This is a genomic window from uncultured Tyzzerella sp., assembly GCF_963558545.1.
GTDB lineage: Bacteria > Bacillota > Clostridia > Lachnospirales > CAG-274 > Tyzzerella.
In genome coordinates, this window is sequence record NZ_CAUWHO010000012.1 from 1 (window position 1) to 50,637 (window position 50,637).

Consider the following 50,637-nt stretch of genomic DNA (forward strand, 5'->3'; position numbering starts at 1 on the left):
ATTAAAATTTATTCTAGTTGATATAATTATTACCTTTATATAAGTAATTCCATCTGCATTATCTAGACAAAAATAAATTATTTATTTTTTAATATAAAACAATAAAATAATCTAAATATAATTCTACTATACGAAAAAATATATCTTAGTGTTATATAAAAATTATATATTCCAACTAAGATATATTTTTGTCAATATTTTTAAAAATAAACCTATTTTATCACATAATATAGTAAGTTTAAGTCCAGTAATTTAAATTCTAATTTTCACCTACTAGCTCTTTATTAATTCTAATATATTCTTTTAGCCCTAATTTTTCTAACTGTTTGCAGTAACTATCCCACTCTTTATTTATGTCTGCTTGGCCACTAACCCACTCAGCTGTTTTTTTGCTTATATGGTCTGAAATTGCCTTAGAATATTCTGCTAATTTAGCTGCATATTCTTCTGTTACCCAATAACTTTTCATTTTAGGTAAAAGATATGGCTCATATAATTCATCTGTGTCTTTTTTCTCATCGTATAATTTAGGATTTTCTTCTTCTTGTATTATATCTATAGGGATATTTCTTGGTAATGCTTGACAGAATATATTATCAAAACTGTATTTTTCGTTTTCTTCTGGGTCTAGTTTTGCTCTATCATATAATTTATAGTGATTTTCACCTATTTTTTCAGTAGTTATACCAAAAGGCCCATATTTAGACTGGAATGAATTATCCACTTCATACAAATTATCAAACCATCTAATAATAACCTCTGGATTTTTAGCCTTATCTGTTATTACCATTTGACTTCTTCTTACAATTATACTATCACTTTCTGGTATCCAAGAAGGATTATCAACATTTGGTCCTTTTAAAACTGGTAATGGTTTATAATCTGGAACTTCACCTAAAGGTACTTTTTTAAAGTCTTCGCTCCAATATGCAACAGACACACCATATAAATTTTTATCCCCTTTACCTCTCCAAGTAGGTCTATCTTGTGTAAAATATTCAGGGTCAATTAACCCTTCTGCATTTAAACTTGCCATATATTCTACAAATTTTTTATATTCTTCTGTATTAGCCACAAATTTTAACTTACCTTCTTCATCAAGTGAAAAACCTCCACTAGTCATTGGTATTCCAAACCAACCAGCAAGTCGACCTAAATTTCTATGGTTAGGGTCTGCAGAAAATGGTATTTCATCATTTAGGTTACCATTTCCATTAGCATCTTTTGCTTTAAATTCTCTTAAAACTTCTCTAAATTCTTCTGTTGTTGTAGGCATTTTTAATCCTAAGTTATCTAACCATTTCTGATTAATAAATGGATTAAAATGAACTTTTGGTGCTTTATCTACATAAGGAATAGAATAAATATGTCCATCTGGTGCTGTCATTTCTTCTCTAACACCAGGTATATCTAATACTTTTTGGATATTAGGTGCATATTTTTCTATATATTCTTCAAGTGGTATAAATACCCCCATATCAACGCCATACTTTAAAATATCATTTCCAGATATAAGCCAACCTGCAATAACATCGGCATAATCTCCAGAACTTAATGCTAGCCCATATTTTTCTGATGCTATTGCATAGTCATTTTGTTGTACATTTACTTTTACATTTGTTTGATTCTCTAAGAGTTGCCACATAAACTGACCTTCTAAAGGTGTAGAATTATCTACAAAAATAGAAAATTCATAATCGCCCTTATCTACTAAAGGTAACCCTTTTTCATACATTAGCCCATTAATCTTTCCATTTTCATCTACTTTTAAATCTTCAATATTAGATGATACTTTAGCACTATTATTTTTATTACCGCATCCTGTTAATAAAGTTTGTGTTATTAATAACGTAGACAATAAAATTGAAATATTTCTAATCAATTTATTTTTCATAATAAGCCCCTCCTTTAAAATCAATATTATATAATATTTAATAAATTATAAATATTGTATAAAAGTAGTATAAAAATATTTTTTATTAATTATATAATACCATTCACTATATATTTTATCAATATGCACATTATATATATTTTTTTACCATTTTTTTGTTATTTTTTATACATATTAAAATGATTTTTTAATTTTTTTATTGTACAAGTTGTATGCTTTCATTTTTATATAGTTATTTTTATTGACATTTTAGATATTATTTATTTTATATTTAAGATATATTATTAAATATAACCCTTTATAACTTAACTATAATCAAAAAAAGTATATTTAAAATTTAAATATACTTTCTTTTTATACTAATTTCTTCTTATGTGCATTTTAGCTCCACTATTATTACTTTCTTCTTTTTGTATTAAAATGCTAGATAAATCTTTAGATACTTTTTCAGAACAATTACGGCAATATTTTCCACTTTTTATAGATACACCACATTTTTCACATTTTAAAATATCTGCCATACCTTCGCTAATCTCTAATCGTCCTTCTCTTAAATATTTAAGTATCTTTTTAGTTGGTACACCTGTTTCATCTGAAACTATGTTTATATCTGCACCTCTATTTTCTCTTAAATAAACTCTAACCCTTTGAAACTCCTCTTCTTCTAATTTTATACACTCTCTACATATTAAACTACCCCCAACTGAAGAAAATAGTTTTTTACATTTAGAACAACTTTTTAAATTCATTTTTATCCTCCTCAATTTAATAATAAAGTATTACTATATTATAGTATTAGTATTATATATTATCATTTAATATATACTTATCTATAACCTTTGCAACACCATCATTTTCATTAGTATCTGTAATATAATTTGCCACATTTTTTATTTCTTCCACACCATTTCCCATAGCAACACCAAGCCCTGCTATTTTTACCATAGATATATCGTTATAGCTATCTCCTATAGCTATAGTATCTTCTATATTAATATTTAATTTTTCACAAAGCCTTATTATACTTTTACTTTTATCTGTTTCTTTATTCATAAATTCTAAAAAGAATGGTTTTGTAATATTCATAGTCATCTTATCTTTTATTTGTGGCTTTAACATTTCCTCTACTTCTTTTAAATGATTAGGTGCTTGTAACATTATAACCTTTACACATTTATCTGGTAATGATTCTACAAAATTTTCACACATACTAATCTTCATTCCTGTTATTTCACTTTCAATGTAAGTATAAGGATTATCGTGACAAGTTAATATTTCATCTCCATTATATGTATGTATAAAAGTTTCATATTTTAAAGCTAGTCTATATAATTCTTCCACTTGTTTTTTAGTTAAATCTACTTCGTATATAACTTCATTTGTTTTACAATCTACAATTCTAGAACCATTGTAAGAAATTATATATCCACCGTATTTATTTAGTTCTAGCTCATCTGCTATATTTCTCATAGCAAATGTAGGTCTACCAGATGCTAAAACTACTTTTATACCTCTTTCTTGTACTAATTTTAATGCTTTTTTGTTCCCTTCAGATATTTTACCATTATTTAATAATAACGTATCGTCTAAATCTAAAATTATTATTTTATAACTCATAATAAAATCCCCTAATCAAAATTTTTATTTATAGAATTTATTTCTAAAAGATAACTATTTATAAATCTATCTATATCCCCATCCATAACAGCCTGTGTATTTCCTGTTTCTTCATTTGTTCTATGGTCTTTTACCATATTGTATGGGTGAAAAACATATGAACGTATTTGGCTACCCCAGCTAATATCTTTTACTTCTCCTCTAATATCTGTAAGCTTTTCTTGTTGTTTTTCAAGTTCCAATTTATAAAGCTTAGATTTAAGCATTTTCATAGCTGTATCTTTATTTTGAAATTGTGAACGTTCACTTTGACATTGTACAACTGTATTTGTTGGTATATGTGTAATTCTTATAGCAGAAGATGTTTTATTTACGTGTTGTCCTCCTGCTCCACTAGAACGGTAAGTATCTATCCTAAGGTCATCTTGGTTTATCTCAAAGTCTATTTCATCGCTTATTTCTGGCATAATATCACAAGACGCAAAAGATGTATGTCTTCTACCAGAAGAATCAAAAGGAGATATTCTAACTAGCCTGTGTATACCTTTTTCACTTTTTAAATATCCATAGGCATTTTCTCCATTAACTTGTATTGTAACAGATTTTATCCCTGCTTCATCACCTGATAAAAAATCTAGCTCCTCATAGGTAAACCCTTCTTTTTCTATCCATCTTGTATACATTCTATAAAGCATACTTACCCAATCACAAGCCTCTGTACCACCTGCTCCAGAGTGAAGAGTTAAGATTGCGTTATTTTTATCATATTCGCCTTTTAAAAGAGTAGATATTCTAAGCGTTTCATAATCATTTAAAAATACTTCTTTTAAATCTTTAACTTCAGGTATTAGACTTTCATCGTTTTCTTCATTACCTATTTCTATAAGAGTTTTTAAATCTTCATAATTAGATACTAACCTTTGGTATTTTTCAACATTTGTCTTTAAAATTTTTATTTGTTGGGATATTTTTTGGGCATTTTCCAAATCGTTCCAAAAGTCTGGGTCTGCAGATATTTCTTCTAATTCTTCAATCTTTAACATTTTATTAGCAATGTCAAAGAGATTCCCTCATTTCATTTAAATTTTGTTGGTATGGTTGAATAGTATTATATATTTGTTCAAGCTCAAACAACATTTTATCACTTCCTTAGTATAAATTTTTTATAAAAATGGTATCTATAAATAAATATAGATACCATAAAAATTACTTATTTAAACCACAACATTGTTTATATTTTTTACCACTACCACAAGGGCATTCGTCATTACGTCCCACTTTAGGCTCATTACGTTTTTTAGGTTGTTTTCCTAAGCTTTCATCTTTATTAGTAGATATAGGTGTAGCAACAACTTCTCTTTCTAGGTGTGTTTCAACTCTTAAATTAAATAATCCTTTTATTGTATCAAATAAAATATTATAATTCATTTCTTCAAACATATCATAACTTAAATTTTTATATTCTAAAATAGGGTCCCTTTGACCATAAGCTCTAAGGCTTATACCTTGTCTCATTTGTTCCATATTGTCTAAATGGTCCATCCATTTTTGGTCAACAACTCTAAGTAATATTACTCTTTCAAGTTCTCTAAGGGCTTCTGCACCTATTTCTTTTTCCTTTTGGTCATAAAAATCTTTAGCTTTTTCATATATACGCTCAACAAGTTTTTCTTTTGTAAGCTTGTCCTTATCATCACCTTCTAAATATATATGATTTAAATAAAAAGGTGCTAAAGCTTCATTAAGTCCAATAAGATTCCATTGTTCTGGATATTCATCATCACCTATAAATAAATCAACTTGTCCTTGTATAACATTTTTTATCATAGGGTATATCTTTTCGTGTATATCTTCCCCAGTTAAAACTTTATATCTTTCTCCGTATATAGTTTCCCTTTGTTCGTTCATAACACGGTCATATTCTAAAAGATGCTTACGTATAGAGAAGTTATTTCCTTCTACTTTTCTTTGAGCATTTTCTATACTTTTTGTAAGTATTTTACTTTCTATAGCTTCGTATTCGGATATATTCATTTTTTCAAAAGTTTTGATAAGATTATCTCCACCAAATAAACGCATAAGGTCATCTTCTAAGGCTATATAAAATCTAGATTCTCCCTTATCTCCTTGACGCCCAGCACGTCCTCTAAGCTGATTATCTATACGTCTAGATTCGTGTCTTTCTGTGCCTATTATCTTAAGCCCACCTAAATCTTCTACACCTTCTTCAAGCTTAATATCTGTACCACGTCCAGCCATATTAGTAGCTATTGTAACTGCACCTTTTTGTCCTGCAAGTTCAACTATTTCTGCCTCTTTTTCGTGGTATTTAGCATTTAAAACTTGATGTTTTATTCCTTCTTTTTTAAGAAGTTTACTTATTTCCTCAGATTTTTCTATTGTAACTGTACCAACTAAAACAGGTTGTCCTATTTCATAAGATTTTTTAACATCTTCTACTATGGCATTTAATTTACCTTTTTCAGTTTTGTATACAACATCTGGGTGGTCTATTCTTTGTACTGGTCTATTTGTAGGTATAATAACAACGTCCATACCATAAATTTCCCTAAATTCGCTTTCTTCTGTTTGAGCAGTACCAGTCATACCAGATTTTTTCTCATACTTATTAAAGAAATTTTGGAATGTAACAGTGGCCAAAGTTTTGCTTTCTTTTTTTACTGTAACATTTTCTTTAGCTTCTATAGCTTGATGAAGTCCATCAGAATATCTTCTACCGTCCATTAAACGTCCTGTAAATTCGTCTACAATAACTATTTCGTCATCTTGTACAACGTAGTCTTTATCTAAAAACATTGTATAGTGTGCTTTAAGGGCATTGTTAATATGATGTTGTAGTTCTAGATTATCAGGGTCTGCTAAGTTTTCTACATTAAAAAATCTTTCAGCTTTTTCAACACCTTCTTGAGTTAAAGTAGCTGTTTTAGATTTTTCATCTATAACAAAATCCCCTTCTTCTTTTATTTCCTCTCTAGTTAAAGGATTTAAAGCTTCTTCTTCATTTAATATTTTACCCTTTTTAAGAGTTTTAACAAAAGAGTTTGCAACTTGGTATAAATGAGTAGATTTTCCACTGCTACCAGAAATAATAAGAGGAGTTCTTGCCTCATCTATAAGAACAGAGTCTACCTCGTCTATAATAGCATAGTTAAGCCCTCTTTGAACAAGGTCTTTTTCATATACTGCCATATTATCTCTTAAATAATCAAAACCTAGTTCGTTATTTGTAGCATATGTTATATCACAAGCATAAGCCTCTTGTCTTTGTGACTTTTCCATATTACTAAGAATAACACCAACGCTAAGGCCTAAAAATTCGTGTATTTTACCCATCCACTCTGCATCACGTTTTGCAAGGTAGTCATTTACTGTAACAACGTGTACACCTTTTCCAGATATAGCATTAAGATAAGCAGGCGCTGTAGAAACTAATGTTTTACCCTCACCTGTTCTCATTTCTGCTATACGTCCTTGATGTAATATTATACCACCTATAAGTTGTACTCTAAAGTGTTTCATACCAAGAACCCTTTTACCAGCTTCTCTAACAACTGCAAAAGCCTCTGGTAATATACTATCTAAACTTTCACCATTATTATATCTATCTTTAAACTCTTGTGTTTTAGCCTTTAATTGTTCATCAGATAATTTTGTCATTTCATCATCAAGACTTTCTATTTTATCTACAATAGGCATAATTCTTTTTAATTCTTTTTCACTATAATTTCCAAATATTTTTTCTATAAGACCAAACACTTTAACACCTCTTTAATTTATTTTAAGTATCTCAATATAGTTTAACAGAAAACCCCTAAGTTTTGCAATAAAAATTTAATTTTTTTAACAAAATATATGACAATATATTTTATTATTTACAACAAATGCTATTTATATTACTATTTTACATATTTTTATATAATAATTACCAATGATTTCTATGTAACTGACCCTCTTTTAACAAACCAGCAAAATTATTTTGTCTAAGAGCCTCATATAAAACTATGGACACAGCATTAGACAAATTTAAGGACCTATATTCTGACAACATAGGTATTCTTATACAAGTTTCTTTATAATCTATCAAAATTTCTTCTGGTATTCCTTTAGATTCTTTCCCAAACATAATAAAATCATTTTCATCATAAGAAACATCGGCATAAGTTTTTTGGGCTTTTGTACTGCCCATAAATATTTTTGGATAATTATTTTTTTGTAAAAAGTCTTGAAAATTTTCGTAATAAGAAACGTCTAGCTTATCCCAATAATCAAGTCCAGAACGTTTTAAAGATTTATCATCAACTAAAAATCCCAGTGGTTTTATAAGGTGTAGCTTTGTACCTGTTGCAACACAGGTCCTACCTATATTTCCAGTATTAGCTGGTATCTCTGGTTCTAATAGTACTATGTTCATTTTAACCCTCTATCCATACGTTAATTTCAAATATTTTATTTGCTTCAAGCTCTAAAGGAATTGATATAAATTTTTCCACATCACAACTATTAAAATTTTCTTGTAAAACTGGTGGTGTAATATCTACAAACTTACCATTATTTGAAAAAACTGTAGCAATTGCTCCAGATATCATATTAGACAACTCACAAATAGCACTTTTAGATATATCATCTAAAGTTGCTACTTCCATAAACATCATCTTAGATGCTATAAATAATGCAACATTCAAATCAAATGAATAATTTACTTTACCTTTTATATCTCCAATAATTCCTATAGTTATATTTATTTTATCATCAAATGGCTTGTTTTTTATATAAACTTTACCCATTTTACTCTCTACATTACAAACAGATGCTAAAACCTGTTTTGTCCCCTGTATAAAAGGGTTTATAACTTCTACATTCATTACAATACATTCTCTCCTTAAATATAAATACATTTTAACTTTATATATATATTATTTTACTATGAATTTATTATTTTTTCAAGATTTTTTTTGTATTTACATTAGTTTTTAAATAAAGTGAAGAAAAGCTAAATATGCAATAATACTAATATAACATATCTAGCTTTCATTTACTTTATTTAAATTTAGTTTTTATTTTTCTTCTTTTTGTATCATAAAATTAAAATCTTAAAGTAATATTTTTATATACGTATTTAATAAATAATTTTTTAATAGTAATAAAATGTATTAATCTTTATAAAGCTTTTGATGTACGTATACTAGGTAAATAATTTTTAGATACTCTTTCTAAGAAAATTCTATTTTTATTAATACTAAAATCTTCTATAATGATGCTTTCTAAGTTTTCCTGTGCCTCTTTAGTTTCTTTTAAAGGTTGTTTATCATCTAAATTTTCATAAATTTTTATAATATCACCCTTTTTAATATTTTTTATTTGTAACACACTACCATTTAACTTAATATCTGATGGTAAAATTTTATCTGATTGATAAGGATAAGCATCTTCAAATAATTCAAATGCGTATATTCTTGTATGTCCACCACCATTTATACTTATTTGAGCTGGCTCTAATATTTGTAGCTTAATATATCTTGCTTCTACTTCATCAAAAAACATTCTATTAACTATATGTTCTTTATTTTCAAACTCGTCTACAATATTAAAGTTTTCCCCATCTATACTTGCTAATATTTGAGCTCTTTTAGTGTTCCACATTGGGTTTTCTCCAGCATCTGGGTGTCCACAGTTTATTATTCTATATTGTTTTAAGTTTTTAATTTCTTTTAAATCTATAATAACTGCTGGCCTATATTCAAGAGAGCACCATTTACCACCTGCTATCTTACCTTTTATAAGATTTTCTACTTGTTCTTCGTTATCTTTCCCTGTAGAAGATGTTGCTGTTACCCCTAAAGATTTTAGAGCAATATTTTTCATATCATAATTAAGCTCCATAGGTTTACTTTCTATACCAGCTTTAATATTTACTGTATTTATTAAGTTTTGAACAAAAGGCTTTAACACTAAAGTACCAACATCTACAACAAACATTCTAGGATTACCTTCTTTTAGTACATCAACTTCACATTGTTGCATTTTTTGTATGTTTTCTATTGCTACATAGTTATTTTTTTCTACACTATCAATATCATTGTTTTTTAAATTTTTAAGTGCTAATAAAGATTTTTCTCCTGCTTCTGTTAAAAGAATTAATGCATCTAAAAATGGAGATAACTCTTTTATTAATTTTTTATTTAAACATTTTTCTTTAACTATTTTAGTAGAAGTATTAATGTTTATAAAATGTTTTAAAACTACATCTAAATATTTATCAATATTTTCATCTTTATCAATAGCATTTTGTAAATTTTTTATATCGTCTTTTAAATACCAAGATTCATCAAATAAAAATACACCACTATCTCCACCATCTTCTTTTAAATAGCATATATTTGATGCAAAAACTTCTAATTCTTTACTAACTTCTGGTGCAATAGCTCTAAATGATGCAGAATAACTTTTATCACAATCAAAAGCTTTAGTATTCCAGTTATGGTCAGCTATACAAAATAAAGCTTGTTTAGATGCTTCTGCTTGTACCATTGGATTTGAGAAAAACCCTGTAGCATTTGTTAAATCTGGTTTTAAATTTTCAAGTTTTCCCATAAGAACTTTGCTATCACAATAGTCATTTACTGGATAGTTCCACCATACTGCTAAGTCTTTGCTACTATTATTTATTTTTCTTTTTGGTGCATCTAATTGCTCATAAGAAATGTTAGACATTGTAGCAGCACCTGTCCACATAATTTCCACATCTTTATGCAATGTTTCTACAAAATCTTTAAAATAACCTTCCATACTAGGCCCCCAAGCCTCACAATATCTTGTACCAACTGTAATTAAAGGTTGTACATCTTTTTTAGGCTTTACAAATTCTGTATCAACACGATTTATATAATCTGCCTGTTTTTTACCATCTGGAATACCACCAATATCATCAAATAACACTCCAAATTGTCTTACTCCAAGACTATAAAGTTGCTCTAATTTTTTTATTGTAGATTTAAAGTCTTCCTCTGATAATAAATCTATTGTATCTCCTGGATGTATTGTCCAAACAAAGTTTACATTATTAATATGCCCTTGCTCTGCTAATTGTTTTATCTCATCTGCCTTATCCTCTGGGTATAAATCTCTCCAATTTTTTCTGTGGTATGGGTCATCTTTTGGAGCATATATGTATGTGTTAAATTTATGTTCTCCACCAAATTTCATAAGGGATATTCTGTCGTTATGGCTCCAAGGATAACCATAAAATCCTTCAATATAACCTCTATACATAATGTTAGGATAATCTTCTATTATACATTTTTCTATAAATTTATCACTTTGTTTTAATATTTTTATTAAAGTTATTAACCCATAAAATAAACCTGATAAGTCGTTAGCATCTATGGATATATTTTCATTTATATCTAAAATATAACCTTCTTTTTTGTTCATATCTTTTAAACTTAAAATTATATTTAAGCTTTCATCTTCTAAACTATCTGAAATTTTATATATAATATTATTTTCTTTTAAATATTCTTCCATACTATTTAAAGTATATTTATTAACAATACAATTTTTAACAATATTAATATTTTTATTAAAATTAATTTGTTCATTTTTATATTTTATACTTTGTGGTATTGGGTAAATTTCGTACATTAAATTTTGTTCACTAATCATATTATTATCCCTTTCTAAATTTACACATATAATAAATATAATATTTGTTTTAAATATATCATTTTAATAAATAGTTGTCAATAATATTAAATTCTTTTATATATTTATGATAATTTTATATAGTAAAATATGCTACATTTTAAAAGTGTTTTATAAAATATCTACACTTTGTTAATTTGTTGACTAAAGTTATATTTATTGGTATAATATTATTAAATTATTATTTAGTTTTTATTATTATATAGGAGGTTTTTATGAGTAAGCATAATTTAATAGATTTTAGGGTTCCTATTGAAGATGATAACCCTTCCATTGTTCTTTATGAAGATAAATGTATAAAATGTAAACTTTGTACTAAAATATGTAGAGATTTTATTGGTGTATACGATAACTTTGATTTAGAAAAAACAAATGATATTGCTATATGCGTTCACTGTGGACAATGTGCTAATATATGTCCTGTTGACAGTATAACTGAAAAATACGAATATAACGAAGTGGAAAATCTTATTAATGATGAAGATAAAATTGTTATTGTTAGTACTGCTCCTGCTGTTAGAGTTGCCCTTGGTGAGCTGTTTGAAATGGAAGAAGGAGAATTTGTTGAAGGAAAAATGATTTCTCTTTTAAGAAAGCTAGGCTTTGACTACGTTTTAGATGTAAACTTTGGTGCAGATATAACAATAGTAGAAGAGGCAGCAGAGCTTGTAGAAAGGTTAAAAAATAAAAATGCTATTATGCCTCAATTTACTAGCTGTTGTCCTTCTTGGGTAAAATATGCAGAAACTTATCATCCAGATTTTATCCCTAATTTATCCTCTGCTAAAAGCCCTATTGGTATGCAAGGTGCAACAATAAAAACTTATTTTGCTAAAAAAATGAATATAGACCCATCTAAAATAGTAAATGTTACTATAACACCTTGCTCTGCTAAAAAATATGAAATTAGACGTGAAGAAATGAATGCCTCTGCTAAATACAATAATATAGAAGGTATGATGGATAACGACTATATTATTACAACAAGAGAGCTTGGTATATGGGCTAAAGAAAAAGGCATAGATTTCGCCTCTTTAGAAGATAGCAAGTTTGATAAATTTATGGGGGAAGCATCTGGTGCTGGTGTTATATTTGGTAACACAGGTGGTGTTATGCAAGCAGCTATAAGAACTGCTTATAACTACTTAACTAATGAACCTGTACCAGAAAATTTATACGAATTAAAAAGTGTTAGAGATTTAGAAGAAATTAAAGAAGCTACTGTAAATATTAATGGCGAAGATATTAACCTAGCCGTAGTTTATGGTACTGCTAATGCTACAAAACTTATAGATAAAATCAAATCTGGTGAAAAAACATATCATTTTGTTGAAGTTATGGCTTGTCCTGGTGGTTGTATAGGCGGTGGTGGACAACCTAAAAAGAAAATTCCTAAAAGAGATGCTGCTCTTAAAAAACGTATAGAAAGTCTTTATAATAGAGATAATCAATTAAAAATTAGGTCTAGCTACGAAAACGAAGAAATTAAAGAACTTTATAAAGAATTTTACGACAAACCTTTAAGCCATTTAGCAGAAGAACTTTTACATACGTCTTTTACAGACAGAAGTAAAGATTTAGGAAATTAATAGTAATATTTTCATACCCTCTTCATATATTGTTATATAAAATATATGTGGGAGGGTATTAATGTCTGAAGAAAAAAGAAATAAACATAATATAAGCATATTAGATAGGACAAACATAAAAATTACGGGTGTTATAGATGTAATTTCATTTGATGAAGAAATTATAGTTTCTGAAACAGAGCTTGGTATCTTAATATTAAAAGGACTTAACTTTCATATTAATAAACTAAATTTAGATAGTGGTGATTTGGAAATAACTGGCGAAATATATAGCCTAGTTTATGAAGATAAATCTTCTTATGGCAAGCCAGGTGGTAGTATATTAAGTAAAATATTTAAATAATGGTGATTATACTTGATTTTATCTATTTCTTATCAACTAAAAATGTTTTTAATATCACTATTTATAGGTCTAATGTTAGGTTTTTTTTATGATTTTCTTAAAATTTTTAGAAAATATATTGTACATAATAATATTATTATAAATATAGAAGATACTATATATTGGATATTTACATCTATTATTGTATTTTTAATATCACTTTATCAAAATAATGGTGAAATTAGAATGTTTTTTATAATAGGTATTTTTACAAGTATGCTTTTATATAACCTTTTAATAAGTCCAATTTTTTTAAATATGTCTACAAAAATTATAAATATTATTTTAAAGATATTGCTATTTGTATTTAAAGCTATATCTATGCCATTTTTAATTGTTTTTAATATATTATATGCACCTTTAAAATTTATATTTAATATAGTAAAAAAACTATTGCAAAAATCTAAGTTTTGTGTAAAAATATATAATAAGATTATTGCACTAAAAATCTTGATTTTAAAAGGGGATAAAATACAAGATGAATAATTTAGAAAAGAAAAAAAAGCATCTTAAAATTAATAAACTTTATTTTATTACTATGATTTCTATTGTTTTTATTTTTTCTTCATACCTTTTTTATAAATATGATACTTTAATAAAATATAATAAAAAAATTGAACAAATAAAAAAAGAAATAGAGATAGCTAATAAAACTAATGAAGAGTTGAAAAATCAAACAGAATATAAAAATAGTAACGAGTATATAGAAAAAATTGCTCGTGATAAATTGGGAATGGTAAAAAACAACGAAATTATTTTTTACGATAAAAATTAATATATTTTAATATAAGGTGATTTTATGATAACAAATGATTATAACTCTAATATACTTAACAACAACTATTTAAACACTAATTACAAAAAAAACTTAGGTATTAACGATATTGATAATAAAAATTTAAATGGCCAAAAGGAAAATTGTGATACTTGTGAAAATAGAAAATATAAAGACGAATCAAATGATTCCAGTGTTTCATTTAAAAATGCAACAAAATTATCTCCTAGTGCTGCTAGTCAATCTGTACGTAGACACGAGCAAGAACACGTTAATCACGAACGTGCTAAAGCATTAAGAGAAAATAAAGAAATTATATCTCAAAGCGTTACTATAAAAACTTCTGTTTGCCCAGAATGTGGTACTTCCTATGTATCTGGTGGAGAAACGGTAACTGTAACAAAAACTAAACATCTAGATGACGAAGATAGAAGAGGCCAATTTATAGATGTATACATATAAAAATAAAATGGTTTAAGTAAAAGCTTAAACCATTTTATTTTTATATTATTTTAAGTTAAATAAACTTATATTTTATTTTTATATTATTTTAAGTTAAATAAACTTATATTTTATTTTTGTTCATTTTTACCTTTTTTAGCTATAATTAGGTATGGTACTGCAAGAAATATTGCTCCACCTAATATATTACCAATAGTAGCTAAAGGTATATTGTATAAAATACCACTTATACTTATATCAGAATTTGGACTTATTAAACCTATAACTAATAAACTCATATTAGCAATACTATGCTCAAAGCTAGATGTTATAAATGCTAATATACACCAAAAAATCATTATAAGTTTACCACTTTCCGATTTACACCTATATCCACACCAAGTAGCAGCAGAAACAAGTATGTTACACATAATAGCTCTAGTTATTATTTCTACTGGTGTAAGGTTTATTTTAGAATTTGCAGTTTCTATAAAAAATTCTGGTATGTTACCAGCTTTTAAAAAGCCTCCTAAAAAGAATAATAAAACTACTAATAAAGAACCAACTAAATTACCTAAGTAGCACATAACCAATAATTTTACACTGTCTGCAAAAGTTACCGTTTTTCTATTAATACCAACTGCTACAACAAAGTTATTACCTGTAAAAAGCTCTGCACCTGCCATTGCACATAAACTTAATGCAACACCAAAACATATCCCTAAAATAAGCTTATATGCTGAAAAATCGTGAATCATAGCCCCTACGCTAAAAGCAAACGTAACACCTAATGATACATAAACACCTGCTATAATAGCAGCAAAAAAATATCCCATTAAATTATTTTTTAATAAAAATACCTTTTTATATGCCGATTTTGAAACCTCTTCTATCTCTTCATTAAACATAAAATTATTCCTTTCTTAAAATAAATTTTTATATGTATATAATTTTATCATATTTTGTTGTTACATTCAATATATACCTATAAATTTAAACAAAAAACTATATACCCATATGGATATATAGTTTTATTATTTTTATTATTGTACTGGTGTTGCATTTTTATCTTTTAATACAACATCGTGAGCTCCACCCTCAATAATACTTGTAGATGAAACTAATGTTATTTTTGCTTTTTTCTGAAGCTCCTCTATGGATAATGCCCCACAGTTACACATAGTATGTTTTACTTTACTAAGAGTTAAAGCTAAGTTATCTTTAAGTTTACCTGCATAAGGCACATAAGAGTCTACCCCTTCTTCAAAAGAAAGTTTGCTATCTCCACCCATATCATATCTTTGCCAGTTTCTAGCACGAGCAGAACCTTCCCCCCAGTATTCTTTCATATAATTACCATTAACTATAACTTTGTTTGTTGGGCTTTCTTCAAATCTTGAGAAATATCTACCTAACATACAAAAATCACAGCCCATAGCAAGTGCTAAAGTTATATGATAGTCTTGTACTATACCACCATCAGAGCAAATAGGAATATATATACCTGTTTCTTTAAAGTATTCATCTCTAGCTTTAGCAACCTCTATAACAGATGTAGCTTGTCCTCTACCAATACCCTTTTGCTCTCTAGTAATACATATAGAACCACCACCAATACCAATTTTAATAAAATCAGCACCTGCTTCTGCTAAAAATCTAAATCCTTCTCTATCTACAACGTTACCTGCTCCAACTTTAACGCTATCGCCATATTTTTCTCTAATCCAATTAATAGTAATTCTTTGCCATTCACTAAATCCCTCTGATGAGTCTATACATAAAACGTCTACACCTGCTTCTACTAAAGCTGGAACTCTTTCTTCATAATCTCTAGTATTTATACCAGCCCCTACTATATAGCTTTTATTATTATCTAAAAGCTCTAATGGATTTTCTTTATGCGAGTCATAATCTCTTCTAAATACAAAAGCCACTAATCTTTGCTCTTTGCTAACAATAGGTAAAGCATTTATTTTTTTATCCCATATAATATCATTAGCCTCTTTAAGAGTAGTAGATTCATCTGCATAAATCATATTTTCAATAGGTGTCATAAACTCTTTAACTTTTGTTGTTTTTTCTAAACGACTAACCCTATAATCTCTGCTTGTTACAATCCCTAAAAGTTTTCCTGTAGCTGTTCCATCATCTGTTACAGCAACTGTAGAATGTCCTGTTTTTTCTTTAAGTTTTAATATATCCTCTAATGTATCATCTGGTTTAATATTAGATGAGCTTGGTACAAAACCAGCTTTATGAGATTTTACACGTCTTACCATATCTGCTTGGTTTTTAACCGTTTGAGAACCATATATAAAGGATATACCACCCTCTCTAGCAAGAGCTATACCCATTTTATCATCAGATACGGCTTGCATAATAGCAGATACTAACGGTATATTCATTGTTAAGCTTGGTTCTTCTTTACCTTTTTTATACTTTACAACTGGTGTTTTTAAACTTGCGTTATCTGGTATACATTCTGTTGAAGAGTAACCAGGTACTAATAAATATTCACTAAAAGTTCTTGAAGGTTCATCATAATAAAAAGCCATTTTTCTCTCTCCTTAAAAATATTTTTTAAAATTATACTAGCTTTTTTTAAAAAAGGCAATATATTTTTTTAATTTTATGAAAATAATATATTTTTGTTACTTTTATTTTATTTTTTTGTATGTTTTTTACATTCTATAATTTCTAAGGTAAAATATGCCCAGCAGACATATATAATTTATACCATTCTTCCCTTGTTAAAGTTATTTCTACGCCTTTACACATAGCCTCTAATCTTTCTATGTTAGTAGTACCTACTATAACTTGCATATTAGCAGGGTGTCTTAATATCCAAGACGTTGCTATTGCCATATTAGTTACACCATATTTTTTAGCTAAAACATCTATTACTTGATTAAGCTCTTTATATTTCTCACTATCTAAAAATACACCTTCAAAAAATCCATACTGAAAAGGTGACCAAGCCTGTATAGTAATATTATTAAGCCTACAATAATCTAAAACACTACCATCTCTATTTATTGCACCATCTGTTGCCATATTAACTTCTAACCCTGTGCTTATCATACTAGAGTGTGGTATGCTAAATTGTAATTGATTTGCTACTATATCTTGTTTTAAATATTTTTTTAAAAGCTCCATTTGCATAGGATTTTGGTTAGAAACACCAAAGGCTTTTACTTTACCTTCTTTATATAAAGTGTTAAAAGCTTCGCTTACTTCCTCTGGCTCCATAAGTGTATCTGGTCTATGTAATAATAATACGTCTAAATATTCTGTACCTAATCTTTTTAAAATACCATCAACAGATTTTAGTATATGCTCTTTAGAAAAGTCAAACATTTTACCTGGAACAATACCACATTTAGATTGAATAATTATACTATCTCTTTTTATATTTGATTTTTTTAATATTCTTCCAAATATTTCTTCACATTCGCCTCTACCATATATATCTGCGTGGTCAAAAAAATTTATGCCTAAATCACAAGCTTTTTCAATTAATTTTTGTGCCTTGTTTTCTTCTAAATTATTTATTCTCATACAACCTAAAGATATAGCAGATGAGCTTATGTTACTACTACCTAAATTAAACTTTTTCATAATATCCCTTTCCAAATAATTTTTATATTTTTTAAAAGGTATGGATAACCATACCTTTATTGTTTATTTACAATTAACTAAAATTATTAAAATTCTAATTTTTTGTTTACATATTCTAGTAATTCATCTATTTTTATACGTTCTTGTTGCATACTATCTCTATGACGAATAGTTACACAACCATCTTCTACACTTTCAAAATCATAAGTAACACAAAAAGGTGTACCTATTTCATCTTGTCTTCTATATCTTTTACCAATGCTACCAGCATCATCATATTCACAATTAAAATGTTTGCTTAACATATGATAAATTTTTGTAGCATCATCATTTAGCTTTTTAGATAACGGCAATATAGCAACTTTTATAGGTGCAATAGCTGGGTGAAAACGTAAAACAGTTCTAACATCTACATTACCTTTATCATCTTTTAGCTCTTCTTCATCATAAGCCTCACATAAAAATGCAAGTGTAACTCTGTCTGCTCCTAAAGAAGGCTCTATACAATAAGGCACATATTTTTCATTAGTTGTAGGGTCAAAATATTCTAATACATCTCCAGAATGTTGGCTATGTTGTTTAAGGTCAAAATCTGTTCTAGATGCTATGCCCCAAAGCTCACCTTTACCAAATGGAAATTTATATTCTATATCTGTTGTAGCGTTACTATAATGAGAAAGTTCCTCTTCATCGTGGTCCCTAAACCATACATTTTCTTCATTAATATTAAGAGATTGTAACCAGTTCATACAATATTCTTTCCAGTAATTAAACCATTCCATTTCTGTTCCTGGCTTACAGAAAAATTCAAGCTCCATTTGTTCAAACTCTCTTGTCCTAAATGTAAAATTACCTGGAGTGATTTCATTTCTAAAAGATTTACCTACCTGTCCAATACCAAAAGGTATTTTTTTACGAGTAGTTCTTTGAACATTTTTAAAATTTACAAATATACCTTGTGCTGTTTCTGGTCTAAGATAAACTACATTTTTGCTATCTTCTGTAACACCTGCGTGAGTTTTAAACATAAGGTTAAACTCTCTAATATCAGTAAAGTTGTGTGCATTACAAGTAGGACAACCTATGTTGTATTGTTCTATAAAATCTTTCATTTGTTGGTGGCTCATACCATCTGGATTTCCACTAATATTATTTTGCTCCATATAATCTTCTATTATTTTGTCTGCTCTAAATCTTTCGTGGCACTCTTTACAATCCATTAATGGGTCGCTAAAGCCTCCAACGTGTCCAGATGCTACCCAAACTTGAGGGTTCATAAGTATAGCACAATCTACACCCACATTATACTGATTTTCTTGTATAAATTTTCTCCACCAAGCTTTTTTAACATTATTTTTAAGCTCAACACCTAAAGGTCCATAATCCCAAGTATTAGCAAGTCCACCATATATTTCTGAACCTGGGTATACAAAACCTCTCGATTTAGCAAGAGCAACTATTTTTTCCATATTTTTTTCCATATATCTTCCTCCAAAGTTTAAAATATTGTAAATATATGCAAATTATTTATTTTTATTATCTATTGTAGCTTGTACAAAATCTCTAAATAGTGGATGTGGTCTATTAGGTCTAGATTTTAATTCTGGATGGAACTGTGCCCCAACAAACCAAGGGTGTATTTCTTTTTTAAGCTCTACTATTTCTACTAGTTTTTCATCTGGAGAAACACCTGCTATAACAAGCCCTTTTTCTATCATATCGTTTCTATACTCATTGTTAAATTCGTATCTATGTCTATGTCTTTCATAAATAAGCTCATCTTTATAAGCCTCAAAAGATAATGTGTCTTTTGATAGTTTACAAGGATAAGCACCAAGACGCATTGTTCCACCAAGTGCATCTATGTCTTTTTGCTCTGGCATTAAATCTATTACTGGGGCTGATGTATTTGGTGCTATCTCTGATGTATGAGCATCTTTAAGCCCCAACACATTTCTTGCAAATTCAATAACTGTACATTGCATACCAAGACATATACCTAAAAATGGTATTTTGTTTTCTCTAGCATACTGTATCGCCATTATTTTCCCTTCTACACCACGTTCACCAAAACCACCTGGTACAAGTATAGAATCTACATCTGATAATAACTCCTTAGGATTAGTTTTTTCTATCTCCTCTGCATTTATCCATTTAATATTTACATTAGAGCCTGTATGTATACCTGCGTGATTTAAAGATTCTACAATAGAAATATAAGCATCGTGTAGCTCAACATATTTACCAACTAGCCCAACAGTAACATTATGTTTAAGATTTTTTTGTTTTTCTACAACATCACACCAATCTAATAAATCTGGCTCTCTATTTTCTATTACTAATTTTTTACAAACAATATTAGCAAGATTTTCCTCTTCTAAAAGAAGTGGAACTTGATATAAAGAGTCACAGTCTATATTTTGTATAACACAGTCTTTATCTACATTACAAAATAAAGCTAATTTTTCTTTTGCCTCTCTACTTATTTCTTTTTCTGTTCTACAAACAATAACATCTGGTTGTATACCAATTGATAGTAGCTGTTTAACAGAATGTTGAGTAGGTTTTGTTTTCATTTCACCAGATTTTGCTAAATAAGGTATTAATGTAACGTGTATATAAAGTACATTTTCTCTAGAAACTTCGTGCGAAACTTGTCTTATAGCTTCTAAAAACGGCTCACTTTCTATATCACCAACAGTTCCACCTATTTCTGTTATTACTATATCTGATTGAGTTGTTTTTCCTGCTCTATATATTCTTTCTTTTATTTCATTTGTAATATGTGGTATAACTTGAACTGTTGCTCCTAAATATTCGCCTTTTCTTTCTTTATTTAGTACAGACCAATATATTTTACCAGTTGTAACATTATTATTAACTGTAAGATTTTCATCTATAAATCTTTCATAATGCCCTATATCTAAATCTGTTTCTGCCCCATCATCTGTAACAAAAACTTCCCCGTGTTGATAAGGACTCATAGTTCCAGGGTCTATATTTATGTATGGGTCAAATTTTTGTATAGTAACTTTGTACCCTCTTGCTTTTAAAAGTCTACCTAAAGAAGCTGCTGTAATTCCTTTACCTAAACCAGAAACTACACCACCTGTAACAAAAATGTACTTTGTATCCATATTTTCACCTCTATTTTAAAAATTTTTATTACTGGTAATTACCATATTTATCTATAAAGTTTATAAATATGTATTTAAATTAATTTTTACAAAGAAAAATAATTTAAATACATATTTTTAAGTGTAAATAATCAAAAAATTAATTTATAATAACTTATTAATTATATTACTATAAATATATCTTGTCAACATATAAACTAGTGTATTTATATCATATAACATTAATCTGCAAAGTTTACTATATTTTCTGTGTAGTCTACTTCCATATCATATCTCATATAGTTTATTAATCTATTAATAATGGCTGCTGCCTCTGCTTTATTAATAAATAATTTAGGATTAAATTTTCCGTCTGTATCTCCAGATATTATACCTATTCTATTAGCGGCATAAATTTCTCTTTTTGCCCAATTTCCTATATGTTGGTCATCTACAAAAGGTGTAATAGGCGTTGGGTCTAGCCCTAAATGTTCAAGGCCTAATGCCCTAAGTAGTATAACAATAGCCTCTTGTCTTTGTATTGGGTCATCTATAGAGAATCTTCCGTTAGTTTCCCCTACTACAAGCCCAGATTTATAGGCTGCTGTAATATATGGATATTCTTCTCTCTCTGGTAAAACATCAGAAAATATAATATCTACTGGTGCTTTTTTATTAGTAACATTTTTATTATCTTGTATTGGTAGCTTAATAGCTTTTACTAACATTTTAGTAAATTGTCCTCTAGTTATAGCTTGATTAGGTTTATAAAACTTAGGCTCTCCTGTTACTATTTGCATAGCAAACATCTTTTTAATATCTTCTTCTGCAAAATGTCCTTTTAAATAACTTGTATCAGGTGCTATAAGTTGTTCAAAAGTATTAAAACTAGGTATAGAAACATTTCCACTTACAGGTATTGCAGATGATTGTTGTGGTAGTACATAAATATTATAACTTAAACCACTTTTATTTTGCATTACTTCTTTGTAATTTCCCTCAAAACTAATAGCTGTTGGCTCATTTTTAGAATATTCTAAAGTTTTATTAACAGAAACACTAGGCCTTACTTGGTACTCCATTTGCCAATCTTTAGTAGTTACAGTACAATTTAGCCTTTGAGTTTCTGTTGAAGACCAAGCACTGTTATACCCGTATATAACACCACTTATTTCTTGTACTACCTTATCTTCTCCGTCTTTATATACTGCCCTATGAGAAACATCTCCTTTGTAATATGTTACACCTGGAGTTTTGTCTTCTATAATACTTATAGAAGATTTAGATTCTTTATTATCTAATGTATAAGTTTTGCCGCCAGCTGTTATATTTTCTGTCCATTTAGAAACTTCATAATCTTTTATAGTCTGGTTACCTTCTTTTCTGTAATTTACATTATAGTCCACATTTCTAGCAATAGACATACCCTCAGGTGTTGTTTCTCCATCTTGAACTTTATAACTAACTTTATATGTTCCTTTATCTTGCAAATCAGGAGCTTTAGAGCTTACTGTAATGTTTCCATTATATTCTTTAGGCTCTCCCGATAAAAATATAACCTCTTTATAAGTTGATTTCAAATCATTTTTTGCATTTTTATTTGTATTTAAAAGTTGTTCTGTTGTTTTTGGTAATTTTCTTCCCTCTGTTATACCTCCAAAAATACCAAAATCTAGAGGGTTTGCATAAACACTTGTAGTAAAAATAGATAAGCCAATAAAAAAAGCTATTCCTCTATTTAATATTTTCATTTTTTTTCCTCCATCAATAAAATAATCTTTATAAAATATATAGCTATTGATATATTACAATAGCTATATATTTTTAATGAGTAACTTAAAATTAATTTTCTACAAAAATAATTCTTGCATCTATAGACATACCACTTGCTATTTTATCTGGCAATGTTTCTGTCATAACTTTTAATTTGTCATTTTTTTGTATATTACTTACAGATGAAACTTTATTATTTTTAATGACAATAGTATTAGGTTCAGTTTTTATATTTATTGTTGGGTCTTTTATACTAATGTTATCCCAAGTTTTATTATCTTTCATATATTTTCCGTCTTTAAGTTTTATTTCATCACCTTGTTGGTAAACAGTACCAGAAACAAACTTAGTAGGATATGGTGCATCTATAATATGAGTAGCTCTGTCACCATCAAAGATAATAGTAAATGCTTTATCTATACTAGATTTTTCTGTATATCCAATAAATTCATTAATATTTTTAATACCCTCTTTTGTAATGTATAGAGTTTGTCCATCTATTATGAATTTTCTTTCTACTGGACTATATTCCCATTTATCTCCATTTAACTGACTTATAGATTTAACAATAAACCATTTATTATCCTCTATTTGTTTCACTCTACCTCTAGCTATTGAAATAGTATTTGAAACAGGTGCATCATAAATATCTACAATACCTGCTTTACCATCACCATTTAATGAAACCATAACATAGTCATTAACACTAATGTTGGTATTGTCTACAAGTTTACCATTTTTTCTAACAATAGTACCTTCATCTGTTGATATAGTACCATTTCCTGCTGTTGTAAAATTACCTACCCCATCTACTGATGTAATAATATCTGAATTTAAAGGTTCATCTCTACCTGTTCTAAATGTAATTTTACTAATAGTATTACCAGAGTATCCATTTTCTAATGCAACATAAGCCTCTCCATCTGCTCTTTTTAATTTTGATTTAACAAAATCATTAGAAACTCTTTTACCATTGTAATAGTACATAATATCTTTATTAGATGTACTAAGTTTTCTTATTTGTTGATAGTTTTCCCAGCCAGATTTACTAAGCGTATAAGAATGTTGTAAAGATACTGTTTTTTGTATAGGGTCTATATTACCTATTTTACCCTTTAATATACTCCCTATTAAATGCCCAGAATCTTCTACTAAAATTTCTTTAACAGCCTCCATTGTTTCTCCTGGTGATAAAATTGCCTCATTTATAAGTAACTTAACATAATCACCTGCTGAAATATTTGATAAGTCTATAGGTTTACCACCTTTAGAGGCATACGTACCACTAGGTATATCATACCAAGCAGTTTGTCCATCATCAAACTGAACTAACATTTTTACTATATCAATATTATCGTTTATTTGAGAAACTTTACCACGTTTCATAATATAATTAGGTGATGCACTTATTCTCTCTATATAAGTAGGGTCTTCTTTACTACTTGTTATAAAAACTACATTTCCTGGTTCTATTTCATCAATAGTTGTATCCCTTGGGTCATATTCAAAGTTAGGAAACATTTGGTCTAAATATCCAATATCATCTCCACTTTCATAATATGGTTGCTTTTCAACTTCTATTTGGTCTGTATAATAATTTTTTGTAACTTTTTTGCCATTATTATCTATAACTACAATATATCCATATTCTGTATTATTTTCTACTACAATACCTCTAAGCTCACTATATAAATTAGCATCTCCAACATAAGTTACTTTAGTTACAATATTATTTTTAAGTTCTAATTTTACCATACTTCCAATAGGTAAATCTTTTTCTGGTATCATTTTTCCGTCTATCATAATGTAATTTCCACTATCATCAGAATTAATTATACCATCGGCTACATAATAATTGTATCCCTTATCATTTTTATCTTTTATTTGTATTATGCCATTTGTAAAATCTATCTTGTTAAGTCTTCCATTTGCCTCTGTAACATTTAATGTTTTGTCTTTTACACTTACAAATTTAGCAACTTTATCTGCGTCATTTACAAGATATTCTATTTGGCTTCCTTCTCTAATAGAAGAAAGACCTGTAACTGCACCATTGTTATAAACAACTACATCTTTGTTTAAAGCTTGAGGAGATGAGCTATTTTCTATAATATATTTTATAGTATCTACAGTACCATCTGCTGTTCTTATATAGATATTTCTTTCTAGCTTAGCTTGTCCTGTTTGAGTAGTTTGTTCATCTTTTATACCTCCAACAGTACCTGTTTTTTTAGTAAGCCCTACAGCTTCATTGTATAAACTGTCCATATTACTTAAAATTTGTGCCATTTCTGCTCTAGTTAAAGCACCTTTAGGATTAAGCTTTCCATTTTTACTACCTTTTAATATCCCATTATCTAATGCTATTTCAATACTATCTATATACTCAACACTAGTATTTTTCCAATCAGAATAATTATAAATACTTTGTTGACTATTAGATACTAAAGGTTGCTCTCTTATACTATTTAAAGATTTTACAACCCAATCAGCTACTCGCTCTCTTGTAGCATTAGCACTACGTTTAAAAGCACCATCTGGTAAACTTTCTTGGTTTTGGCTTATAGCTTGGTTATATTCATCTGCTGTTATAAGTCCATTTTTTCTTGCTAAACTTAAATACCCCACAGACCATATAGACAATGGGCTATTTTGTGAAGCTGCTTGGTCTTTAAGGTTTTGCCCTTCTTCTTGTGCTTGTTTTTCTAGTCCACTAACTCTCAAAACAAATGCTAAAGCTTCTTGGTTAGATACGTTATCATTAGGTCTATATTTTTTATCACTACCTTTAACCATATCTAAAGCACCTGCTTTTGTTATAGCTTCTTTTGCCCAATGACCACTATAAACATCTGAAAATTTTAAATTGTTTATCAAGGCCTTAGCATCTGGTGTTCCTTCATATGAATTGTAAACTTGGTCTTTAAATATATTTTCATCTGTAACTGCAAATATATTCATTGTATTTACAAAACATATTACAAAAATCAAAAAAAACAAATTAAATTTTTTCATAAAAACCTCACATATTTTGTAATAATATTTTTATTTATATTATATCATAAATTTTTATAATAAAAAAGAAAAATATATTATATTTTGTACAACCAATTATTACTAAATGTATAATATGAAATTAAATATCTTATACAAATACAACAAAAGGTTATAGACAAAGTCTATAACCTAAAAAATTACTTAAGATTAGCTTTAGCTGTTTCTACAAGTTTAGCAAAAGCATTTGCATCGTTTACAGCCATTTCTGCAAGCATTTTTCTGTTAATATTAATACCTGCATTTTTAATACCGTTCATAAATTTGCTATAAGATAAACCGTTTATTCTAGCAGCAGCATTTATTCTAGTAATCCAAAGTCTTCTATATTCTCTTTTAGTTTGTTTTCTACCTGCAAAAGCGTGAGCCATAGCACGCATAACAGATTGTTTAGCTATTCTATATTGTTTGCTTCTAGCACCAACAAAACCTTTAGCCATTTTTAAAACTTTTTTATGTTTTTTACGTGCATTCATAGCACCTTTAATTCTAGCCATTATAAATTTCCTCCCTTATGAGTTGTCAATTAAATGTAAGGTAATACTTTTTTCATTTGTTTCATATTAGATTTGTCTACTAAGTTAGCTTTTCTTAAGCCTCTTTTTCTTTTTGTAGATTTTTTAGTAAGAATATGTTGTTTATTAGCTTTTGTTTTCTTTAATTTACCAGTACCAGTAACAGAAACACGTTTAGAAACTGCTTTTTTTGTTTTTAATTTAGGCATTTTAAATGTCCTCCCTTGTAAGATTTATGCTTTAGGCGCTAAAAACATCGCCATAGATTTAGCTTCCATTTTAGGAGCTTTTTCTATTACTCCATATTCACTAACTTGCTCTGCAAAGTTAGTCATAATATCATTGGCAATATCCGTATGGCCTAGTTCTCTACCTCTAAATTTTATACTAATTTTAACTTTGTCACCACTTTTAAGGAACTCTATTGCTTTTTTTACTTTAACTTGCACATCGTGCTTATCTATATTAGGGGATAAACGTAACTCTTTAATAGAAACAACTTTTTGTTTTTTACGAGCTTCCTTTTCTTTTTTAGCTTTGTCGAACTTAAATTTACTATAGTCCATTATTCTACAAACAGGTGGTTTAGCTGTAGGTGAAATTTTAACTAAGTCTAAGCTTCTATTATCTGCTAAGGCTTGTGCCTCTTTAGATGACATAATACCAAGTTGTTCTCCGTCATCACCTATAACTCTAACTTCCTTGTCTTTAATTTGTTCGTTAATCATTAACTCGTTAATTGCGAGCACCTCCTAAAATTTCAAAAATAAAAAAAGAGCAATAAAAATGCTCCTACTTAAAAATCATAAAATGCACACAGGCATTAAAATATGAAATTTTGATAACCTTAAAGCTATATACCGTAAGGTGAGAAGTAGAGCTTCTTCTTTATTCTTGTGTATATTACCATATTTTAATACCTATGTCAATACCTTTTTTAAATAAAATTATATTCATATAAAAATATATTTAAGTCAAACTGATTTGTAAGAGTTTTTACCTTAAAAGTATCTTCATTTAATTTTATAAATCCTTGGCTATCATAAAATTTATAATTACACTTAGAATCTGTATAAACATATAATTTTTTAATCTTATTTTGTTTCCCATATTCAAAAAAATAAGATAATAATTTTTTACCAATTCCACATCCTTGGTATTCTTCAGAGACAACAAACAATGTTAATACTCCATCAAAATCTCTATTTGCCTTTTTCATAAGTTCATTGTATATTTGAATTATACCTCTATACTGTTTTATATTTGTTTTAAAAATTTTTGATTTTATAGCTGTTAGAGAAGTATAATAAAAAGATTTTATATTATTTAATAATGCTTTATACACCTTATAATGCTTTTTGGAATTACCTAGTATTACACCAACTACCTTTCCATCTTTTTCTGCAATCATACTAAAAGTTTTTTCTGCCAAACAGCTATACAAATAAGAATTCAAAAAATCTTGTAAAATTCTTTCATCTTCTATATATTCATATAAACAAAAATTTTTGTTCATCATATGTTTTATATAACCATAATCTTTTTTATTTATCCTTCTATACGTTATATCACTCATACCCTATCCTTTTATATAATCTAAAGTTTCTTCTGGATTTTGAGCAGCTTTTACTTTATCAAATATTTTTTCAATATTACCATTCTCGTCTACAACAAAAGTTGTTCTTACGATACCCATACTAACTTTACCATAAAGTTTCTTTTCTTGCCAAACACCATAAGCTTCTATAGCTTGCCTGTCTATATCTGATAAAAGGATTATTTTTAAATCGTGTTTTTGTGTAAAATTTTGATGAGATTTTTGGCTATCTTTACTAATCCCTATAACTACTGTATTATTATTTTCAAACTCTTGTATACTTTCAGAAAATCCACAAGCTTGTTTTGTACACCCTGGAGTATTATCTTTAGGGTAAAAATATACTATAACTTTTTTACCTAAAAAATCACTTAAACTAACATTATTCCCATCTTTATCTGGTAAAGTAAAATTAGGAGCTTTATCACCTATATTTAACATTTGTATCTTCTTCCTTTCTTAAATAAATATATAATAATATTATACATCTTATTATTTTTTATTATTTTATCTAATTGGTAAACACTAAATTATTTTCATTAGATAAATTATTATTATACTGATAAATGTCGTAATAAAAATCTTTTAATGCTTCTATATTTGTTATTTTATTTTTTATAATATACCTTGCCATTTGCCCCCTGGCCATTTTTGAAGAGGTTGCAACTGATTTGTATTTTCCATTTTTTAACACCAAAAAATCTATATTTATAAATTTATCATTACTTTTTAAATACGGTGTTATAGTTTTACTATATTCTTTAGATGCTAAGTTTATAACAGGCTTGTTTAGACCTATTATTTCATTATATATTTTATCTCCCCAAAATTTATATAAGTTTTTAATATTATCAATTTCTATTTTACAACCCATTTCTAACCTATAAGGTTGTATATATGTAAGAGGTTTTAAAACACCGTAAAGCCCACTTAGTATTCTTAAATGGTTGTTTGCAAATGTTATATCATCATTATCAAAATCTTCTACGTTTATATTTTTAAAGACTAATCCATCATAACATTTTAAAGAATGCCCTTGCATTTTATCTATTTGAAAATCTTTAATATTAAAAAAAGTTTTTAAAGCTATATCTTTATTAACTTTCATTATAGTTTCTATATCTTGTGGTTCAAGTTTATTTAAACATCTATTTATTTGTTTAGTTTCCTCATAAAAAGTAGGCTTTTCAAAACTAAATCCTTCAAAATTTTTAATGTTCATATTTTTTGCTGGAGATAAAATAATAACCATAACATCACCTTTTCTATTTTAACTAAATAACTATTATTTAATAATAATTATTTTGCAATTGTTTGTCAAGTTAAAAAACTTTTTATAAATTAATTATTTTTTATAAATAAAATTTGTGCTATAATATTAAAAGTTAATTTCATTTAAGGAGGAAATAATGTGTTAGAAAAAAAATCTTTTAAAGAAAATGTTAAAACAGAAATAGAAAAATTAAAAAAAATGTCTTCCAAAGATAAAGTGTGGTATATAAAAGAATATTATGGAATACAAATAGTCCTTACAATACTTATTTTAGCATTTAGTATTTCTTTAATATTTAATATGTTTTTTAAAAAAGACCCTGTTTTTAATGTTGTATTTTTAAATAAACCTATTAACAACGAATCTTATGAAAAAATATCTAGCGAATTTCACAATTATGCTAATTTTGATGCAACAAATGATTATTGGGAATTAAAACCTACTGTTAGTGTAATTTTAAAAGATAATGAAATAGTAAATGGACTAGAATATTTAGCAAAAATTAATGCTATGATAGCAACTCAAACTTTAGATACTCTAGTTACAGAAGAATACTTTATAGACCATTTTTGTAGACAAGATATATTAACAGATTTGGAGAAATTTTTACCAAAAGATTTATTAGAAAAAGTTAAAGATAGTTTAGTATACAAGGTAGGTATAGATGGTATAGAAAGAGCCTATGCACTAGATGTATCAAATGCACCTATTATAAAAGATAGTGTTTATGTAGCAGGGCCTGTTTATTTTTCAATACTTGCAAATAGTAAAAATATAGATACTTCTATATTATTTTTGAGATATTTATATAGTATGTAAATATGGTAAATTATATAACATATAACAACAATAAAATAGAATATACACTTATTATATCTAAAAGAAAAACTAGCTGTATTCAAGTAAAAAAAGGCTCTATTATTATAAAAACTAATAACTATACTCCAAAAAAAATTATAGAAGAATTCTTGCTAAAAAATATAAATAAAGTATTAACTATTTTAGAAAATCAAAAAAATAATATGTACAAAAATGGCTCCATAATAAAAATTTTTGGTAAAGACTTTACACTAAATATACTAGATAATGAAATAGACTTTCCTTATACATCTGGCAATACTTTTAATATATATTTGGATAAAAAAGACACCAACATAAACGAAAAAATAGAAGAAATATTAGACAAATATTACTTATATATACTTAAACCTTATGCTATGCAATCATTTGAAAATTTTAAAAATAAAACATCTCTTTATCCTAACAAAATATATTTTAAAAAAATGAAAACTAGATGGGGTAGTTGTTCATCTAAAAAAAATATATCAATCAATATATTATTGGCCAAATATGATAAATCTGTTATAGATTATGTTATATTACACGAGCTTTGTCATTTAAAAGAGATGAACCATTCCTATTCATTTTGGCATTTAGTAGAAAAATATATGCCAAACTATAAAGAAATAAAAAAAATATTAAACAACTATTAATTTAAAGGTACACTTTATGTACATTATTCATAAAAATAAATATAAGCATAATTACAAATTAACATTTTATGATATTTTTAATAAAATTATTATTAATTATTGCTAAATTCTATAAAATAATTTATACTATAAAAAACTATGTTTTTATAAACATATTTAATATTATTAAAAATATCCAAGTATGAAGGGGGTTAAATAATTGTTAATTGTTAAAAAATTTGGCGGAACTTCTGTTGCCAATGCAGAAAGAATTAGAAATGCAGCAAAAAAAATAGTAGATGAATACGACAAAGGTAATAAAGTTGTTGTTGTACTTTCTGCTCAAGGAGATACCACAGATAAGCTTATAGAAAAAGCTAAAGAAATAAATCCTAAATATTCTAAACGTGAAATGGATATGCTTCTTGCTACTGGTGAACAACAGTCCGTTGCCTTGATGGCTATGGCTATACACGCTATGGATTACCCAGCTATATCGCTAAATGCTAACCAATGCAATATTAGTGCTACATCTACCTATGGTAATTCTAGGATAAAAAGTATAGATGTTAATAGAATACAAGCTGAGCTTGATAAAAAAAACATTGTTATTGTTACAGGCTTTCAAGGTATAAACAAATATGGCGATATAACAACTCTTGGTAGAGGTGGTTCAGACACTTCTGCTGTTGCCCTTGCTGCTACACTAAAAGCAGACTTATGCGAAATATTTACAGATGTAGATGGTGTTTATACAGGAGACCCAAGAATTATAAAAAATGCTAAAAAACTTGAAGCTATTAGCTATGACGAAATGCTAGAGCTTGCATCTTTAGGTGCTAAAGTTCTTCACAACCGTTCAGTAGAGCTAGCTAAAAAATATAACGTAAACTTAGTTGTCCGCTCTAGCTTAACAGATGCGGAAGGAACTGAGGTAAAGGAGGAAGCTTTTGTGGAAAAGATGATTGTTACTGGTGTAGCTGTTGATAAAAATGTTGCTAGAATATCTGTTATAGGTGTACCTGATGTTCCTGGTATGGCATTTAAAATATTTGCCAATTTATCAAAATTTAAAGTTAGTGTAGATATTATACTTCAATCTATTGGTAGAGATAGCACAAAAGATATATCTTTTACTGTGTCAAGAGATGAGCTAGAGCCTGCTCTTTTAGCCTTAGAAGACTTAAAAGGTAAAATACCTTTTGATAGTGTTAGCCACGATGAAACTATTGCAAAAGTATCCATTGTTGGTGCTGGTATGGACACAAACTCTGGTGTTGCATCAGATTTATTTGAAGCACTGTTCTCATCTGCTATTAATGTAAATATGATTTCTACATCAGAAATAAAAATTTCTGTTTTAGTAGATGAAAAGGACGCTCAACGTGCTGCTAATGCTATACACGATAAATTTGTAAAATAATAAAATAAAGCCAATTTTTTAGATACAACGTATCTAAAAAATTGGCTTTATTTTATCTATCCTTTAAAAATGTTGTTTTTGTATTTTCATCATAGCATATATCTTTATTTAATAAATCTGCAACATCTATAATTTTTATATAATTTTGCCCTTTTTCATTTATAACATTATATGTTTTCGTTTTATTATTGTATTTATATTTTCTTTCTACAAACATATATTCTTCACCTCCATATCCCCAAGTTTTTTTAAAATTTTCAAACGAACCATACTTTTCAATTAGATTATTGGTTGTCCCATATTCTATAAGCTCAAAATGAGGCTTATCTTTAGGGTTCCAATCTCCTCCCCAAGATAAACCAAATTTTTTACCTATTTGTCCAACTTTAAAAAACCAATTATCGCTGTCGTTATATGCACCTTTCCCATCATTTCTGCATATATCAAAAGCAATACCCCAGTTATGATTACTATGTGGATATTTTACCCAAGTAACTATCTTTCCTGGTAATGTTCTTCCCTTTTCATATAATATATTTTGTTCTTTTTTTGTTCTTAATGTATCTGTTACTTTTACTATTAGTCCTTGTTTTTTACATTCTTCTAAAAATTTTGGTATAATCTTTTGTAGGTGTGGATGTAATAACTTTACATTACTAGACATAAAATCACCTCATAACTATCTATTCCTATTGTTGTAGTATTTAATAGTATATAATTAAATATTTTATACTTGTCCATTTATATATTTATATCTTTTGTTATATAATAATATATGTTTTTAATATATATTTGTGTATAATTTTTTATTTAAAATATCATTATGTATTTTAATTATAACTAGTAGACATAAATATTTTATTTATGGTATAATAAAATTTAATATTAAGGTTAGTACTAAGGAGGAAAATAAATCTATGTTTAGAACTATAAAATGGTATTTTAAATTTATGTTTATGCTCTATATAACATACCCTAGATTAAAAAAAGCTGAAAATTTCTTAAAAAATGATGAACTAGATAAATTTTATGAATACAGCTTTTATCAAACATCAAAATGGGCAATGAACAGAATAAAAGACAGTGGTGCTACTATAAATGTATACGGTAAAGATAATATACCAAAAGATAAAAATGTAGTATTTATAAGCAACCATCAAGGAGATTTTGATATAGCAATCTTTATGGCATTGATACCTAAAGAAAAAGGGTTTGTTGCAAAAATAGAACTTAATAAAATTCCTATATTAAGAACTTGGATGAAATATATAGGGTGTGTTTTTATGGATAGAAAAGACTTAAAACAATCTTTAAAAACAATAAATGAAGCAATAAATTTTATAAAAAAAGGACATAGTATGGTTATATTCCCAGAAGGAACAAGGAGCAAATGTGATACTATGGGAGATTTTAAAGCTGGTAGCTTTAAGCTTGCAACAAAAACAAATACACCTATTGTTCCTGTTACAATAGATGGCTCTTACAAGCTAAAAGAAAAAAATAAAGGACGTATAAAGCCTGATACTGTAAATGTGTATATACATAAACCTGTATATACAGAAAATATGACTAATGAGGAAAAGGAACATTTACCAATTACAATAAAAAATATTATACAAGAAAATTTACCAAAAAATGCTTAAAGGATAAAGATATGAAAATAGATATTAAACATTATAAAAATTTATTTATTTTAGCACTTATAGGCATACCTATAGGTACTATTGTTGGTATATTAGATACTATATTTGGTAAAATATTATTAAAAATAACAGATGTAAGAGAAACATTCCCCCTATTGTTAATTCCTTTTTTATCATTATGTGGTGTTATAATTGTATACTGCTATAATAAATTTGGTGGAAAAAGTATAAAAGGTATGAGCCTTATATTTGAAGTGGCTCAAAACAAAGAAGAAAAAATTCCTTTAAGGCTTATCCCTTTTATTATTTTAAGCACTTGGGCAACACATTTATTTGGTGGAAGTGCTGGTAGAGAAGGTGTTGCCGTACAAATAGGTGCTACATTTTCAAGTTTCTTTGGAGAAAAACTAAACATAAAAGATAGTAAAAAGATATTTTTAATAATAGGTATTTCCGCTGGTTTTTCGGGGCTATTTCAAACACCTATTGCTGCTATATTTTTTGCTGTGGAAGTATTGATAGCAGGCAGTATACATTATAAAGCTCTAATACCTGCTATTACAGCATCTTTTATGTCTAGCTATACATCTCATTTATTAGGGCTTGAAAAGTTTACATTTAACTTAACCTCAAATATAAACATAAACTTTTCAACTATTTTAAAATTAATTGTTTTAGGCTTTATTTTTGGATTAGTTGGTTGTGGTTTTTCCATATGTTTAAAATATACCAAAAAATTTTTTAAGGATAAAATTAAAAATCCTATAACAAGAATTTTTGTTATAGGCATTCTATTAAGCATTATATTTTTAATTTTACATAAAGGTAGATATTCTGGCTTAGGTACAAACCTTATAAATTCAAGTTTTAATAACGAGCAAATATATACTTATGATTGGATACTAAAATTTATACTTACTATTATTACTTTGTCTATTGGATTTCAAGGTGGAGAGGTAACACCATTGTTTTCTATAGGTGCTAGCTTAGGTGTTGTACTAGCTAGTTTATTTAATTTGCCCATAGAATTTGTAGCAAGCATTGGGTATATAAGTGTTTTTTGTAGTGCTACTAATACATTTTTTGCACCTATATTTATAGGTGGGGAAGTTTTTGGGTATAACTATATACCTTATTTCTTTATAGCTATATCATAGATTTCTCACTTTAACAAATCTATGTACCCTCAACACTATAATGATATATGATAAAAATTATAATAAATAAGTCAAATAAAAAATAATCCAATTTATATATAAATTGGATTATTTTTTATTTGTTGTATCTTCTGTTTGAGATGTATTTTCTATTTGTACAGTTTCCTGTATTATTTTTTGTTCTTCAATTTTTGTTTCTGAACTTTGTGTTGTTTCTTGCTGTGTAGATATATTTTCTTCTTTTTCAGATATTTTTACGTCTATATAAGTATCAGATGCCAATCTTATATCATTTGGTAAATCTACATTTACTTTAACACTATGTTCTCCTACATCAAGACCCGTTACATCTATGTTATAGTGTATTAAGTCCGTATTTATATTATTTATCAAATTATCTTCTCCTGTAATATTTATTGTAAATTCTTCTGGTATATCTATAAACAATTTATCATTATATCCCAGTATACTTATATTACTTGTAGGAACAGTTATAAATTTTGTAGTTGCCTGTTTTATATTAATATCTATCTCAACTTCACTATCTTTACTGTTTTTTAGTTTTAAGTTATGCTGTTTTAATATTTGGGATATATCATATGTATATTGCGTATCATTAGTAAGTCCAGTTATATTTATCTCTGGCAAAATTATTTTTGTTAGCTTTCTTAAATTAGCTTTATCTCCTATAACTTCTACACTTTTAGGACTATATGAAACACTATCTACAATGTATCCTTCTAGTAAATTTCCAATTAGTGCTGGCTCTACAATATTTACAACACCTTCTATACTTATAGGTACTTTAACATCTACATTTTGTATATTAAATTTTATATCTGTAATTTTATTGCCATTTTCATCATATGCAACAGGTACTACATTTCTTTTTATAGTAGATGTTTGGTCTGTTATATCTACTTCTGCATATATTACCTGTATTTTATCTACAATAGATTTAGCTCCTGTAACTTGTATATATTCTGATGATAAATTTGGGTCTGATGCTGTATAGCCTTGCTTTGTTTCTCCAATAGTTTTAGGATGTATTTTTTTAGGTATAGTTATAACTTTATCTACATATAAGGTAGATGTTATAGGGTAAAAACTAACTATTTCAAAGCTATTATTAGGGTATGGAATATTTGTTATGCTAGGTCTTAAATTAGCTATAACCTCTAAAGGTTCATCTCCTATTTTATAAGATGTAACTTGCTCTAAGTCTAGCTGTAATTTTATGTTTTCTTTGTTATATCTTTTGCTAATCTCGTCTAATGTAGTTCTAGTACCTTTTATTTTTATATCTGCTCTCTGATTTTTTAAATCATCTATATTTAGTATAGCTAAATTATTTTTCTCTAATTTATCTTCATTTAAAATATCTATATTTAGTGTAAATGTTTTTATCTCTGTTGGATTATTAATATTCATAACAACAAACCATAAAGCAACTGCCATTAAAACGGATAAGGCTTTCCAATAAAGATTATTTGTAAAAAAATATTTTATTCTTTTATACATTTAACCTCTCCCTTTCCATATATTTATTTTTTTAGCATTTTGTTTTTGATGCTGTTTAAACATATCTTCTATTTGTTGTCTTGTAAGATTTCTATATAATTTTCCATTATGTGCAATAGAAACAGAACCTGTTTCCTCTGATACAACAAATATGTAAGCATCGCTAACCTCACTAGCGCCTACACTTGCTCTATGCCTTGTGCCTAAGTCTAGCCCTATCTCAGACTGTGTTAAGGGAAGTATACAAGTTGCCCTTTTTATACGGTTATTTCTTATTAAAACTGCACCATCGTGAAGTGGGGTTTTATTTTCAAATATGTTTATAAGTAGCTGGTTTGTAACTATTGCATCTATTGGTATACCACTTTCTTCAAAATCACCTAAAGCTACATTTTGCTCTACTACAATAATTGCACCTGTTTTAGATTTACCCATAACAAAACACGCTGTTAATATTTCATCTAAAATATTTTTAGGTATAATATGCTCTTGAGAATTATTGTTAAATATATTTTTAGTAAGGCTACCTTTACCTATTTGCTCAAGTCCTTTTCTAAATTCTGGTTGAAATAAAATTAATATTGCCATTACACCAACAGAAAATGTTTCTTGTATAATCCAATATGTAGTATATAAATTAAGTCTAAATGATAATATACTTAATATTAATATAACAAGCATACCTTTAAACAAAGACCAAGCCCTTGTTTCTCTAATCCAGTTCATTATTATATATATAAAAATTGCTACTATTAATATATCTACAACATCTGATATTCGTATACTTGGTATGCTAAGCTTAGATAAATTTAAACCTTCAAAAAACATACTTACGCCAGATATATTACTATTTACTTGAGCACTCATTTTTACACCTACCCCACCAAATAATTTAACTATTTTATATTATATCACAAATTTTATAAACAACCAATATTTTTATGCAAATTTTAATATTTTATAGTATAAATAGTATAAAATATTAAATCATATATTAATTACATTTAACTAAAACTTTTTATTTTTTATATAAAAAATCTTTAAATATGAAAATTTATATGTTAAAATTTACTTATTAATTTTTTAAGGAGGTTAAAATTATGCTTAATGAAGAATATATTAAAACTTTAGAAGATTGTTCGAAATTTAATATTACCATAGAAGAAAAAAATTACATACTAGATAAATTTAATTATATACTAAAAAGTTGTGATAAATTGGCATTATTACCAAAAATAGAAACAACAAGCTTTAATAATATAGAAGAAGAAATAATATAATTTAGAATGGGGATATTTATATGAATATTTTCAATATGACTGCGTTACAACTTGGAGAAAAAATTAAAAATAAAGAAATAAGCTGTATAGAAGTTATAAATTATTTTTTTACTAATGTAACAAATAAAAGCAATGGATATATCACTTTAACACAAGATTATGCTATTAATAGAGCTAAATACATACAATCAAAAATAGATAAAAGTGAAAATCTATCTATTTTAGCTGGTGTTCCTATATCTATAAAAGATAATATTTGTACAAAAAATATAAAGACAACTTGTGCATCTAAAATGCTTAAAGATTTTATACCATCTTATAGCTCAACTGTTTTTAAAAGATTAGAAAATGCAGGTGCTATACTAGTTGGCAAAAATAATATGGACGAATTTGCTATGGGAGATACTGGCAAAACCTCTTTTTATGGTAGTTGTAAAAACCCTTGGGATAATACAAAATCTACTGGTGGCTCTAGCAGTGGCTGTGCTAGTACATTGTCTTGTAAAGAAGCTATACTAACTTTAGGCTCTGATACTGGTGGCTCTATAAGACAACCGTCTTCTTTTTGTTCTATTACAGGTATTAAACCAACATATGGTCTTATATCTAGATATGGCCTTGTTTCTTTTGCACCAAAATTTGACCAAATAGGGCCTATGACTAAAGATGCTCTAGATTGTGCAAAAACTTTAGAAATAATTAGTGGATATGACAAATATGATAATACTACAATAAAAAAATCTAATTTTACTTTTATAAATAAAAATTTTAATGTAAAAGGATTAAAAATTGGTGTATGTAAAAATTTTATAGAGTATAGCAATAAAGATGTTCAAAAAGAAATAATAAATGCTATAAATATCTTCAAAAATATGGGTGCAATAATAGAAGAAATAAATTTAGATATTTTAGACTATTCTATACCAACATACAAAATACTATCTAACGTACAATGTACATCTAATATGGCTAGATATGATGGTATAAAATATGGCTATTCGCCTAAAGATGTGGGTAACCTAGAAAAATTATGTATACAGTCTAGAACAGATGCCTTTGGTGTAGAGGTAAAAACCCGTATAATGTTTGGAAATTTTATATTAAAAAATAAAAATACCCACTATAATAATGCAATTAATGCAAAAAATTACATAACAAAACAATTTAAAGATGCTTTTAATAAACACGATATTTTACTAACACCTACAACACCTACAACAGCTATATCTTTTAATGGTGATAACGATTCAGATATATTTTTAGTAAGTAGCAATATATGTGGTATACCAGCTATATCTATCCCCTGTGGATTTACTAAAAATAATATGCCTGTGGGAATGCAACTAATAGGAAACTACCTTAAGGACGATGTTATATTAAACACTGCTATACAGTTTCAAAAATGTACAAATTTCCACTTAAAAACCCATAATATAATTTAACGGAGGATAGTATGGATTATAAAGTTAATATAGGCTTAGAAGTACATATAGAACTACTTACTAAAAATAAAATGTTTTGTATGTGTAAATCTAGATTTGGAGATGAAGAAAATAAAAATGTATGCCCTATTTGTTTAGCTTTACCTGGAGCTTTACCTACACCTAATAAAGATGCTATTTCTCTTGCTATAAAAACAGGTATAGCTACAAATTGTAAAATAGATAATAAAGTATTGTTTGATAGAAAAAATTATTTCTATAAAGATTTACCTAAAGGTTATCAAATAACCCAGTTTTATAAACCTATTTGTACAAATGGCTACATTAATTTAGAAAATAAAAAAATAACTATAAAAGAAATTCATATGGAAGAAGATGCTGGTAAAATAGGTAAAAATAATACCATTGACTATAATAGAGCAGGTGTTCCTCTTTTAGAGCTAGTTACTATGCCAGACTTTGAAAATGCTGACGAAGTTATAGAATTTTTAAAGCTCTTAAGAGAAATTTTAGTATTTTGTAATATATCAGATTGTAAAATACAAGAAGGCTCTATGCGTGTAGATATAAATTTATCTGTAAGGAAAGAAAATATGCCTTTAGGTAATAGAGTGGAAATAAAAAACGTAGGCTCTTTTAAATCTATTAAAAAGGCTATAAATTATGAAATAAAAAGACATATAAATTTATTAGAAAAAGGAAATAGTATAAATATAGAAACTCGTAAATTTGATGAAAATAATAATATTACAGTTTTTATGAGAAATAAAGAAACAATAGAAGATTATTGCTATCTTAAAGACCCAGATATACCACCTATAAATTTATCTGAAAAATTTATAAATAGTATATTAAATACTATGCCTATGCTACCTAAAGAAAAAAGAGAAATATACAAACAACAATATAATTTAAGCCAAAATAATATAGATATTATATTATCTTCAATAAAAATAAATAATCTTTTTGAAGATTTAATTAATCAAAATAATCCACCTAAAGAAGTATCTAATCTTATATGTGGAGAGCTATTTAAAATAATAAATGAACATAGCTTAGATATTTCAAATATTAATTTTAATATAAAATATATATCAACCCTTATAAATATATTTTTAAATAATAAAATATCAAGAGATACATATAAATCTGTATTTTTTGAAATAATTATAAATAATACAAATCCTATATTTTTTATAGAAAAAAATAATTTATATTTGATAACAGATACAAATTTTATAGAAAATATTATAATAGATATTATTAATAAAAATCCAAATTCTGTTAATGACTACAAAAATGGAAAAGAAAAAGCCTTTAAATATTTAGTAGGACAATGTATGAAAGCCTTTAAAGGAAAATGTAACAATAACATTATAAATGAGATACTATTAAAATATATAAATTAACCATTATTAATGTTTATATTTTAGTATGCTATGTATATATTTTTTTATATATCTGTATTTTTTTTTATATTTTAAATAAAAATAGTTGAAATTTTTTTATTATTTGATATAATTTAGATAGATAAAATAAATTGTTAAGGAGGAAATAATATGATTAATATCGATTTAAATAAACCTACTCAAGAATACGCTAAAAAAATTTTAAAAGGCCTAGGAGAAAAAGAGAATATCAAATTTATAACTAACTGTATGACTAGGTTAAGACTTGTTTTAAATGATGTATCTAAAGTAAATGAAGATTTGTTAACAAACGAAACTGGTGCTAGCAAAGTTATTATAGATGGTAACGATGTTCAAATTGTTTATGGTTTACATATTAACCTAATAAAAGAAGCTATAGACAAAGAAATAAATAACGAAAAAAATGATGAAGGCTATATTAATAATATTAATGTAAAAAAAATAATAGAAGGTATTGGTGGTAAAGACAATATAGAAAGCCTTACTAACTGTATGACTAGGTTAAGACTTGTTTTAAAAGATACATCTAAATTAAATGAAGAACTACTAGTAAACGAAACTAAAGCTAGTAAAGTCATTGTACTTGATGAGCATAATGCTCACATTATTTATGGCTTAAAAATAGAAGATGTTAGAAAAGCTATTGAAGAAGAACTAAATAAATAATAAAATTTATACCCCTACATTTTACTTAATGTAGAGGTATTTTTTATATCAATTAAGGTATGGCTTATTTTTTAAATAAAAAGATAAACAAGGTTCAAGTTTTCTTTTTTATGCCAAAAAAATTGATTACATAATTTTAACAATAACCAATTATTAATAAATAAAAAATGCTGTTGTAACTAAATATAATTATATTGGGAAAATATATAATACTATATTTGTTATTTTTGTACTATTTGTATAGCATATTCCCCTATATCCTCTTTTAAAAATATGGATTTAATTTTTCCGTTTTCTTCTTTTATAGTAGATATATCAAATTTTCCACCCATAGCCTCTATATAATTAATGGCTCTTTCTATATAGTTAGTTTTTATAGCAATATGTCCATATCTACCTAAATGTACACTTTTCATAACCTCTATACTATTATCTAAAAATATAGAAAAATCATTTTCATAAATAGAAAAATTAAATAGCTTGCTAAATTCTTTTGCAATTTTATCTGCCTGTATATTATCTTTTGTATTTATTCCAACGTGGTCTATCTCAAATCCAAGCATATTAAAAATAGCATATTTACAAAGCTTTCTTATTTTATCAAATTTATTTTCTTTTATATATTCATCATTTATTATAAAGCTACCTCCACAGCATATAACCTTATCAAAAGATAAATAATCATTTAAATTTTTATTATTAATACCACCTGTTGGTATAAATCTCATTTCATAATAAGGCAAAGACATAGACTTTATCATATTAATACCACCTGCTGCCTCTGCTGGAAAAAACTTAACTACATTAACACCAAGGTTTATTGCACTTTCTATATCGCTAGGTGTAGCTATACCTGGTATCATAAAATAGTTTTTTTCTATACAATGTTTAACAACAGTAGGGTTTAACCCTGGGCTTATTAAAAATTTAGCCCCTGCATTAATTGCTTTGTCTGCTTGCTCTGTATTTAATACAGTGCCCGCCCCAACAAGCATTTTAGGTACTTGTGAAGTTATTCTCTTTATAGCATCCTCTGCTTGCTCTGTCCTAAAAGTAATTTCAACACAATGTATACCACTATCAACCAAAGTTTTGGCCAAAGGGATAGCTTTTTCTATATCATTAATAGTAACAACAGGTATTATACCAATGGCACTAAGTTTTTTTAATATTTTTTCCATTAAACACCTCCTAAACATTATATTTTTTTATAAAACATAAAAAACTCTTTTCTACAATTTTTTTATCTTCTTTATCATAACCAAAATGTCCAGAATTTTTTAAAATAATAATTGTAGATTTTTTTATATTATATTTTTTTAATTTCTTCTTTATACTTATGGCAGATTTTATAGAAACAAGCCCATCATAATAAGACTGTAAATAAATAGTTGGCACTTTTATATTTTTTATATTAAAATATATTTTGTAACTCAAATAAAATAAGTCTATATACCTTGGTATCCAAAAAGGATATAATAGTATCTTTTTGTTAGATATGCTTGTTCTATCTTTCATTTCCTTTGTAAAATCATCTTTTATATAATTTGGAATTAAAGCTATTTTTACACCAGATATAAATGTTTTAAAATCTACCCTAATATTAAATGGTATATTAATACAAAAAATACCCTTTATATTATATCTATTTTTTAAATGAGCATTAATGGCTAATAAACACCCCATAGAATGACCTACTAATATAATATTTTTATATATTTTTTGCATTTCTTCTATATGCTTATCTACATATCTAGTCCATTTTTTATATCCATTTTTAGAAAATTCTTTAGATGTTGTTCCGTGTCCTGGCAAAAGTAAGTTTAAATAAGAAAATCCATTATTTAAAGCTATATTAATTAAATTTAAAAACTGGCTAGGAGATTCTGTAAATCCGTGTATAAAAATAATAACTGTATCAGAGGTATCTATATGTTTATATGTTTGTTTATGTAAATTATTCATTACCTATTATTTTATTTATAGCGTATCCAACGCCACCCTCATCATTAGTTAAAGTAACCATATTACATACACTTTTTACAAAATCGTCTGCATTTCCCATAGCAACAGAAAATCCAGCAAAATTTAACATTTCCAAATCGTTTTCACTATCTCCTATAGCTACTATTTCTTCTTTTTTTATACCAAGCATATCTGCATAATATTTTAGTGCATCTCCTTTAGATACATTTTTTTTAATTATATCTAAACAAGTTTTTGACGATATAACAACATTTATATCTTCTAACTGTCTAAACTTGCTTTGCATATATAAAAGTTTTTCTCTGTCATTATCTAATATTACTATTTTTAAAAATTCTTTTTTATCTATAAGACTATATAAATCTTCTTCAAATTTATATTCTAAGGACATACTAAGCTCTTTAGTATAATGTGTTAAAACTTCTTTAAGCTCATCTCCAGAATTTTCTTTAGATGTAGAATAGCTTTCTGTTAATGTATACATTTTAGCTTTTATATCATTTTGTAAACATATGTCTATAACATTTTTCATAGTATCTTTTGGTATATAATTTAGTTGTATAATACTATTATCTTTTAAATCTCTTATAGATGCTCCATTACAGCCTATTACTATTTCTTCTTTAAACCCTGCCTCGTCCATATAATCTTTTACAAGAATATCATTTCTACCAGTAGCTATAACTACTTTTATCCCCTTTTCTAAAAGCATATTTATAGCTTTAATATTGTCTTGGTGTATTTCTCCATTATGCTTTATAAGCGTATTGTCACAATCTATTGCAAAAAGTTTGTAACTCATAATATTAATCCTCTCTACATTTCTTTTATAATTTTTATGTGTATAGGTGGATAATTAGGACGGTTAAAAAAATCAGAAACTATAACAGTATATTTATTGTAGTCTAAATTTTTTACAAAATCTAAAATAGCATCTTTTTCTTCAAATCCTGTATCTCCCCCCTGATAAACACAAAGGCTTATAACACCTTTTATTTTTAAAAGTTGTAAACATTTTTTTATAGCTATTATACTTGTATCTGGCTTAGTAGCTATATTATGATTTCCTTTTGGTAAATACCCAAAATTAAACACAACACAAGATATAACATCATTACCTATATATTTATCTATATTTTGATGTCCATCTAAAATAAGTGAAACGCTATTATAAACATTATTTTCTATAAGTCTATATTTTGTAGCCTCTATTGCCTCTTTTTGTATGTCAAAAGCGTAAACAAAACCATTTTCTCCTACCAACTGTCTAAGAAACAATGTATCGTTACCTTGTCCCATTGTGGCATCTATTACTATATCACCATTTGATATGTTTTCTTTTATAAAATTTTTAGCAAGATTAGTAGTATTTATTTTCATACAACACCTATTAAACTATTTTTAATGTTAAGTCTTTAAAATCCCATATATCTGTAACTATATCTTTATAAAATTCTGGCTCGTGGCAAACCATAAGTATAGTCCCTTTATATTCTTTTAAAACTCTTTTAAGCTCATCTTTAGCATCTTTATCTAAATGGTTGGTAGGCTCATCTAAAACAAGAATGTTAGTTTCTTTATTCATTATTTTACAAAGCCTTACTTTAGCTTGCTCCCCACCACTTAAAACATATACCTTACTTTCTATATGGTCCGTTGTTAAAGAGCATTTAGCTAATGCTTGTCTAACTTCATATTGAGTAAAAGATGGAAATTCGTCCCAAATTTCTTCTATACAAGTTTTATTGTTATCTTCTTTAACTTCTTGTTGAAAATATCCAATAAACTGATTAGCACCTTTTATCACTTCTCCACTAATAGCATCAATCTCTCCCAATAAACTTTTTAAAAGTGTAGTTTTTCCAAGTCCATTAGAGCCTACTATTGCTACTTTTTGTCCACGCTCTAAAAGAAGATTTAAAGGCTTGCATAATGCCTCCTCATACCCTATTACAAGGTCTTTTGTTTCAAATATAAGCCTGTCAGAAGTTCTAGCTTGCTTAAATCTAAATTCTGGCTTTGGCTTTTCTTTAGAAAGTTCTATTATATCCATTTTGTCAAGCTTTTTCTGCCTTGCTCTAGCCATACCAGCTGTTGCTACCCTTGCTTTATTTCTAGATATAAAATCTTGTAAATCATTTATTTCTTGTTGTTGCCTTTCATAAGCTGCCTCTAGTTGTCTTTTATTTTGTTCATATAATCTTAAAAATTCATCATAGTTACCTACATATCTTGTAAGCTTAGCATTTTCAACGTGATATATAATGTTTATAACACTATTTAAAAATTCTAAATCGTGAGATATTAGTATAAAAGCATTTTCATATTTTAAAAGATAATCTTTAAGCCAAGCTATATGTTCTTCATCTAAATAGTTAGTAGGCTCATCTAAAAGTAATATATCAGGATTTTGTAAAAGCAACCTACCTAATAATATTTTTGTTCTTTGTCCTCCGGATAAATCATCTACGTTTCTATCAAGTCCTAAATCGTATAGTCCAAGTCCACGGGCTATTTCATCTACTTTTATATCTATATTATAAAAATCACTCATATCTAGTATATCTTGAAGATTAGCAGCATTTTCCATAAGCTTATCCATTTGCTTTTCATCTGCATCTCCCATTTTCATATAAGTATCGTTTAGCTCTTTTTCTATATCAAATAAATATTCAAAAGCAACTTTTAAGCTATCTCTTATACTATCCCCCTTTTTAAGTTCTGCGTGCTGGTCCATATAAGCTACCCTCACACGATTAGACCATTCTATAGTACCTTCATCTGGCATAAGCTTATTTGTTATTATCTTCATAAATGTAGATTTACCCTCACCATTAGCTCCAATAAGCCCAACGTGTTCTCCTTTTAACAACCTAAAAGATACATCTTCAAAAATTGTTCTGCCACCAAAAATATGACTTACATTTTTTACTGTTAGAATACTCATATATAATAAAGCTCCTTTTCATTATTTATATAGTTATATTATAAATTTTAATTTTAAACTGTTTATTTTTCTAATATAGTTTAACATATTTTTTAAAATCTGTTAATATAAAAATAATAATAAATTAATTTTTATATTAACAGATTTTTACTTTGTTATATAATTAATATAAATGTAAAACACTTTATTATATAATTTAATTTTTAATTGTTTAATTTAAATCCCATATTATTTTTACCTATCATCAAAACCCTAAATACATCTAAAGCTCTTTGTAAATCATCTTCGTTTTTACATATAAAATCTCTAAATTTTTCCCAATGTTTATTAGCTTCTTCATCATTACCACCTGCTTTAAGTCTTAAAGCATCTGCAAAATATATAACATAATCTAAATGATAATTTATATATTTCCAAGAAAGATTTTCTGTTTTATCTATATGGTTTTGATTTTTTTCACAAATTTTTCTAAAGTTTTCTACAATGGTATGTACATTCTGCAAGTCTTTTGCTACTTTTTCATCTAACTGACCTGCTCTTAAATGCCAATAATCTGTATCAAAAATATCGGATATTTCTTTCAAATAGCTTTGACATTTTTCATAGTCTTCTCCAAAAGCATTTTCAAAATATTCTTTAGCTAAATTCTCAAATTCTAAGCTTGTATCCCAAAGTGTTTTTGCCATAACATAGTTTGGAAGTGCTGTTGGAAAAAATGCCCTTTGCTCTTGACAGCTTAATAGTCCATTTAACCCTAAATCTTTTAAATTTTTAATATCTTTACTTATTATTTCAGATATTTCATAATATCCTGCATCTCCATAATGAGCTTTTCCTAAATGATAATCAAAATCAAAACTATCACCCTTAAATATTTTTTGCCATTCTTTTAAATACTCTATATAATCTTCAACTTTTGTTGGCAACTTAATTTTGTTTAATTTAAACTCGTTAACACTTCCTTTTATTTTTTTACATTCGTCATAAGCCTTTGTAAAAGTTCTAGTTATAGGTGCAAACATTAATAAAAATCTATCTGGATTTTTAAACCTTGCTTTTATAGGTGGCCATAAAAGTTCAAAATATAATAAAAATGCAATTTTATTTGTAAATCCCATTTCTGTTAGCTTTTCATCTATTACGTTTAAACATTCTACATACCAATCTGATGGTGTAAGTTCTTTACATTTTTCACATTCACAATGGTTGTTAAAAGCATCTGCAAGCCAAATATGTATAACATCTCCATATTTATTTTCTTTTATATATTCTACAATAGTGTTTGCAAAAGCCTGTTGAACATCTTTATATGAATTACATAGATTTGTGTTTAAAGGTACATCTCCAAAAAACTTTCTTTCTCCATTTATAAGTGCTAAAAAGTCTTTTTTATCTTCTTTTAAATCAGATGTTTCGCTGTCCCAACCTTTGCCAACAATCCCAACTGTTTCACAAGTCCAACCGTGCCCTACAACGTGATACAATAAATCTCTTTTTTTAATTTCTTTTGCCAAATTTTCTGTAAATTCAATAGCCATTTCATTATCAAAAAATTCTTTATCTTTATATGGGTTATTTATGTGTGCATACCATTGTTTAAAAAATGTATAACCATATTTAAACTGCATAAAATAACTATTGTACCCAACTTTTGGAAACCAATTAATTAAATCTAACACATTTTCATATGTATTAGCACCTTCAATAACAACACCTCTATGTCTAAGGCTTGCTTTTTCCTTTGTAAAAACACTTAACTCCTCAAAAGATTTATGTATAATTTTTTCTCCATCTTTTCCTGGTCTTAAAAATTTACAACCAAGTTTTTCCAAAAATTTATACACACCTATTAAAATACTTCTATTATTACTACCTGTTATATATCCATTTCCTTTTTCTATATTAATTTCTATGGCATCATCTTGTTTAAAGTCTAGAACATCAAATTTAACACCTACTTCTTTATAATTGCACAACCATATACCTTGTAAATCTTTTGAATATTTTTTCTTTTTTATTATTTGCCACCTATCATCTTTTGTTACTAATGTTAAATACTTAGCAATTTCTCGTGAAGCATATTTAATAGTATCTTCTTCAGTTGTTATAAAAATATTATACATTTTTATCTCTCCTATTTTAAATTTATTATATTCTAATAATATTTTACCAAATTTTAATATAATATCAATAAAATTTTTCAAATAAAAATATATATTATAATATACTTATAATTATTTTTTGTATAATTTATATCTATAACTATATATTTATGTACATTTTATTTACAAAATATATAATTTATTTTAAAAAATATAATCCATATCTTAATTTTAATAAACCAATTCTTTTAATAAGCAAAAAGAGTACCACTTATAAAATAAGTAATACTCTTTTTATTAGTTATTAACTATTTTGTTGTCCTGCCATATGTCTTTCTTGAGCTTCAATCATTTTTTTTACCATATAGCCACCAACTGAACCATTTTGGTATGAAGTTAAATCTCCATTATAGCCTTTTTTTAAAGGCACTCCTATTTCATTTGCAACCTCGTATTTAAACGCATCAAGGGCTGCTCTTGCTTCGGGAACTGCTTTTTTATTACTTGCCATAATAAATCACCTCATATTTTGTCATTATACTCTATTGTCAACAAAGCTATTAATATATATAACTTTTGCTATATTAATTATTAGCCTTGTAATATTATTATGTTCAGTATGAAAAAATTAATTCTAGGTAATAAATGTAAATTTTTATTTATTATTTAATTTGTAATAAAAATACCCAGCCAACATAGTAATTAAACAAATAGCAAAATAAATTGGAAATAATGGATTGCTAAAACCACCAGATAATATTATTAAAGAACCTATTGTAGCCATTATAGGTACAAAATATCCCATAAACTTGCTTTTTATTTCACCTTTTATAGCTAATTTTATAATAACTGCATATAATATACAATAATTTAGATAGCTAATGCAAATTGATATTTCAGAAACATCTCCTGGCATTCCTTTTTGTTGTGTTACATAATGTATAAAATACATTACAAAGGTAATAATTAAAGAAAATATAGCAGAATTTAAAGGCATTCCATTAAGCTTATCACTTTGTTTAGATAGTTGTTTACTAAAAGGTATACTGTTTCTAATTGCTAATGAATAAGGCATTCTTATCATTCCAAGTATAACACCATTTACTGTACCCAAAACTGATATTATAACAAATACTAACATTACTTTTGCACCAGTTGGCCCAAATAATATATTTGCCATTTCATTAACACTATTATTACCAAGCTCTAAAACCTTTTCTGGTCCTACAAATATACTAAGCCCAAAAAAGTAAAATACATAAGCTAATAATATAACTATTGGTGATATAACAAGAGCTATTGGTAAATTTCTTTTACTGTTTTTTATTTCGTGGCATATAGATGTAGATACAATCCAACCATCAAATGAAAAGGCTATAGGCCCAAAAGCTGATAATATCCCTAAGCTTACACCTGTTGTTTTTATACTTTCCATATCTGCCGTTAATACTCCTTGAGGATTACCTTTTAATAAGCCAAATACTGCAAATAAAACTAATGGGATTAATTTTATAATCATAGCTGCATTTTGAAAATAACCACCAAACTTAGCAGACAATGTATTTATTAAATAACATATAACTATAACTATAACTCCAATAGTATATGGATTTAATACTCCTTCTTGTATATTAAATAATTGACATATAAAAGTACCAGCCACCCAAGATACAACTGCTATTATAGCTGGTAAATATAAAAATATTGAAAACCAACCAAATGACGCTGCCGTTTCTTTGTTTACAAACTCTTCTGCATAGGATATAATTCCACCAGGGTTATCTGTTCTTGTTGCCAATTGAGATATAGAAAGACTTCCAAATATTATGGCTATTGCTGCTATAAGAAATATAAGTATTCCTACAAGAACATTTCCATTAGTATATTTTAAAACATCATCTGCTTTAAAAAATATACCAGAACCTATAACTATACCTATAATCATTGTTATAGCAGTAAATAAACCATATTTTTTGTTATGCTCCATATTTTAATCTCCCTTCTATAGAAAAAATTTAATAATTCATAATTATACATTGTATATATACTTAAGTCAAGGTATTTTTTATTTTTTAATATTTATCTATTTTATTATTTTTGTTATATATGAACTGTCATCTAATATTTTTATTACTACTTCCTTGTTACCATTTATATAAAATATATCTCCTATTTTTACAATTTTACCATATCTAACAATAT

General features: G+C 26.9%; 46 protein-coding genes. 14 read left to right on the forward strand and 32 right to left on the reverse strand.

The features are described from left to right. Window positions 1–259 precede the first annotated feature (259 nt). From R5Z65_RS02935 to R5Z65_RS02970, 8 genes are all read right to left on the reverse strand, one after another. Window positions 260–1,894 (reverse strand): extracellular solute-binding protein, encoded by a 1,635-nt coding sequence (locus R5Z65_RS02935; RefSeq protein WP_317366970.1) that lies wholly within the window; start codon window positions 1,892–1,894, stop codon window positions 260–262. Window positions 1,895–2,253: 359 nt separating this feature from the next. Further along, a complete protein-coding gene (locus R5Z65_RS02940) occupies window positions 2,254–2,643 on the reverse strand; it encodes a hypothetical protein (protein ID WP_317366972.1) in 390 nt (129 codons plus the stop codon). 52 nt (window positions 2,644–2,695) lie between these two features. Continuing rightward, window positions 2,696–3,511, reverse strand: a complete 816-nt coding sequence (locus tag R5Z65_RS02945) for a Cof-type HAD-IIB family hydrolase (RefSeq protein WP_317366974.1) — start codon at window positions 3,509–3,511, stop codon at window positions 2,696–2,698. 11 nt (window positions 3,512–3,522) lie between these two features. Next, window positions 3,523–4,645 (reverse strand): peptide chain release factor 2 gene (gene prfB / locus R5Z65_RS02950; protein WP_317367019.1). Its coding sequence is split into 2 segments (ribosomal slippage): window positions 3,523–4,569 and window positions 4,571–4,645, totalling 1,122 coding nucleotides; the frame shifts between segments, so codons are not numbered across the junction. 72 nt (window positions 4,646–4,717) lie between these two features. Beyond that, window positions 4,718–7,288, reverse strand: coding sequence for a preprotein translocase subunit SecA (gene secA / locus R5Z65_RS02955; RefSeq protein WP_317366975.1), 2,571 nt, complete (start codon window positions 7,286–7,288; stop codon window positions 4,718–4,720). A gap of 166 nt (window positions 7,289–7,454) precedes the next feature. Further along, window positions 7,455–7,943, reverse strand: coding sequence for a tRNA (uridine(34)/cytosine(34)/5-carboxymethylaminomethyluridine(34)-2'-O)-methyltransferase TrmL (gene trmL / locus R5Z65_RS02960; protein ID WP_317366976.1), 489 nt, complete (start codon window positions 7,941–7,943; stop codon window positions 7,455–7,457). 1 nt (window position 7,944) lies between these two features. Continuing rightward, window positions 7,945–8,394 (reverse strand): chemotaxis protein CheX, encoded by a 450-nt coding sequence (locus tag R5Z65_RS02965; protein ID WP_317366977.1) that lies wholly within the window; start codon window positions 8,392–8,394, stop codon window positions 7,945–7,947. A gap of 295 nt (window positions 8,395–8,689) precedes the next feature. Next, window positions 8,690–11,194: a beta-N-acetylglucosaminidase domain-containing protein gene (locus tag R5Z65_RS02970; protein ID WP_317366978.1), complete on the reverse strand. Its 2,505-nt coding sequence runs from the start codon at window positions 11,192–11,194 to the stop codon at window positions 8,690–8,692. A gap of 254 nt (window positions 11,195–11,448) precedes the next feature. Here R5Z65_RS02970 and R5Z65_RS02975 point away from each other — a divergent pair, with 254 nt between their 5' ends. The 5 genes from R5Z65_RS02975 (at window position 11,449) to R5Z65_RS02995 (ending at window position 14,441) form a co-directional block, all read left to right on the forward strand. Then, window positions 11,449–12,822, forward strand: a complete 1,374-nt coding sequence (locus R5Z65_RS02975; RefSeq protein ID WP_331678002.1) for a [FeFe] hydrogenase, group A — start codon at window positions 11,449–11,451, stop codon at window positions 12,820–12,822. Window positions 12,823–12,883: 61 nt separating this feature from the next. Then, on the forward strand, window positions 12,884–13,165 hold the full coding sequence (gene yabP, locus R5Z65_RS02980; RefSeq protein ID WP_317366979.1) for a sporulation protein YabP: 282 nt from the start codon (window positions 12,884–12,886) through the stop codon (window positions 13,163–13,165). A gap of 12 nt (window positions 13,166–13,177) precedes the next feature. Then, a complete protein-coding gene (yabQ, locus tag R5Z65_RS02985; protein WP_331678003.1) occupies window positions 13,178–13,690 on the forward strand; it encodes a spore cortex biosynthesis protein YabQ in 513 nt (170 codons plus the stop codon). Further along, the gene (locus R5Z65_RS02990) at window positions 13,683–13,979 is read left to right on the forward strand and encodes a septum formation initiator family protein (RefSeq protein WP_317366980.1); all 297 of its coding nucleotides are present in this window, start codon (window positions 13,683–13,685) and stop codon (window positions 13,977–13,979) included. The genes yabQ and R5Z65_RS02990 overlap by 8 nt, the downstream gene beginning before the upstream one ends. A gap of 24 nt (window positions 13,980–14,003) precedes the next feature. Next, window positions 14,004–14,441 carry a hypothetical protein gene (locus R5Z65_RS02995; RefSeq protein ID WP_317366981.1) on the forward strand — a complete coding sequence of 146 codons (438 nt, stop codon included), beginning with the start codon at window positions 14,004–14,006 and terminating at the stop codon, window positions 14,439–14,441. Window positions 14,442–14,551: 110 nt separating this feature from the next. On the opposite strand, the gene R5Z65_RS03000 is transcribed toward R5Z65_RS02995, so the two are convergent. The 13 genes from R5Z65_RS03000 to yaaA all read right to left on the reverse strand — a co-directional run bounded on the left by R5Z65_RS03000 (window position 14,552) and on the right by yaaA (window position 29,345). After that, window positions 14,552–15,328, reverse strand: coding sequence for a formate/nitrite transporter family protein (locus R5Z65_RS03000; protein ID WP_317366982.1), 777 nt, complete (start codon window positions 15,326–15,328; stop codon window positions 14,552–14,554). Between the two features lie 135 nt (window positions 15,329–15,463). After that, window positions 15,464–16,975, reverse strand: a complete 1,512-nt coding sequence (locus R5Z65_RS03005; RefSeq protein ID WP_317366984.1) for an IMP dehydrogenase — start codon at window positions 16,973–16,975, stop codon at window positions 15,464–15,466. Window positions 16,976–17,117: 142 nt separating this feature from the next. After that, window positions 17,118–18,038, reverse strand: a complete 921-nt coding sequence (locus tag R5Z65_RS03010; protein ID WP_317366985.1) for an aldo/keto reductase — start codon at window positions 18,036–18,038, stop codon at window positions 17,118–17,120. An 86-nt stretch (window positions 18,039–18,124) separates the two neighbouring features. Then, window positions 18,125–19,519, reverse strand: coding sequence for a glycine--tRNA ligase (locus R5Z65_RS03015; RefSeq protein ID WP_317366986.1), 1,395 nt, complete (start codon window positions 19,517–19,519; stop codon window positions 18,125–18,127). A gap of 42 nt (window positions 19,520–19,561) precedes the next feature. After that, window positions 19,562–21,175: a CTP synthase gene (locus tag R5Z65_RS03020; protein WP_317366988.1), complete on the reverse strand. Its 1,614-nt coding sequence runs from the start codon at window positions 21,173–21,175 to the stop codon at window positions 19,562–19,564. Between the two features lie 221 nt (window positions 21,176–21,396). Further along, window positions 21,397–22,905 carry an S-layer homology domain-containing protein gene (locus R5Z65_RS03025; protein WP_317366989.1) on the reverse strand — a complete coding sequence of 503 codons (1,509 nt, stop codon included), beginning with the start codon at window positions 22,903–22,905 and terminating at the stop codon, window positions 21,397–21,399. Window positions 22,906–22,996: 91 nt separating this feature from the next. Then, complete coding sequence (locus R5Z65_RS03030; RefSeq protein ID WP_317366990.1) at window positions 22,997–25,942, reverse strand: S-layer homology domain-containing protein; 2,946 nt, start codon at window positions 25,940–25,942, stop codon at window positions 22,997–22,999. A 179-nt stretch (window positions 25,943–26,121) separates the two neighbouring features. Further along, entirely contained in the window at window positions 26,122–26,478 is a 357-nt protein-coding gene (rplT, locus tag R5Z65_RS03035) for a 50S ribosomal protein L20 (protein ID WP_317366991.1), read from the reverse strand. A 29-nt stretch (window positions 26,479–26,507) separates the two neighbouring features. Further along, complete coding sequence (gene rpmI, locus R5Z65_RS03040) at window positions 26,508–26,705, reverse strand: 50S ribosomal protein L35 (protein ID WP_317359955.1); 198 nt, start codon at window positions 26,703–26,705, stop codon at window positions 26,508–26,510. Window positions 26,706–26,729: 24 nt separating this feature from the next. Next, window positions 26,730–27,224: a translation initiation factor IF-3 gene (gene infC, locus R5Z65_RS03045; protein ID WP_317366992.1), complete on the reverse strand. Its 495-nt coding sequence runs from the start codon at window positions 27,222–27,224 to the stop codon at window positions 26,730–26,732. A gap of 209 nt (window positions 27,225–27,433) precedes the next feature. Beyond that, on the reverse strand, window positions 27,434–28,072 hold the full coding sequence (locus R5Z65_RS03050; RefSeq protein WP_317366993.1) for a GNAT family N-acetyltransferase: 639 nt from the start codon (window positions 28,070–28,072) through the stop codon (window positions 27,434–27,436). 3 nt (window positions 28,073–28,075) lie between these two features. Further along, the gene (bcp, locus tag R5Z65_RS03055) at window positions 28,076–28,534 is read right to left on the reverse strand and encodes a thioredoxin-dependent thiol peroxidase (protein WP_317366995.1); all 459 of its coding nucleotides are present in this window, start codon (window positions 28,532–28,534) and stop codon (window positions 28,076–28,078) included. A gap of 70 nt (window positions 28,535–28,604) precedes the next feature. Continuing rightward, entirely contained in the window at window positions 28,605–29,345 is a 741-nt protein-coding gene (yaaA, locus tag R5Z65_RS03060) for a peroxide stress protein YaaA (protein ID WP_317366996.1), read from the reverse strand. 159 nt (window positions 29,346–29,504) lie between these two features. Here yaaA and R5Z65_RS03065 point away from each other — a divergent pair, with 159 nt between their 5' ends. The 3 genes from R5Z65_RS03065 to R5Z65_RS03075 all read left to right on the forward strand — a co-directional run bounded on the left by R5Z65_RS03065 (window position 29,505) and on the right by R5Z65_RS03075 (window position 32,261). Beyond that, complete coding sequence (locus R5Z65_RS03065) at window positions 29,505–30,185, forward strand: hypothetical protein (RefSeq protein WP_317366997.1); 681 nt, start codon at window positions 29,505–29,507, stop codon at window positions 30,183–30,185. A gap of 2 nt (window positions 30,186–30,187) precedes the next feature. Continuing rightward, a complete protein-coding gene (locus tag R5Z65_RS03070; protein ID WP_317366998.1) occupies window positions 30,188–30,859 on the forward strand; it encodes a SprT family zinc-dependent metalloprotease in 672 nt (223 codons plus the stop codon). A 199-nt stretch (window positions 30,860–31,058) separates the two neighbouring features. Continuing rightward, the gene (locus R5Z65_RS03075; RefSeq protein WP_317366999.1) at window positions 31,059–32,261 is read left to right on the forward strand and encodes an aspartate kinase; all 1,203 of its coding nucleotides are present in this window, start codon (window positions 31,059–31,061) and stop codon (window positions 32,259–32,261) included. 52 nt (window positions 32,262–32,313) lie between these two features. On the opposite strand, the gene R5Z65_RS03080 is transcribed toward R5Z65_RS03075, so the two are convergent. Continuing rightward, window positions 32,314–32,925 carry a M15 family metallopeptidase gene (locus tag R5Z65_RS03080; RefSeq protein WP_317367000.1) on the reverse strand — a complete coding sequence of 204 codons (612 nt, stop codon included), beginning with the start codon at window positions 32,923–32,925 and terminating at the stop codon, window positions 32,314–32,316. Between the two features lie 253 nt (window positions 32,926–33,178). Between R5Z65_RS03080 and R5Z65_RS03085 the strand changes: the two genes are divergently transcribed. Both R5Z65_RS03085 and R5Z65_RS03090 read left to right on the forward strand, forming a co-directional pair. Further along, on the forward strand, window positions 33,179–33,904 hold the full coding sequence (locus R5Z65_RS03085; protein WP_317367001.1) for a lysophospholipid acyltransferase family protein: 726 nt from the start codon (window positions 33,179–33,181) through the stop codon (window positions 33,902–33,904). 11 nt (window positions 33,905–33,915) lie between these two features. Beyond that, window positions 33,916–35,061, forward strand: coding sequence for a chloride channel protein (locus tag R5Z65_RS03090; RefSeq protein ID WP_317367002.1), 1,146 nt, complete (start codon window positions 33,916–33,918; stop codon window positions 35,059–35,061). Between the two features lie 108 nt (window positions 35,062–35,169). On the opposite strand, the gene R5Z65_RS03095 is transcribed toward R5Z65_RS03090, so the two are convergent. Together R5Z65_RS03095 and cdaA are read right to left on the reverse strand one after the other, a co-directional pair. Next, window positions 35,170–36,582 carry a CdaR family protein gene (locus R5Z65_RS03095; protein WP_317367003.1) on the reverse strand — a complete coding sequence of 471 codons (1,413 nt, stop codon included), beginning with the start codon at window positions 36,580–36,582 and terminating at the stop codon, window positions 35,170–35,172. Beyond that, complete coding sequence (gene cdaA, locus R5Z65_RS03100; protein WP_317367004.1) at window positions 36,583–37,449, reverse strand: diadenylate cyclase CdaA; 867 nt, start codon at window positions 37,447–37,449, stop codon at window positions 36,583–36,585. It lies immediately after the preceding gene. Window positions 37,450–37,682: 233 nt separating this feature from the next. Here cdaA and R5Z65_RS03105 point away from each other — a divergent pair, with 233 nt between their 5' ends. The 4 genes from R5Z65_RS03105 to R5Z65_RS03120 all read left to right on the forward strand — a co-directional run bounded on the left by R5Z65_RS03105 (window position 37,683) and on the right by R5Z65_RS03120 (window position 41,400). Further along, on the forward strand, window positions 37,683–37,862 hold the full coding sequence (locus R5Z65_RS03105; protein ID WP_317367005.1) for a hypothetical protein: 180 nt from the start codon (window positions 37,683–37,685) through the stop codon (window positions 37,860–37,862). Between the two features lie 20 nt (window positions 37,863–37,882). Beyond that, the gene (gene gatA, locus R5Z65_RS03110; RefSeq protein WP_317367006.1) at window positions 37,883–39,304 is read left to right on the forward strand and encodes an Asp-tRNA(Asn)/Glu-tRNA(Gln) amidotransferase subunit GatA; all 1,422 of its coding nucleotides are present in this window, start codon (window positions 37,883–37,885) and stop codon (window positions 39,302–39,304) included. A gap of 11 nt (window positions 39,305–39,315) precedes the next feature. Continuing rightward, the gene (gene gatB, locus R5Z65_RS03115; RefSeq protein ID WP_317367007.1) at window positions 39,316–40,713 is read left to right on the forward strand and encodes an Asp-tRNA(Asn)/Glu-tRNA(Gln) amidotransferase subunit GatB; all 1,398 of its coding nucleotides are present in this window, start codon (window positions 39,316–39,318) and stop codon (window positions 40,711–40,713) included. 150 nt (window positions 40,714–40,863) lie between these two features. Further along, window positions 40,864–41,400, forward strand: a complete 537-nt coding sequence (locus tag R5Z65_RS03120) for a PTS glucose/sucrose transporter subunit IIB (protein ID WP_317367009.1) — start codon at window positions 40,864–40,866, stop codon at window positions 41,398–41,400. A gap of 221 nt (window positions 41,401–41,621) precedes the next feature. Here R5Z65_RS03120 and R5Z65_RS03125 read toward each other — a convergent pair whose 3' ends face one another. From R5Z65_RS03125 to R5Z65_RS03160, 8 genes are all read right to left on the reverse strand, one after another. After that, window positions 41,622–42,581 carry a bifunctional 4-hydroxy-2-oxoglutarate aldolase/2-dehydro-3-deoxy-phosphogluconate aldolase gene (locus R5Z65_RS03125; protein WP_317367011.1) on the reverse strand — a complete coding sequence of 320 codons (960 nt, stop codon included), beginning with the start codon at window positions 42,579–42,581 and terminating at the stop codon, window positions 41,622–41,624. A gap of 10 nt (window positions 42,582–42,591) precedes the next feature. Further along, a complete protein-coding gene (locus R5Z65_RS03130) occupies window positions 42,592–43,365 on the reverse strand; it encodes an alpha/beta fold hydrolase (protein ID WP_317367012.1) in 774 nt (257 codons plus the stop codon). Beyond that, window positions 43,358–44,188, reverse strand: a complete 831-nt coding sequence (locus tag R5Z65_RS03135) for a Cof-type HAD-IIB family hydrolase (RefSeq protein ID WP_317367013.1) — start codon at window positions 44,186–44,188, stop codon at window positions 43,358–43,360. The genes R5Z65_RS03130 and R5Z65_RS03135 overlap by 8 nt, the downstream gene beginning before the upstream one ends. A gap of 14 nt (window positions 44,189–44,202) precedes the next feature. Further along, entirely contained in the window at window positions 44,203–44,766 is a 564-nt protein-coding gene (locus tag R5Z65_RS03140; RefSeq protein ID WP_317367014.1) for a class I SAM-dependent methyltransferase, read from the reverse strand. A gap of 10 nt (window positions 44,767–44,776) precedes the next feature. Beyond that, window positions 44,777–46,333, reverse strand: a complete 1,557-nt coding sequence (gene abc-f, locus R5Z65_RS03145; protein WP_317367015.1) for a ribosomal protection-like ABC-F family protein — start codon at window positions 46,331–46,333, stop codon at window positions 44,777–44,779. Window positions 46,334–46,536: 203 nt separating this feature from the next. Beyond that, window positions 46,537–48,456 carry a DUF4838 domain-containing protein gene (locus R5Z65_RS03150; protein WP_317367016.1) on the reverse strand — a complete coding sequence of 640 codons (1,920 nt, stop codon included), beginning with the start codon at window positions 48,454–48,456 and terminating at the stop codon, window positions 46,537–46,539. A 283-nt stretch (window positions 48,457–48,739) separates the two neighbouring features. After that, window positions 48,740–48,946 (reverse strand): alpha/beta-type small acid-soluble spore protein, encoded by a 207-nt coding sequence (locus R5Z65_RS03155; RefSeq protein ID WP_317367017.1) that lies wholly within the window; start codon window positions 48,944–48,946, stop codon window positions 48,740–48,742. A 144-nt stretch (window positions 48,947–49,090) separates the two neighbouring features. Further along, window positions 49,091–50,422: an APC family permease gene (locus R5Z65_RS03160; protein WP_317367018.1), complete on the reverse strand. Its 1,332-nt coding sequence runs from the start codon at window positions 50,420–50,422 to the stop codon at window positions 49,091–49,093. Between the last annotated feature and the right edge of the window lie 215 nt (window positions 50,423–50,637).

Bases quoted from the DNA above. Each gene is read 5' to 3' on its own strand.
- R5Z65_RS02935 (WP_317366970.1), bottom strand. From the start codon at position 1,894: ATGAAAAATAAATTGATTAGAAATATTTCAATTTTATTGTCTACGTTA.
- R5Z65_RS02940 (WP_317366972.1), bottom strand. From the start codon at position 2,643: ATGAATTTAAAAAGTTGTTCTAAATGTAAAAAACTATTTTCTTCAGTT.
- R5Z65_RS02945 (WP_317366974.1), bottom strand. From the start codon at position 3,511: ATGAGTTATAAAATAATAATTTTAGATTTAGACGATACGTTATTATTA.
- trmL (WP_317366976.1), bottom strand. From the start codon at position 7,943: ATGAACATAGTACTATTAGAACCAGAGATACCAGCTAATACTGGAAAT.
- R5Z65_RS02965 (WP_317366977.1), bottom strand. From the start codon at position 8,394: ATGAATGTAGAAGTTATAAACCCTTTTATACAGGGGACAAAACAGGTT.
- R5Z65_RS02970 (WP_317366978.1), bottom strand. From the start codon at position 11,194: ATGATTAGTGAACAAAATTTAATGTACGAAATTTACCCAATACCACAA.
- R5Z65_RS02975 (WP_331678002.1), top strand. From the start codon at position 11,449: ATGAGTAAGCATAATTTAATAGATTTTAGGGTTCCTATTGAAGATGAT.
- yabP (WP_317366979.1), top strand. From the start codon at position 12,884: ATGTCTGAAGAAAAAAGAAATAAACATAATATAAGCATATTAGATAGG.
- R5Z65_RS02990 (WP_317366980.1), top strand. From the start codon at position 13,683: ATGAATAATTTAGAAAAGAAAAAAAAGCATCTTAAAATTAATAAACTT.
- R5Z65_RS02995 (WP_317366981.1), top strand. From the start codon at position 14,004: ATGATAACAAATGATTATAACTCTAATATACTTAACAACAACTATTTA.
- R5Z65_RS03000 (WP_317366982.1), bottom strand. From the start codon at position 15,328: ATGTTTAATGAAGAGATAGAAGAGGTTTCAAAATCGGCATATAAAAAG.
- R5Z65_RS03005 (WP_317366984.1), bottom strand. From the start codon at position 16,975: ATGGCTTTTTATTATGATGAACCTTCAAGAACTTTTAGTGAATATTTA.
- R5Z65_RS03010 (WP_317366985.1), bottom strand. From the start codon at position 18,038: ATGAAAAAGTTTAATTTAGGTAGTAGTAACATAAGCTCATCTGCTATA.
- R5Z65_RS03015 (WP_317366986.1), bottom strand. From the start codon at position 19,519: ATGGAAAAAAATATGGAAAAAATAGTTGCTCTTGCTAAATCGAGAGGT.
- R5Z65_RS03020 (WP_317366988.1), bottom strand. From the start codon at position 21,175: ATGGATACAAAGTACATTTTTGTTACAGGTGGTGTAGTTTCTGGTTTA.
- R5Z65_RS03025 (WP_317366989.1), bottom strand. From the start codon at position 22,905: ATGAAAATATTAAATAGAGGAATAGCTTTTTTTATTGGCTTATCTATT.
- R5Z65_RS03030 (WP_317366990.1), bottom strand. From the start codon at position 25,942: ATGAAAAAATTTAATTTGTTTTTTTTGATTTTTGTAATATGTTTTGTA.
- rplT (WP_317366991.1), bottom strand. From the start codon at position 26,478: ATGGCTAGAATTAAAGGTGCTATGAATGCACGTAAAAAACATAAAAAA.
- rpmI (WP_317359955.1), bottom strand. From the start codon at position 26,705: ATGCCTAAATTAAAAACAAAAAAAGCAGTTTCTAAACGTGTTTCTGTT.
- infC (WP_317366992.1), bottom strand. From the start codon at position 27,224: ATGATTAACGAACAAATTAAAGACAAGGAAGTTAGAGTTATAGGTGAT.
- R5Z65_RS03050 (WP_317366993.1), bottom strand. From the start codon at position 28,072: ATGAGTGATATAACGTATAGAAGGATAAATAAAAAAGATTATGGTTAT.
- bcp (WP_317366995.1), bottom strand. From the start codon at position 28,534: ATGTTAAATATAGGTGATAAAGCTCCTAATTTTACTTTACCAGATAAA.
- yaaA (WP_317366996.1), bottom strand. From the start codon at position 29,345: ATGGTTATTATTTTATCTCCAGCAAAAAATATGAACATTAAAAATTTT.
- R5Z65_RS03070 (WP_317366998.1), top strand. From the start codon at position 30,188: ATGGTAAATTATATAACATATAACAACAATAAAATAGAATATACACTT.
- R5Z65_RS03080 (WP_317367000.1), bottom strand. From the start codon at position 32,925: ATGTCTAGTAATGTAAAGTTATTACATCCACACCTACAAAAGATTATA.
- R5Z65_RS03085 (WP_317367001.1), top strand. From the start codon at position 33,179: ATGTTTAGAACTATAAAATGGTATTTTAAATTTATGTTTATGCTCTAT.
- R5Z65_RS03090 (WP_317367002.1), top strand. From the start codon at position 33,916: ATGAAAATAGATATTAAACATTATAAAAATTTATTTATTTTAGCACTT.
- R5Z65_RS03095 (WP_317367003.1), bottom strand. From the start codon at position 36,582: ATGTATAAAAGAATAAAATATTTTTTTACAAATAATCTTTATTGGAAA.
- cdaA (WP_317367004.1), bottom strand. From the start codon at position 37,449: ATGAGTGCTCAAGTAAATAGTAATATATCTGGCGTAAGTATGTTTTTT.
- R5Z65_RS03105 (WP_317367005.1), top strand. From the start codon at position 37,683: ATGCTTAATGAAGAATATATTAAAACTTTAGAAGATTGTTCGAAATTT.
- gatA (WP_317367006.1), top strand. From the start codon at position 37,883: ATGAATATTTTCAATATGACTGCGTTACAACTTGGAGAAAAAATTAAA.
- gatB (WP_317367007.1), top strand. From the start codon at position 39,316: ATGGATTATAAAGTTAATATAGGCTTAGAAGTACATATAGAACTACTT.
- R5Z65_RS03120 (WP_317367009.1), top strand. From the start codon at position 40,864: ATGATTAATATCGATTTAAATAAACCTACTCAAGAATACGCTAAAAAA.
- R5Z65_RS03125 (WP_317367011.1), bottom strand. From the start codon at position 42,581: ATGGAAAAAATATTAAAAAAACTTAGTGCCATTGGTATAATACCTGTT.
- R5Z65_RS03130 (WP_317367012.1), bottom strand. From the start codon at position 43,365: ATGAATAATTTACATAAACAAACATATAAACATATAGATACCTCTGAT.
- R5Z65_RS03135 (WP_317367013.1), bottom strand. From the start codon at position 44,188: ATGAGTTACAAACTTTTTGCAATAGATTGTGACAATACGCTTATAAAG.
- R5Z65_RS03140 (WP_317367014.1), bottom strand. From the start codon at position 44,766: ATGAAAATAAATACTACTAATCTTGCTAAAAATTTTATAAAAGAAAAC.
- abc-f (WP_317367015.1), bottom strand. From the start codon at position 46,333: ATGAGTATTCTAACAGTAAAAAATGTAAGTCATATTTTTGGTGGCAGA.
- R5Z65_RS03150 (WP_317367016.1), bottom strand. From the start codon at position 48,456: ATGTATAATATTTTTATAACAACTGAAGAAGATACTATTAAATATGCT.
- R5Z65_RS03155 (WP_317367017.1), bottom strand. From the start codon at position 48,946: ATGGCAAGTAATAAAAAAGCAGTTCCCGAAGCAAGAGCAGCCCTTGAT.
- R5Z65_RS03160 (WP_317367018.1), bottom strand. From the start codon at position 50,422: ATGGAGCATAACAAAAAATATGGTTTATTTACTGCTATAACAATGATT.